At 66.0% G+C, this 54290-nt stretch carries 55 protein-coding genes, 1 tRNA gene and 1 pseudogene (2 of these 57 running past the window's edge); 25 read left to right on the forward strand and 32 right to left on the reverse strand.

Annotation, left to right across the window (positions count from 1 at the left end; all coding sequences use genetic code 11):
• Positions 1–852 carry the 5' portion of a LysR family transcriptional regulator gene (locus ACH0AE_RS08945; RefSeq protein WP_406875661.1) on the reverse strand. It extends 51 nt beyond the left edge of the window, so the window shows 852 of its 903 coding nt (coding positions 1–852); the start codon lies at positions 850–852; its stop codon lies off the left edge, out of view.
• Between the two features lie 229 nt (positions 853–1081).
• On the opposite strand from ACH0AE_RS08945, the gene ACH0AE_RS08950 reads away from it, so the two are divergent.
• Positions 1082–1387 (forward strand): YciI-like protein, encoded by a 306-nt coding sequence (locus ACH0AE_RS08950; protein ID WP_294444749.1) that lies wholly within the window; start codon positions 1082–1084, stop codon positions 1385–1387.
• 107 nt (positions 1388–1494) lie between these two features.
• Here ACH0AE_RS08950 and ACH0AE_RS08955 read toward each other — a convergent pair whose 3' ends face one another.
• The gene (locus ACH0AE_RS08955) at positions 1495–4134 is read right to left on the reverse strand and encodes a TonB-dependent receptor (RefSeq protein ID WP_294444750.1); all 2640 of its coding nucleotides are present in this window, start codon (positions 4132–4134) and stop codon (positions 1495–1497) included.
• Between the two features lie 47 nt (positions 4135–4181).
• The gene (locus ACH0AE_RS08960) at positions 4182–6665 is read right to left on the reverse strand and encodes a glycoside hydrolase family 3 protein (RefSeq protein WP_406875662.1); all 2484 of its coding nucleotides are present in this window, start codon (positions 6663–6665) and stop codon (positions 4182–4184) included.
• Positions 6666–6858: 193 nt separating this feature from the next.
• Between ACH0AE_RS08960 and ACH0AE_RS08965 the strand changes: the two genes are divergently transcribed.
• Entirely contained in the window at positions 6859–7920 is a 1062-nt protein-coding gene (locus tag ACH0AE_RS08965) for a LacI family DNA-binding transcriptional regulator (RefSeq protein ID WP_294444757.1), read from the forward strand.
• A gap of 210 nt (positions 7921–8130) precedes the next feature.
• On the opposite strand, the gene ACH0AE_RS08970 is transcribed toward ACH0AE_RS08965, so the two are convergent.
• The 5 genes from ACH0AE_RS08970 to dnaK all read right to left on the reverse strand — a co-directional run bounded on the left by ACH0AE_RS08970 (position 8131) and on the right by dnaK (position 15292).
• Positions 8131–11277, reverse strand: a complete 3147-nt coding sequence (locus tag ACH0AE_RS08970; protein WP_294444753.1) for a TonB-dependent receptor domain-containing protein — start codon at positions 11275–11277, stop codon at positions 8131–8133.
• 354 nt (positions 11278–11631) lie between these two features.
• Positions 11632–11708: transfer RNA gene (locus ACH0AE_RS08975), tRNA-Arg, on the reverse strand.
• Positions 11709–11788: 80 nt separating this feature from the next.
• A complete protein-coding gene (locus ACH0AE_RS08980) occupies positions 11789–12160 on the reverse strand; it encodes a hypothetical protein (RefSeq protein WP_294444754.1) in 372 nt (123 codons plus the stop codon).
• Positions 12161–12191: 31 nt separating this feature from the next.
• A complete protein-coding gene (gene dnaJ, locus ACH0AE_RS08985; protein ID WP_294444755.1) occupies positions 12192–13313 on the reverse strand; it encodes a molecular chaperone DnaJ in 1122 nt (373 codons plus the stop codon).
• Between the two features lie 71 nt (positions 13314–13384).
• Positions 13385–15292, reverse strand: a complete 1908-nt coding sequence (dnaK, locus tag ACH0AE_RS08990) for a molecular chaperone DnaK (protein ID WP_406875663.1) — start codon at positions 15290–15292, stop codon at positions 13385–13387.
• A gap of 202 nt (positions 15293–15494) precedes the next feature.
• Here dnaK and ACH0AE_RS08995 point away from each other — a divergent pair, with 202 nt between their 5' ends.
• From ACH0AE_RS08995 to ACH0AE_RS09005, 3 genes are all read left to right on the forward strand, one after another.
• Positions 15495–15947 (forward strand): copper chaperone PCu(A)C, encoded by a 453-nt coding sequence (locus tag ACH0AE_RS08995; RefSeq protein ID WP_294442099.1) that lies wholly within the window; start codon positions 15495–15497, stop codon positions 15945–15947.
• A gap of 84 nt (positions 15948–16031) precedes the next feature.
• The gene (locus ACH0AE_RS09000) at positions 16032–16751 is read left to right on the forward strand and encodes a hypothetical protein (RefSeq protein ID WP_294442098.1); all 720 of its coding nucleotides are present in this window, start codon (positions 16032–16034) and stop codon (positions 16749–16751) included.
• A 54-nt stretch (positions 16752–16805) separates the two neighbouring features.
• Positions 16806–17261, forward strand: coding sequence for a vgr related protein (locus tag ACH0AE_RS09005; protein WP_294442097.1), 456 nt, complete (start codon positions 16806–16808; stop codon positions 17259–17261).
• 13 nt (positions 17262–17274) lie between these two features.
• Here the strand turns inward: ACH0AE_RS09005 and ACH0AE_RS09010 are convergent, their stop codons facing one another.
• From ACH0AE_RS09010 to pgi, 3 genes are all read right to left on the reverse strand, one after another.
• Positions 17275–17802, reverse strand: a complete 528-nt coding sequence (locus ACH0AE_RS09010) for a hypothetical protein (RefSeq protein WP_294442096.1) — start codon at positions 17800–17802, stop codon at positions 17275–17277.
• A 94-nt stretch (positions 17803–17896) separates the two neighbouring features.
• Positions 17897–19246 (reverse strand): glutathione-disulfide reductase, encoded by a 1350-nt coding sequence (gene gorA, locus ACH0AE_RS09015; protein WP_294442095.1) that lies wholly within the window; start codon positions 19244–19246, stop codon positions 17897–17899.
• 166 nt (positions 19247–19412) lie between these two features.
• A complete protein-coding gene (gene pgi, locus ACH0AE_RS09020; RefSeq protein WP_294442094.1) occupies positions 19413–20906 on the reverse strand; it encodes a glucose-6-phosphate isomerase in 1494 nt (497 codons plus the stop codon).
• A 152-nt stretch (positions 20907–21058) separates the two neighbouring features.
• Between pgi and lepB the strand changes: the two genes are divergently transcribed.
• The 3 genes from lepB (at position 21059) to era (ending at position 23560) form a co-directional block, all read left to right on the forward strand.
• A complete protein-coding gene (gene lepB / locus ACH0AE_RS09025; protein WP_294442103.1) occupies positions 21059–21910 on the forward strand; it encodes a signal peptidase I in 852 nt (283 codons plus the stop codon).
• Positions 21903–22595 (forward strand): ribonuclease III, encoded by a 693-nt coding sequence (gene rnc / locus ACH0AE_RS09030; RefSeq protein ID WP_294442093.1) that lies wholly within the window; start codon positions 21903–21905, stop codon positions 22593–22595. Before lepB ends, rnc begins: the two co-directional genes overlap by 8 nt.
• A gap of 74 nt (positions 22596–22669) precedes the next feature.
• Positions 22670–23560 (forward strand): GTPase Era, encoded by an 891-nt coding sequence (gene era / locus ACH0AE_RS09035; protein WP_294442092.1) that lies wholly within the window; start codon positions 22670–22672, stop codon positions 23558–23560.
• Between the two features lie 18 nt (positions 23561–23578).
• On the opposite strand, the gene ACH0AE_RS09040 is transcribed toward era, so the two are convergent.
• Together ACH0AE_RS09040 and ACH0AE_RS09045 are read right to left on the reverse strand one after the other, a co-directional pair.
• Entirely contained in the window at positions 23579–24316 is a 738-nt protein-coding gene (locus tag ACH0AE_RS09040) for an NAD-dependent deacylase (protein ID WP_294442091.1), read from the reverse strand.
• A gap of 389 nt (positions 24317–24705) precedes the next feature.
• Positions 24706–24819: pseudogene (locus tag ACH0AE_RS09045) on the reverse strand (NAD-dependent protein deacylase); the annotation flags it as partial.
• Positions 24820–24933: 114 nt separating this feature from the next.
• Here ACH0AE_RS09045 and dapB point away from each other — a divergent pair.
• The 3 genes from dapB to ACH0AE_RS09060 are packed head-to-tail and all read left to right on the forward strand — an operon-like array spanning position 24934 to position 26731.
• A complete protein-coding gene (gene dapB, locus ACH0AE_RS09050; RefSeq protein ID WP_294442090.1) occupies positions 24934–25662 on the forward strand; it encodes a 4-hydroxy-tetrahydrodipicolinate reductase in 729 nt (242 codons plus the stop codon).
• Positions 25659–26306 carry an endonuclease III gene (gene nth, locus ACH0AE_RS09055; protein WP_294442089.1) on the forward strand — a complete coding sequence of 216 codons (648 nt, stop codon included), beginning with the start codon at positions 25659–25661 and terminating at the stop codon, positions 26304–26306. Before dapB ends, nth begins: the two co-directional genes overlap by 4 nt.
• On the forward strand, positions 26306–26731 hold the full coding sequence (locus ACH0AE_RS09060; RefSeq protein WP_294442088.1) for a DUF1801 domain-containing protein: 426 nt from the start codon (positions 26306–26308) through the stop codon (positions 26729–26731). The genes nth and ACH0AE_RS09060 overlap by 1 nt, the downstream gene beginning before the upstream one ends.
• 10 nt (positions 26732–26741) lie before the next feature.
• Here ACH0AE_RS09060 and ACH0AE_RS09065 read toward each other — a convergent pair whose 3' ends face one another.
• The 4 genes from ACH0AE_RS09065 to ACH0AE_RS09080 all read right to left on the reverse strand — a co-directional run bounded on the left by ACH0AE_RS09065 (position 26742) and on the right by ACH0AE_RS09080 (position 31179).
• Positions 26742–27506, reverse strand: coding sequence for an SDR family oxidoreductase (locus tag ACH0AE_RS09065; RefSeq protein WP_294442087.1), 765 nt, complete (start codon positions 27504–27506; stop codon positions 26742–26744).
• An 81-nt stretch (positions 27507–27587) separates the two neighbouring features.
• Positions 27588–28781, reverse strand: a complete 1194-nt coding sequence (locus tag ACH0AE_RS09070) for an acyl-CoA dehydrogenase family protein (protein ID WP_294442086.1) — start codon at positions 28779–28781, stop codon at positions 27588–27590.
• Positions 28778–29845 (reverse strand): acyl-CoA dehydrogenase family protein, encoded by a 1068-nt coding sequence (locus ACH0AE_RS09075; protein WP_294442085.1) that lies wholly within the window; start codon positions 29843–29845, stop codon positions 28778–28780. The genes ACH0AE_RS09070 and ACH0AE_RS09075 overlap by 4 nt, the downstream gene beginning before the upstream one ends.
• Positions 29842–31179: an NAD(P)/FAD-dependent oxidoreductase gene (locus ACH0AE_RS09080; RefSeq protein WP_294442084.1), complete on the reverse strand. Its 1338-nt coding sequence runs from the start codon at positions 31177–31179 to the stop codon at positions 29842–29844. Before ACH0AE_RS09080 ends, ACH0AE_RS09075 begins: the two co-directional genes overlap by 4 nt.
• A gap of 99 nt (positions 31180–31278) precedes the next feature.
• On the opposite strand from ACH0AE_RS09080, the gene ACH0AE_RS09085 reads away from it, so the two are divergent.
• From ACH0AE_RS09085 to ACH0AE_RS09095, 3 genes are all read left to right on the forward strand, one after another.
• A complete protein-coding gene (locus tag ACH0AE_RS09085) occupies positions 31279–32079 on the forward strand; it encodes an SDR family NAD(P)-dependent oxidoreductase (RefSeq protein WP_294442083.1) in 801 nt (266 codons plus the stop codon).
• Positions 32076–32966, forward strand: coding sequence for an alpha/beta fold hydrolase (locus ACH0AE_RS09090; protein ID WP_294442082.1), 891 nt, complete (start codon positions 32076–32078; stop codon positions 32964–32966). The genes ACH0AE_RS09085 and ACH0AE_RS09090 overlap by 4 nt, the downstream gene beginning before the upstream one ends.
• A 158-nt stretch (positions 32967–33124) precedes the next feature.
• A complete protein-coding gene (locus ACH0AE_RS09095; RefSeq protein WP_294442081.1) occupies positions 33125–33274 on the forward strand; it encodes a hypothetical protein in 150 nt (49 codons plus the stop codon).
• 42 nt (positions 33275–33316) lie between these two features.
• Here the strand turns inward: ACH0AE_RS09095 and ACH0AE_RS09100 are convergent, their stop codons facing one another.
• Together ACH0AE_RS09100 and ACH0AE_RS09105 are read right to left on the reverse strand one after the other, a co-directional pair.
• Entirely contained in the window at positions 33317–34384 is a 1068-nt protein-coding gene (locus tag ACH0AE_RS09100) for a phosphotransferase (RefSeq protein WP_294442080.1), read from the reverse strand.
• Positions 34384–35130, reverse strand: coding sequence for an SDR family NAD(P)-dependent oxidoreductase (locus tag ACH0AE_RS09105; RefSeq protein ID WP_294442079.1), 747 nt, complete (start codon positions 35128–35130; stop codon positions 34384–34386). Before ACH0AE_RS09105 ends, ACH0AE_RS09100 begins: the two co-directional genes overlap by 1 nt.
• Before the next feature lie 106 nt (positions 35131–35236).
• Here ACH0AE_RS09105 and ACH0AE_RS09110 point away from each other — a divergent pair, with 106 nt between their 5' ends.
• Both ACH0AE_RS09110 and ACH0AE_RS09115 read left to right on the forward strand, forming a co-directional pair.
• Entirely contained in the window at positions 35237–35572 is a 336-nt protein-coding gene (locus tag ACH0AE_RS09110) for an HNH endonuclease (RefSeq protein WP_294442078.1), read from the forward strand.
• A 76-nt stretch (positions 35573–35648) separates the two neighbouring features.
• Positions 35649–36074, forward strand: coding sequence for an organic hydroperoxide resistance protein (locus ACH0AE_RS09115; RefSeq protein ID WP_294442077.1), 426 nt, complete (start codon positions 35649–35651; stop codon positions 36072–36074).
• A 33-nt stretch (positions 36075–36107) separates the two neighbouring features.
• Here the strand turns inward: ACH0AE_RS09115 and fdhD are convergent, their stop codons facing one another.
• Both fdhD and ACH0AE_RS09125 read right to left on the reverse strand, forming a co-directional pair.
• Positions 36108–36896 (reverse strand): formate dehydrogenase accessory sulfurtransferase FdhD, encoded by a 789-nt coding sequence (fdhD, locus tag ACH0AE_RS09120; RefSeq protein WP_294442076.1) that lies wholly within the window; start codon positions 36894–36896, stop codon positions 36108–36110.
• A gap of 45 nt (positions 36897–36941) precedes the next feature.
• Complete coding sequence (locus ACH0AE_RS09125; protein WP_406875666.1) at positions 36942–37493, reverse strand: type 1 glutamine amidotransferase domain-containing protein; 552 nt, start codon at positions 37491–37493, stop codon at positions 36942–36944.
• A gap of 170 nt (positions 37494–37663) precedes the next feature.
• Between ACH0AE_RS09125 and ACH0AE_RS09130 the strand changes: the two genes are divergently transcribed.
• Together ACH0AE_RS09130 and ACH0AE_RS09135 are read left to right on the forward strand one after the other, a co-directional pair.
• Complete coding sequence (locus ACH0AE_RS09130) at positions 37664–38614, forward strand: DNA topoisomerase IB (protein ID WP_294442102.1); 951 nt, start codon at positions 37664–37666, stop codon at positions 38612–38614.
• A gap of 9 nt (positions 38615–38623) precedes the next feature.
• Positions 38624–39820: a mechanosensitive ion channel family protein gene (locus ACH0AE_RS09135; RefSeq protein WP_294442074.1), complete on the forward strand. Its 1197-nt coding sequence runs from the start codon at positions 38624–38626 to the stop codon at positions 39818–39820.
• A gap of 8 nt (positions 39821–39828) precedes the next feature.
• Here the strand turns inward: ACH0AE_RS09135 and ACH0AE_RS09140 are convergent, their stop codons facing one another.
• From ACH0AE_RS09140 to ACH0AE_RS09155, 4 genes are all read right to left on the reverse strand, one after another.
• Positions 39829–40917 (reverse strand): helix-turn-helix transcriptional regulator, encoded by a 1089-nt coding sequence (locus ACH0AE_RS09140; RefSeq protein ID WP_294442073.1) that lies wholly within the window; start codon positions 40915–40917, stop codon positions 39829–39831.
• Positions 40918–40982: 65 nt separating this feature from the next.
• A complete protein-coding gene (locus ACH0AE_RS09145; protein WP_294442072.1) occupies positions 40983–41360 on the reverse strand; it encodes a hypothetical protein in 378 nt (125 codons plus the stop codon).
• Positions 41361–41411: 51 nt separating this feature from the next.
• Complete coding sequence (gene arfB / locus ACH0AE_RS09150) at positions 41412–41810, reverse strand: alternative ribosome rescue aminoacyl-tRNA hydrolase ArfB (RefSeq protein ID WP_294442071.1); 399 nt, start codon at positions 41808–41810, stop codon at positions 41412–41414.
• On the reverse strand, positions 41803–42483 hold the full coding sequence (locus tag ACH0AE_RS09155) for an RluA family pseudouridine synthase (RefSeq protein ID WP_294442070.1): 681 nt from the start codon (positions 42481–42483) through the stop codon (positions 41803–41805). Before ACH0AE_RS09155 ends, arfB begins: the two co-directional genes overlap by 8 nt.
• Positions 42484–42531: 48 nt before the next feature.
• Here ACH0AE_RS09155 and ACH0AE_RS09160 point away from each other — a divergent pair, with 48 nt between their 5' ends.
• Positions 42532–43329 (forward strand): M15 family metallopeptidase, encoded by a 798-nt coding sequence (locus tag ACH0AE_RS09160; protein WP_294442069.1) that lies wholly within the window; start codon positions 42532–42534, stop codon positions 43327–43329.
• 64 nt (positions 43330–43393) lie between these two features.
• Here ACH0AE_RS09160 and wrbA read toward each other — a convergent pair whose 3' ends face one another.
• The gene (gene wrbA, locus ACH0AE_RS09165; RefSeq protein WP_294442068.1) at positions 43394–43996 is read right to left on the reverse strand and encodes an NAD(P)H:quinone oxidoreductase; all 603 of its coding nucleotides are present in this window, start codon (positions 43994–43996) and stop codon (positions 43394–43396) included.
• A 133-nt stretch (positions 43997–44129) separates the two neighbouring features.
• Complete coding sequence (locus ACH0AE_RS09170) at positions 44130–44843, reverse strand: pirin family protein (protein ID WP_294442067.1); 714 nt, start codon at positions 44841–44843, stop codon at positions 44130–44132.
• A gap of 95 nt (positions 44844–44938) precedes the next feature.
• Between ACH0AE_RS09170 and ACH0AE_RS09175 the strand changes: the two genes are divergently transcribed.
• From ACH0AE_RS09175 to ctrA, 4 genes are all read left to right on the forward strand, one after another.
• Positions 44939–45826, forward strand: a complete 888-nt coding sequence (locus tag ACH0AE_RS09175) for a LysR family transcriptional regulator (protein WP_294442066.1) — start codon at positions 44939–44941, stop codon at positions 45824–45826.
• Positions 45827–45869: 43 nt separating this feature from the next.
• Positions 45870–46460, forward strand: a complete 591-nt coding sequence (locus tag ACH0AE_RS09180) for a cysteine hydrolase family protein (protein ID WP_294442065.1) — start codon at positions 45870–45872, stop codon at positions 46458–46460.
• Positions 46461–46499: 39 nt separating this feature from the next.
• Complete coding sequence (locus tag ACH0AE_RS09185; RefSeq protein ID WP_294442064.1) at positions 46500–47594, forward strand: AI-2E family transporter; 1095 nt, start codon at positions 46500–46502, stop codon at positions 47592–47594.
• A 97-nt stretch (positions 47595–47691) separates the two neighbouring features.
• Positions 47692–48390, forward strand: coding sequence for a response regulator transcription factor CtrA (gene ctrA / locus ACH0AE_RS09190; RefSeq protein WP_294442063.1), 699 nt, complete (start codon positions 47692–47694; stop codon positions 48388–48390).
• An 87-nt stretch (positions 48391–48477) separates the two neighbouring features.
• Here the strand turns inward: ctrA and ACH0AE_RS09195 are convergent, their stop codons facing one another.
• The gene (locus tag ACH0AE_RS09195) at positions 48478–49653 is read right to left on the reverse strand and encodes a glycosyltransferase (RefSeq protein WP_294442062.1); all 1176 of its coding nucleotides are present in this window, start codon (positions 49651–49653) and stop codon (positions 48478–48480) included.
• 105 nt (positions 49654–49758) lie between these two features.
• Here ACH0AE_RS09195 and ACH0AE_RS09200 point away from each other — a divergent pair, with 105 nt between their 5' ends.
• Positions 49759–50718, forward strand: coding sequence for a cation diffusion facilitator family transporter (locus tag ACH0AE_RS09200; protein ID WP_294442061.1), 960 nt, complete (start codon positions 49759–49761; stop codon positions 50716–50718).
• A gap of 111 nt (positions 50719–50829) precedes the next feature.
• On the opposite strand, the gene ACH0AE_RS09205 is transcribed toward ACH0AE_RS09200, so the two are convergent.
• Positions 50830–51840: a polyprenyl synthetase family protein gene (locus tag ACH0AE_RS09205; RefSeq protein WP_294442060.1), complete on the reverse strand. Its 1011-nt coding sequence runs from the start codon at positions 51838–51840 to the stop codon at positions 50830–50832.
• Positions 51841–51902: 62 nt separating this feature from the next.
• Here ACH0AE_RS09205 and ACH0AE_RS09210 point away from each other — a divergent pair, with 62 nt between their 5' ends.
• Complete coding sequence (locus tag ACH0AE_RS09210) at positions 51903–52181, forward strand: chorismate mutase (RefSeq protein WP_294442059.1); 279 nt, start codon at positions 51903–51905, stop codon at positions 52179–52181.
• Between the two features lie 18 nt (positions 52182–52199).
• On the opposite strand, the gene ACH0AE_RS09215 is transcribed toward ACH0AE_RS09210, so the two are convergent.
• The 3 genes from ACH0AE_RS09215 to ACH0AE_RS09225 all read right to left on the reverse strand — a co-directional run.
• Positions 52200–52745: a thermonuclease family protein gene (locus tag ACH0AE_RS09215; protein ID WP_294442058.1), complete on the reverse strand. Its 546-nt coding sequence runs from the start codon at positions 52743–52745 to the stop codon at positions 52200–52202.
• 102 nt (positions 52746–52847) lie between these two features.
• A complete protein-coding gene (locus ACH0AE_RS09220) occupies positions 52848–53639 on the reverse strand; it encodes an enoyl-CoA hydratase/isomerase family protein (protein WP_294442057.1) in 792 nt (263 codons plus the stop codon).
• A gap of 13 nt (positions 53640–53652) precedes the next feature.
• Positions 53653–54290, reverse strand: the 3' portion of a protein-coding gene (locus ACH0AE_RS09225; protein ID WP_294442056.1) for a nitronate monooxygenase family protein. 313 nt of this gene lie beyond the right edge of the window; the window shows 638 of its 951 coding nt (coding positions 314–951); its start codon lies off the right edge, out of view; it ends in the stop codon at positions 53653–53655.

Raw genomic sequence — 54290 nt, forward strand, 5'->3', positions numbered from 1 at the left:
CGAGCGGTGCGCATCAGCGGGCGTGTAGACGTAGGCTGGCCATTCTAGGCAATTCCACTCGGGCAGGATCTCCACCAGTCGCCCCTCGGTGAGATGCGGCTCGGCGACCACGTCAAGCAAACGCACGATGCCGTATCCGGTGAGCGCGGCTGCAACCAACGACGCCGCATCGTTGAATGTCAGGCCGCAATCGGGCGCAAGCGTATGGCCGTCGCCGGCCGCGTTGATGAAGTTCCAGGGATGCGGCTTGCTCGTCACATCATCCATCATGCGAACGCATCGATGTCGCTCGGCTAGGTCGGCGGGACTGCGCGGCGCTCCGAACTCGGCGATGTAGCCCGGGCTGGCGCAGGTCAGCACGCGACTGCGCATCAGCAGTTGCTTGTCGAGCCCACGGGAGTCCGGCTCTCCGAAGCGAAGCGCCACGTCAAAGCCGTCGTGCAGCAGATTGTCGATCCGATCACGCACGAGCACGTCGAGCTTCACGCGCGGGTGTGCAGCGAGGAAATCCGGCAATACCGGGATCAGCAAGGGCGGCCCGAACGCACCATCCGTCGAGATACGCAGGCGTCCGCGGATATCCGCCGATGCAGAGGGTGTCGCGATCCGCCCGAGCGCTTCGAGCATCGGCGTTGCTTCTTCCAGGAAGGTGCGGCCCTGATCGGTGAGCTTTAGCGCGCGGGCGTTTCGGTCGAACAGGCGAAGCCCGGTGCGCTCCTCCAACCGACCGATCGCCTTGCCCACGCCTGAACGCGACAGGCCGAGAAGCTCGCTGGCCCGGGCATAACTGCCAGTGCGTGCCACCGCGACAAACACGGTGATGCCGGCGATGATCCGGCCGTCGAACAGCAAGTATCCTTCCCCTTCGTCACATGGTGATAGCATATAAGAGCGCGCAGGACGATTGCCCGGATACCTTCGCGCAATTGCTCTAAGCTTGAAACACGCCCGCCATGCTCGCGATTATGTCAGCGCAGCACGGACAATTGGGCGAAGAACCGCCAACCCTCATTCCCGTTTCGACAGTGATGCCGAACGGCGGCCGACGCTTAATCGGCAGGTTGACGAAGGAGGCTGCGCCTTGAAGCACTACATGCTGATGATGGAATTCAGCGAAACCTACGCGGCCAGGAGGGCCGAGTTTCGCGACGCGCATCTGACCAGGGCCTGGGCTGCGGCAGCGCGCGGTGAGCTGATCCTCGCCGGTGCGCTGACCGATCCGCTCGACACCGGCCTTATCCTGTTCAAGGCCGACAGTCCTGAGGTGGTGGAACGCTTCGCCCGGGACGATCCCTACATTGCGAACGGCCTCGTCACGGCGTGGCGCGTCCGTCAGTGGGCAACCGTGGTTGGTGACGCTGCATCGGAGCCGCTGCGGCCCGTATAAGCCGCCCCTAGCTCGACCGATGCGCCCGCGATTGCGCAGGCGCATGAATCCGGAAGCAGGACCACGCTGTCACCTCGAATGGGTGCAGCGTGGTCCCGGGCCGTCCCTTAGAAGTTGACGCGAGCGCGGATGCCGTAGCTCTGCGCGTCGTTCAGGAAGCGGATGTTAAGCGCCGAGCCGACAAGCGCCTTGGTCGAGGCCTGCTGGTCAGTGAAGTTGGTCGCCCAAGCCTCCACGCGGTAGTTGCCGATCGTATAGCCGATACCGAGGTTCAGCGTCGCGTAGCCTTCCTGGCGGTCCGGGAAGCCCGCCTGCAGCGCAGTCAGGCGCGAGCCGTCGAGGAAGACGATGTCATTTTCGTTGAACTGCGACAGGTAGAAGGCCGACCGGTAGTTCAGCAGCGCCTGCCAATCGAGGCGGCCGGCCCCCACGTTGAACCACTGCGACAGTTTCGCGCTGATGTTGAACTTCGACGCGAGCGGCAGGCGGTTACCCGTCAGGTCGATGAGCGGCGACGCGCCACCCTGATCAAAATCCTGGCCGCGAGAATCCGCTACCATGCCACGCGTGATCTTCGTGTCGAGGTAGGCGATATTCGTATCTAGCGCGAAGTTGCCCGGGAACTGGAAGCGCGCTTCTGCCTCCGCACCATAGATGCGCGAGGCACCGATGTTGCGGTTGACCAGCGAATAGCCGTTGCACACCGGCGGGGTCTGCGTCTGATCCAGGTTGATGCAGGTCAGATCCTGGAACACCTGGTCCTGATAATCATAATAGAAACCGGTCAGGTTCAGGTACGCGCGGCGACCAAAAGCGGTGAAGCTGTTACGCGAGCCAACTTCAAACACGGTGAGATTTTCGGGGCGGAATGCTTCCGGGATTGGCGAGCTTTCGAACGTGTCGTTAAACCCGCCCGACTTATGACCGGTCGACACCTTGCCATAAAGCATGTTGTCCTTGGTCAGGTCGAACTCGATACCAGCGCGGTAATCGACGAAGTTGAACTTGGCCGAACCGAATTGCTGCCCCGGAATCGTCAGATTGGCGTAGCTAAAGCCGCCGTTCGTTCCCGTCGGGCAGGTGACGAAGCCGTTATCGATGTCCGGGCGGGTAAAGCAGGTGCCATTCGGGTTGGTGCCATTGGCGATCGAGCCGATCTGCTGGATCAGAGTATCGCGTGCGCCCGGCGTCTTGATGCCCTCTATCAGGAACTGCGCGAACTGCTGCGGCGTGGTGAGGCCGGAGACATTGAAGTTCGGCCGGTCGAGCAGCGCAGGGCGGAAGCCCTCGGTGCCAAGGCGCGTGCCGACGCAGCAAGCATCGTTGGCACCGCCCAGCGTCAGCGCCCAGTTGCCGCCGATGCCGTAGCGGGACTTCTTCTCGTCGGTATAGCGGATGCCGCCGATGATGCGCAGTCGATCGGTGACGTCGTACGTGCCGTCGGCGAAGAAGGCGAAGCTTTCGCCATCCACGTCCGGCATCGTGAATTCGGTGCCGGAGTAGCAGCAGTAACCGCGATCAGCGACGGCCATATAGCCGACCTGCTGCTTCTCCTTAAAGTAGAAGCCGCCGACGTTCCAGCGCAGCGCCTGGCTGGAGTCGGCGCTCGCGCGCAGCTCATAGACCTGGCTCTGCGACCGCGTTTCCCAGAAATTGTTCGAGAAGTTATCGAACTGGGTCTGCGCGTAATCGCGCCCGTTCCAGGCGATGCTTTCGCTGCTGGCATTGACCTGGAAGAAGTCGACCGAGCGATAGCTGCCGGTCGCCTCGATCGAGAAGGTGTCGAAGCTGTAGCCGATCTTGCCCTGGACGCCCCAAAGCTCGTTTTCCATGTCGCCTTGCTGGCCGCGATAGACGACGCGGCGCAGATCAAGTTGCTCCGCGCGCAGCCCAGTCGCCTGGACCGCAGCAAAGATGTTGGCGCCCGGATAGCCGGTGCCGGTTTCCTTGCCGTAGTCACCGATCAACGAGAAGGAGAGCCGATCCGTCGGCTCCCAACGCAGCGACAGGCGGCCGGCGTAGTTTTCCTCGAGACCGGCGGGCTTCAGGCGGCTGGCCTGCGGATCCGGCGAGGCGTTCTTGAAGCCGTAATCCTTGTTCACATAATATCCGGCGATGCGCGCGGCGAAATTCTCGCCCAGCGGCACGTTGATCGCGCCCTCCGCGGCATAGCTGTCGCGATTGCCATATTCGGCCTGTGCATAGCCGGTAACGCGATCGAACGTCGGCTTGGCGGTGATGATATTCAGCGTGCCGGCCAGCGCGTTGCGGCCGTAGAGCGTGCCCTGCGGGCCCTTGTTCACCTCGACCCGCTCGAGATCGTAGAACATGAGGCCAAGGCCGCGCGGACGCGGGATATACGAGCCGTTGACGTGCGGCGCGGCACCGGGATCGCCCAGCTCGGTATTGTTCGACGAGCCGACGCCGCGGATGAAAATCTCGACGTTGCCTTCCTGGTTCGCGATGTTGAGGCCGGGCACGGCGACCGACAGGTTGCGCAGCTCGGTGATGCCGCTGCGGCGCAGATCATCAGACGTGAACGCCTGAACGACGCCCGACACATCCTGCAGGTTCTGTTCGCGGCGGTTCGCGGTTACGACGATCTCGCCGTCGCCATCCTGCTGCACGCCGGCGTCGGCGCTGGTCGTCTGGTCCTGCTGCGGCGTTTCGATCGCCTGCGCCCACGCCGGCAGCGCGGTGCCGGCCAGCAGGATTGCGGTCAGCGGCAGATACTTGCTCTTGTTCATGATAGCCCCCTGGAACGTTTGTTGTTTTTGCTTCTTATTGTTGAGCGTCACGCCGCCGGACAGGCAGTGCTTCCGCCGTCCGCCTGCACCAGTCGTGCGCTGGAAATCGTCAGGTCGAGAGCACCGTCAGTCGTGAGCGACAGAGGCGCAGTCACGTTGCGCATGTCCGTCCCCGCTCGTGCGAAGCAGGACAACGGAACAACGATGCTCGTCCACTCACCAGGTTTGGCCTCGCGGAGTTGCGCCGTCACCGGCACCTCCCCCGCGCACTTCTCTCCACATGCGACACCCATGGTGACCGGGCGGCTTGGCGCGCCATCCACCTTGAGCTCGACGCGAACGGCAAGCGCCCCGTTCGTCTCGCGAGTGAGATCCTGCGGCGTCGCGTCGACGATGGCTGCCATCGCCTTGCCGCGGCCGGTCCACGTCAGGCGGACGCTGTCTTCCTGCGCCCGGCGGTCGGCACCGCGCGCTGTGATCAGCGTCGGTCCCGGGTTGGGCGACAATTCGCCTGGCGCGCCGATCAGCAGGCGGCGGCCAGCGCCCGGACGCCCGCCATCGAACAACACATTGCGATCGCCGCTCGCCTGTGAGGAACGCTGCTCCGGAAGCGGCGCGAGGTCGCCACGATCCTTCAGCGTCAGGCCGAAACCGTAGGGGAAGAGCGGATTATAATCAGCGTCGCCGACATTGACGGCCGTCTGGTCCGACGTGCGCGGCCAGCTGTACGGCAGCTTGCCGCGGAAATCCGCCTTGCCGAACAGCACATCGGCGACGCCCCCGCCCTCGCTGCCGGGCAGCCAGGCGGCGACGAATGCGTCAGATGCATTGAGGTACGGGTTCACCCACATGGCGCGCCCGGAGAGGAATACCGACACGGTCGGCACGCCTGCGGCCTTGAGCCGTTTCAGCAGCGCCAGATTGTCGTGCGCGTCGTCGAATGCGACATCCGCGCGGTCCCCCTGGAACTCGGCATAGGGATCCTCGCCGAACACCACGACGGCAACGTCGGGCTTTTGCGTGAAGCGACCGTCGGTGGAGAGGTCGACCGTGGCGCCCACGCCCTTGGCCACCTCACGCATGCCTTCCGCGATGGTTTGCGCATTGGGGAAGTCCCTCCGGCTGGTGCCGGTGCCTTGCCACGTCAGCGTCCAGCCGCCGGTCTGCTTGGTCATGTTGTCGGCACCGTCGCCGGCCAGTAGGATGCGCGCGCCCGGCTTCAGCGGCAGAACGCTGCCGGCGTTCTTGAGGAGGACGAGCGACTGGCGCACCGCCTCTCGCGCAACCGCACGGTGTGCCGGGTTGCCGAGCAGATCATACTTGCCTGCATAAGGGCGAGACGAGGGCTTGCCAGCGTCCATCAGCCCGGCGCGAACCTTCACGCGCAGGATGCGGCGCACCGCATCGTCAAGCACGGTCTGCGGTAGGCGCCCGTCCTTCGCCTGTGCCAGCGTGTTCTCCCACAGACCCTTCCAGCTGTCCGGCGCCATCGCCATGTCGAGCCCAGCCGTGAAGGTGCGGAGGCAATTGTCGGGCGTGCAGCCTTCGACCTGGCCGTGCCCGTTCCAGTCACCGACCAGGAACCCGTCGAACCCCCAGCGATCCTTGATCACGCCGCGCAGCAGCGCAGGATTGCCGTGCATCTTGGCGCCGTTCCAGCTCGAAAAGCTGACCATGATCGACTGCACGCCCGCCTCGATTGCCGGCACATAAGGCGCGGCGAACAGACGACGAAGCGTCGCCTCGTCCGTCCGGGTGTCGCCCTGATCCTTGCCGCCGGCGGTGCCGCCATCCCCGAGGAAGTGCTTGGCCGTGGCGATGATGTGCCCACCACGCAGCCAGTCAGCGTCGCCAACCTTCCCCTGCAGTCCCTCGATCAGGGGGCGGGCATAAGATGTGGCGATCTCCGGATCTTCACCGAAGCCCTCGTAGGTGCGGCCCCAACGATCATCGCGCACCACCGCGAGCGTCGGCGCGAACGTCCAGTCAAGGCCGGTGACCCGCATTTCCTTCGCCGTCACTTCGCCGATGCGCCGCATCAGCTCCGGATTGCGCGTGGCACCAAGGCCGATGTTGTGCGGAAATAGCGTCGCGCCGACCACATTGTTGTGTCCGTGGACGGCATCCGAGCCCCAGATCACCGGGATGCGCGGCAACTTTCCGCTGGGCCGCATCGACGCCTCGTAGAAAGCGTCCGCAGCGGCGATCCATGCCGGCGCGGTGACGTGATGCCCCGTCCCCGGCTTCGAATTGCCGCCGTTCAGAACCGAACCGAGATGATAGCGATAGACGTCTTCGGGCGTCACGCTGGCGATGTCGGCCTGCACGATCTGGCCGACCTTCTGCTCCAGCGACATGCGGCGGAGTAGATCTTCGACCGTGCGCTCGACATTTGCGTCGCGGGTCGCAGGCGCCGCTGGCTTCGGCCAGCTTTCCGGTTGGACGGTCGCCGGGGATGAAATCGGCGCCGGCGTTGTTTGGGCTTGGACCACCGCCCCCGCTGCCGCGGAAGCAAGCAGAATGCACCCCATTCGAGCCAAGCCCTTCACCACATCCACCCCCACTAAAAACCTGCAACAGCGATTTTGACAGCGCTGTCTAGACAGATTGGCAGCGTTGTCAAATCCGAGCGTCGAAGGTAGAGCCCGCGCGGCAGGGGCGACTTGCTTGGTGCATTGCAACAATGCATCGTCCGTTGGGGCAGGCGCAGAGTTTCAGGTGGCGATGGAAGCAGACGGCAACTTACGCGGGCGCGCCACCATCACTGATGTTGCCGAACGTTCGGGCACATCAATCAAGACGGTGTCGCGGGTCTTCAACGACGAGCCCTTCGTCCGCCCTGCGACACGCACGCGGGTCCTGCAGGCTGCAGCCGAGCTGGATTATCACCCGAACATCGCCGCACGCAGCTTGGTGCGTGGCCGCTCCTTCCTGATCGGGCTGTTCTACGAGAACCCCAGCCCCAATTATGTCGTGGACCTTCAGACCGGCTCGCTCGATCGACTGGAGGGGGAGCGGTTTCGGCTGCTGCTGTTTCCTTGCCAGAGCGCCAAGGCGATGTCCGGCAAGCTGCTTCAGTTGGCGCGGGCTTCCGCCTTGGAGGGCGTGGTGCTCGCCCCGCCGCTCGGAGACGATCCGCAGACGGTGAAGGAGCTGATCGAGGCGCGCATGCCCTTCGTTCGCATCGCGCCGACGACCGCGCTGGACGCGTCCCCAGGTGTGGGCATCGACGACGTGGCGGCGGCCAGGACGATGACCGAGCATCTATTGGAGCTTGGCCACCGCCGCATCGCGTTCGTTCAGGGCGACCCGAACCACCCGTCGAACAGCCAGCGCCTCGATGGGTTTCACAAGGCGCTGTCGAATGCGGCGGTCCCATTTGACGAGCAGTTGCTCGAGCAAGGCTTCTATACCTTCGAATCCGGCCTTGCCGCGGGCCGGCGCTTGTTCGCCAACCGGGCTCGGCCAACGGCAGTGTTCGCAGCCAATGACGACATGGCTGCCGGTGTGTGCGTCGCGGCGAAGGAATACGGGCTGGATATTCCCGGCAATGTCTCGATCGCCGGTTTCGATGACAGCCTGATCTCGCGTGTCATCTGGCCGCAGCTGACGACGATCCACCAGCCGACCTACGATATGGCGCATGTGGCAACGGGCGCGCTCCTCTCGCTCATCAACAAGACGCCCGTCGAACCTGCCGTCTGCCTGCCGCACCGCCTGATCGTGCGGAGCTCGACGGCGGAGGCGCCCGGCGTTGGATCTACGACCCGAGTCCGGTCACTCTGAACCGCGGGAGAGCCGGTATTTTTCGGTAGTTTTCGGGCTTGCGATGGCCAGGCGGTGGGGTTGTTTTGGTCGCCTGTGCGCAGCGATGGCGGTTCGGTGCACGCTAATGCGCGCCTGCGTACCGCGACTTTCGCTCGATCACGATTGCACGTACGAAAAAGGGGCCGCCCGAAGGCGACCCCCAGTTTGATCAGATCAATCGATCGCTGATCAGAAGCGGTGCTGGAACGACACCGTGAAACGCCGTCCGAGGAAGTCATAGATGCCGAAGGCGTTACCCGTCAGCGGGAACGGTGCATCCTTGTCCGTCAGGTTCGTCACGACGAACCGAAGCAGCGACCCCTCCTGCACGCGCACCGACGCGGTCAGGTTGAACGTCCAGTAATCCGGCACCTTCAGGATATCGAGCGATTCCACGGTGTTCAGATTGTTCAGCTTCGCCGAGCTCTGGTAGTTCGTCTGGAAATCGAGGCCGAAGTCCTGATAGGTGAACCCGATGTTCCCCTGAGCCGTGTACTTCGGGTTGCCGATCTGGCCCGCCGATTCGACCACCGTCACACCATTGTTCGAACTACGCAGCCGATCAAGGTAGAACAGGTTACCCGACAGATCGATGCGCCCGTCCGGCAGACCAATGCCGCTGAGCGGGAAGTTATACTCCATCTCCGCCGTCAGGCCCTTCATCTCGATGAAGGCGCCATTGACGAAGTTGGTCCGCAGGCCCGGACGCGCCGGATCGATGCTGAGCTGGCCGTTACGCGCCGGATCGCTGCTGCGGTCGCGCGTGATCAGCGAGCAGAACGAGTTGGCGTTGTCGACATCGTTCACATCGAAGTCGGGATTGTCGTAGCAACCCTCTGCGATGTTCGCATTGGTCAGCGACGCGATGTTGCCGGTGATGCGGATGCGGTTCCAGTCCACCGCCGCACGGAAGCGCGGGATGAAGCGCGGGCGGAGCACCATGCCGAACGTGTAGGAACGGCCCTGCTCGTTTGCGAGGTCGGTGTTGCCGCCGCTGGTGACCGGCACCGTCGCCACAGCCGCCTGTGACTGGAACGTCGACCCGTTCAGACCATAGGCCTGGTAGAACGCCGCGCAGTTACGCTGGCGAATGTCGGGCGCGACGCCGCTGGCAATGTTCCGCGAATCGCACGGATCCGGGAAGGTGTTGAACGCCGGCGAGACCGGGGTGAACAGCTCGACCACCGACGGCGCACGCAGCGAGCGCGTGTAGTTGCCGCGGAACTCAACGTCCTGGATCGGCCGCCAGCGGCCACCGTAGGTGTACGACCAGAAGCCACCGTTCACCGTGTTGTCGACGTAGCGCGCCTTACCCTCGATATCGAGCGATTGGATCAGCGGAACGTTGTTCTCCGGCGCAACCAGCGGGATCAGGATCTCGCCAAAGGCCTCGTTCGTCTTGAACGAGCCCGTCGTACCACCGATCGGCACCGAACGACCAAGGCCTTCACGCTGGAAATCATCAGGCCGGAACGACGCATATTCTGCGCGATGTTCGAAACCGACGTTGAAGCCGACCGGGCCGGACCACAGACGCACCAGCTCGGAAGAGCCGAGGTTCGCGGTGTAGACCTGCTGCTCGAGAACCGAATGCGCGGAGGTCGTGCCGGTCACGTAGGCGCGTGCTGCCGCGCTCGGGCGATTCTCGCCGAACACGTCGAGCGGCACGCACGCCGCGTCGGCGATCGGACGAATGGTGCCCGGCGCAACGTTGATCGCGGGGTTCGGATCGCAGACGATCTGGCCTGCCGCATTGGTGGTGACGTTGATCGCGTTCACGAACCGCTGCTGGTTGAGTGCGTTCCCGAAGAAGTAGCTGCTCGAACGGCCATAATTGGCGGTTGCTTCGAAGTTGAAGCGGCGCCCTGCCGCGTCGAAGCTGCCCTCGATGCCGGCCACGCCGCGATAGACGTTCGTCTCGGAGCTCGCGTTATTGCTCACCAGATCACGCGACGCGCGCGACAGGCGGAAGCTCGTCACGCCAAGCCCGGCGAGCTGCTGGCGCGCCTGTTGCGTCAGCCGCGGATCGTTCGCCTGGAAGGTGAGCGGCGCGGACAAGGCGCCGAACAGCGTCGCGTTATAGATCGACTGGTCGATCATCTCGCGGCCCTTGGCAAAATAATAGGTGCCCTCGAAGAACGCGCTGACGTTGTCGAACACCTCGTACCGCGCCATCACGTTGCCGGTGATACGCTCCAGATCGGAGGTGAGCTGGTTCGTCTCGCCGACAAGGTTGAAGCCGTCACCACCGCTGGCGTTCTGCGCGCCGAACGGGATGCCCGGGTTGAACGGCACCAGGTTGCCCGACTGGTCGAACTGCAGCAGCGTGTTGTCCGCACCGAAACCGCGCGGCAGGCCGTTCGCGATCGTCGTCGCACCCGTCGACGGCAGCAGCAGGCCGCCCGCGGTGAGCGAGAAGATGCGCGCATTGCGGATGTAGATGCTGTTCGGAATGCCATCGGCATTGCCGGTGTTGAACGGCACGCCCGGATTGACGCGGCCGTCGTTCTCCGGCGTGCGGCCCGGGATCAGCGCCGAGGCCGAGCCCGCCAGCGGGTTCGTGCCCGTCGCGATGCCTTCGCGGAACCGGTTACGGGCGCTGCCCAGAACACCATTGGCCTTGTCGTAGCTCGCCGCGATGGTGATGTTGCCGCGGCCGTCGGCGTAATTGTGGCCGGCCATCGCGGAGAGGTTGTAGCGGCCATTGTCACCGCGCTCGGTGACACCGCTGGTGCCCCAGAGGCTCAGGCCCTCGAAGTCGCGCTTCAGGATGACGTTGACGGTACCCGCAATCGCGTCCGAGCCATAGGTCGGCGCGCCGCCGATGGCGATGTTCTCGATCCGATCGACGAGCTGCGCCGGGATGACGTTGAGGTCGACCTGGAGGCCCGGCGTATTGCCAAAGATGCTGGCGGCGTTGGTCGAGACGAAGCGGCGGCCGTTGACCAGCGTCAGCGTGCGCGCACTGCCAAGACCGAAGCGATTGACGAAGTTCTGACCGACACCGAACGACGACTGGCCGCCTTCCGGAGTGACGCCGACGCCGAAGCCCGGAATCTCGTTCAGCGCGTCTGCAACGTTCGTCAGGCCGCGAGCGGCGAGATACTGGTCGGAAACGACCGTCGCCGGCTCCAGGCTGTCATAGCCGGCGCGGCGGATGCGCGATCCGGTGATGGTGATCTCACCGCCGTCGTCGGTGCTGGTAGCAGACGGGGTCGCCTCACTGGAAACCAGCGGGCGCGCGTCTTCTGCCGGCGTGTCCTGCGCCATGGCAGCAGGCGCGAATGCCGCGCTGCTGACGAGCGCCGTCGCGCAAAGAAGTGTGTGTATTCTCATATTCCCCCCTCGGAAATGACAGGGCTGTCATGCCCCTTTGATCCGAGAGACAGCTTTCGTTCGGGCCTGCCAACTGCTTTCCGCCAGCACCGTCCACTTTTGGACAGGTGCGTTGCAAACTTGTGACATAACGTTATAAAAATCGTTCCTCCTCAATTAGGTATGCATCACCCCTCGCACGGCGAGAGCCATCGCTGCGCGGGGGCAAGCCTCGCATCAGACGAAATTGATGATAGAGATGAACAAGAGTGGAGTCGCGCGGCCAACCTAGTGTCATTCGTTGGACGGCCATGACCGTTACGCAGGGCACGCACGGAAACGATGCGCCTACGTTATTGATCCGCGATGAAGCTTTGGCGCACCCGACAGGATTCGAACCTGTGGCCTCTGCCTTCGGAGGGCAGCGCTCTATCCAGCTGAGCTACGGGTGCGTGGGAGTGAGCGCCTAGCAGGCGTTTGCGGCGGACGCTAGCCGTTTCGGCAGTGAGCGGTGCGCATCAGCCCCGCACGATCACTTTGCGATGGTGACCGGCTGGAACTGCGACAGGCCGCAGCTGGCGCCGCGCATCGGCGGGGAGGCGTAGAGGACGGTGATGATGTCCTGCGCGCACAGCTGGCTGAGCGAAGTTGCATAGCTGAAGCGGCGCTCAAAGCCGAGCTGCGGGCACGGCTGATCGAGCGTAACGCGATAATATTTGTTGTCGGCCATGCGGAAGTCGATGACCCGATCGTTGCGCACCAGGCTTTCGCGGATGCTGCGCAGCGGGATGCAGTTCTGCGGCTTCCCCGCCGGGGTGGCGGCGGGAACGGCGTTGCGGTCACGCGCGCCGCCTGGGGCCGCTACTGCAGCGAGGGCGATCGCGAGAGGAAACAGATATCGCATCCGATGATACTCCGCTGATCCGCCCCCCGGTTCAATCCCCCGCGAACGCCGCCTTCAGCCGCGAGAAGAAGCCCTGGCTTTCAGGACATTCCTCGCCCGTTTCGGTTTCACGGAATTCCTCGAGCAGCGCGCGCTGGCGCGTGGTGAGCTTCGTCGGCGTCTCTACCTCGATCTGCACGACGAGATCACCGAAGCCCCGGCCCTGCAGCACCGGCATGCCGGCCCCGCGCTGGCGCAGCTGGCGACCCGACTGGATGCCAGCGGGAATGCGCAGCTCATGGTTGCGACCGTCGAGGCCCGGGATGGTCAGAGAACCGCCAAGCGCAGCGGTGGTGAAGCTGATCGGCGCGCGCGCGAACAAGGTGGTGCCTTCGCGTTCGAACAGGCCGTGCCGCTTCACATGCAGGAAGATGTAGAGATCGCCCGACGGTGCGCCGCGCGCGCCCGCCTCGCCCTCGCCCGTCATGCGGACGCGGGTGCCCTCGTCGACGCCAGGTGGGATTTCGACGCTCAGCGTCTTGGTGCGCTCGACGCGGCCATCTCCGCGGCAATCGGGACACGGATCGTCGATCACCTGGCCCGAGCCGTTGCAGACCGGGCAAGCACGCTCGACGACGAAGAAGCCCTGCTGGGCGCGCACCTTGCCGTGGCCGGCGCAGGTATTGCAGGTGTGCGGATGGCTGCCGGCACGGGCGCCCGAACCGTCGCACGTCTCGCACGCCGCCGTTACGTCGATCGTGATCTCCGCGGATTTGCCGTGATAGGCCTCCTCCAGCGTGATCTCCATGTCGTAGCGCAGGTCAGCGCCGCGGCGCACCTGCTGACGCCCGCCGCCGCGGCCGCCCATGAATTCGCCGAACACGCTTTCGAAGATGTCGGAGAAGCCGGAGAAATCCGCATGGCCCTGCCCGCCGCCACCGCCGCCGTTGCGGAATGCGGCATGGCCGTAGCGATCATAGGCTGCGCGCTTCTGCGGGTCCTTCAGGCAGTCATAGGCCTCGCTGACCGCCTTGAACTTCGCCTCGGAATCCTTGCACCCGGCGTTCTTGTCCGGGTGATACTTCATTGCAAGCTTGCGGTAAGCGGACTTGATCGTCCCCGCATCGGCCGAACGATCGACCTCAAGCAATTCGTAGAAATCGACTTCTGTCATTCAACGCCCCCGCGCAGCAACAGCCCGCCCGTCACGCCTAAATACTCGGCATAACGGGCGGGCGACATTGCTTACGCCTTCTGGTTGTCGTCGACTTCCGAGAATTCGGCGTCGACCACGTCATCGTCCTTCGGCGCCGCACCGGCGTCGGCAGCCGGCGACGCTTCCGCCTGCTGCTGCTTCTCGTAGATCGCCTGGCCGAGCTTCATCGCGACCTGCGCGAGCGCCTGGCTCTTCTCGTTCATCTGATCGACGTCACCGCCCTCGACCGCTGCCTTGGCGGCATCGATCGCGGACTGGATCTCGCCCTTCAGTGCCTCGTCCACCTTGTCGCCGTTGTCGGCCAGCTGGCGCTCGGTGGTGTGGATCAGGCTCTCGGCGTTGTTCTTCGCCTCGGCGCCTGCCTTGCGCTTCTTGTCCTCCTCGGCGAACTGCTCGGCTTCCTGCACCATCTTCTCGATGTCAGCGTCGGACAGGCCGCCCGATGCCTGGATGCGGATCTGCTGCTCCTTGCCGGTGCCCTTGTCCTTCGCGGAGACGTTGACGATGCCGTTGGCGTCGATGTCGAACGTCACCTCGATCTGCGGCACGCCGCGCGGCGCCGGCGGGATGCCGACGAGGTCGAACTGGCCGAGCAGCTTGTTGTCGGCCGCCATCTCACGCTCACCCTGGAAAACGCGAATCGTCACCGCCTGCTGATTGTCATCGGCAGTCGAATAGGTCTGCGACTTCTTGGTCGGGATCGTGGTGTTGCGATCGATCATGCGGGTGAACACGCCGCCCAGCGTCTCGATGCCCAGCGACAGCGGGGTCACGTCGAGCAGCAGCACGTCCTTCACGTCGCCCTGCAGCACGCCGGCCTGGATCGCCGCGCCCATGGCGACGACTTCGTCCGGGTTCACGCCGGTGTGCGGATCCTTGCCGAAGAAGTTCTTCACCGCTTCGCGCACCTTGGGCATGCGGGTCATGCCGCCGACCAGCACCACTTCCGAAATGTCGCTGGCCTTCAGGCCGGCGTCGGCGAGCGCCTTCTTCATCGGCTCGATCGTGCGCTGGATCAGGCTGTCGACGAGACGCTCGAGGTCCGCGCGGCTGATCGTCTTGACGAGGTGCTTCGGGCCGTTCTGGTCGGCCGTGATGAACGGCAGATTCACTTCGGTCGAGGCGGCCGACGAAAGCTCGATCTTCGCCTTCTCGGCAGCTTCCTTCAGGCGCTGCAGCGCGAGCTTGTCCTTGGTGAGGTCGATGCCCTCATCCTTCTTGAAGCTCTCCGCCAGGAAATCGACCAGCTTGTTGTCGAAGTCCTCGCCGCCGAGGAAGGTGTCGCCGTTGGTCGACTTCACCTCGAACACGCCGTCGCCGATCTCCAGGATCGAGACGTCGAACGTGCCGCCGCCAAGGTCATAGACCGCGATCGTCTTGCCGTCCTGCTTCTCGAGGCCATAGGCCAGCGCCGCCGCGGTCGGCTCGTTGATGATGCGCAGCACTTCCAAGCCCGCGATCTGGCCGGCGTCCTTGGTCGCCTGGCGCTGCGCGTCGTTGAAATATGCCGGCACCGTGATCACGGCCTGCGTGACGGTCTCGCCGAGATAGCTCTCGGCAGTTTCCTTCATCTTCTGCAGCGTGAAAGCGCTGATCTGCGACGGGCTATAGTCCTTGCCACCGGCCTGCACCCAGGCGTCACCATTGGCGCCCTTCACGATGTGGTAGGGGACCAGCTCGGTGTCCTTCTTGGTCACCGGATCATCGAAACGGCGACCGATCAGGCGCTTCACCGCGAAGATGGTGTTGTCACCATTGGTGACGGCCTGGCGCTTCGCCGGCTGCCCCACCAGTCGCTCGCCATCCTTGGCGAAGGCGACGATCGACGGCGTCGTGCGCGCGCCTTCCGAGTTCTCGATCACCTTGGGCTTGCCGCCCTCCATCACTGCCACGCAGCTGTTGGTGGTCCCGAGATCGATCCCGATAACTTTTGCCATGAGTGCTCTTCCAGCCCCTGCTTGAACAAATACGTGCCGCCCCGCCCCGTTACGGCGACGGAACAGCGTTGACGAAGCGCGATATAGGTGGCGGTTCCCTTGCCGCAAGGCACCTCAATGGCCTGGCGCCGGACGCCCTCGGGTTGCCGCGCCGAACCGGCTCGCGTAGCCACGGCGGGACCTTTTCGATCGGGAGATGAACATGTTCCGCGCCGCCGCCGCGCTCGTTACCGCAACCGTTGCCCTGAGTGCCTGCGCACCGGAAAAGCAGCTTTACATCAGCGATGCCTGGGTGCGGCTGGCAGCGGTCGAGGGGCGTCCGGCGGCCGGCTATTTCACGATCCACGGCGGGCCGACGGATACCACGCTGGTCAGCGTCACCACCGACGTCGCGGTCCGCACGGAAATGCACGAGACCAAGGCGGCGGCCGGCGGCGGCATGACCATGGACGCGGTGCAGCAGGTGCCGATCCCTGCCCTGCAGCAGGTGAAGTTCCAGCCGGGCGGCAAGCATATCATGCTGTTTGACCTCAACCCGATCGTGAAGCCGGGCGGGTCGATCACCCTCACCTTCACCTTCGCGGATGCAACGCGCATCCAGCAGAACGCCCGCGTGATCGCGGCCGGGGATCCTGCGCCAAGCCAGAAGAAGTAAAACCGCGCGGCGGCGGATCGAGCGGGCAATAAAGCGCATCATCCCGCTCATCTGTCCGTAACTTCTTGGCGGCATGAGAAAGGGATGGCCAACATCTCCTCTCTTGCCAGCAGTCTGGCCCGCCGCTTCGAAGGACGTAATCCGCGCGAGATCGTGTCGCTGACGTTCAAGACGCTGCGGCACGGCGCGCGACGCTTCAGCCCTGCTGCTGCGCGCGCGCGGCGACTGGACCTTGCCTTCGATCGCCGCTGGGGCACCGACACGGGCGGGACGATGAACCTTTCCGCGCTGAACGTGGCGCGTGATCGCGCACTGCTCGGGTTCGGCTATCAGGCGAGCAACGGCGCCGCGCTGCATCAGGCGATCGCCGTCAGCGGCATCACGCCTGCGGACTTCTCTTTCGTCGATTACGGCTCCGGCAAGGGGCGCGTCGTCATGATCGCTGCCGCCACGGGCTTCGCCCGCGCGATCGGCGTGGAATTCGCGCCGGAGCTTCACGAAGTGGCGGAGGCCAATGCCGACCGCTTCCTGGCCGCTGGCGGCGCGCCGCGCCGGTGCGAGATGGTGCTGGGTGATGCCGGCAGCTACGTGCCCCCGGCCGGGCCGCTGTTCGCCTATATCTACAACAGCTTCGGACCGGTGATCCTGCGCGAGGTTCTGGCCCGGCTGAAGAGCCATGCCGCGAACGCGCCGGTGTTCATCGCCTACGTCAATCCGCGCCACCGCGAGGCATTCAAGGAAGACGGGGACTGGCAGGTGATCGAGGCGAGCACCGATTGGGTGCTGTACCGCCCGGCTGCCTGACCAACGAACCGGTCACCTGCTGTAACGCGGCGCCCGATCGCCTACGTTGCGTGCATGACAGCCAGGGGCCTTACTGCCGGCGAAAAGGCACTCGCCCGCTCGATCTACCGTGATTCAATCGATCTCGACCGGGTCGAGATCCGCCGCCGACGCTGGTGGCCGCTGCAGACGCGCAACATCGTCATGGCGCCGCGCGGGCACATCCATTTCCATCCGCATGACGACAATTGGCGCGAGGACTTCAGCCAAACCCACCTCGGTCTTCAGGGGCTGTTCCTGCACGAGATGTGTCACGTCTGGCAGCATCAGCGCGGCGTCTTCCTGCCGCTCGCCCGGCATCCTTTCTGCCGATACCATTACAGCTTCGTCCCGGGCTGGCCGCTGAAACGCTACGGTATCGAGCAGCAGGCGGAGATCGTGCGCCATGCCTTCCTGCTTCGCGAGGGCGCGACAATCCTGGGCGCCCCGCCGCTCAGCCAATATGAGGGGCTGCTGGCGACGTTCCGCTGATTGATTGGAAGTGTCAGGCGTTCGGTGCTGCCGCCGCCGAAGCGCCCGCCGCGCCGCCGCGGAACCGGCTGGCGACGAACAGCAGCAATCCAAAATAAGCAGCGCCCGCGAGGATCGCGGCCACCACGGCGGCGAAGCTCTCGTTCGCCTGCAGCAATGGCGCAGTCGTAACGGTCAGGAACAGCATATAGGCCGGATTGATCACCATCGGCAGCCAGTTCATGATCTGAACCAGGAGCGTGATCGCGATGAGGACAAGCACGGCGAGCGCCCCGCCCCCGCCCCAATGCACAGTCGCATATTGCAGCAGCCCCGCCGTCGCGACGCCGCCAACAGCCCCGAGGATCGTCGATGGCATGACCGTGAACGACCCCTCGTGCGAGGATGTCCAGTACCAGACGAACAGGAAGCCTGCGTAGAGCGGCGCGAGTTTCAGGAAATAGCCGAGGGCGGCAAAGCCGGCGATCGCCACCATTGCCGTGATCCAGACGGCAAGCCCCGCGCCAAGCGTCATCTGCGGCGCGCCTTCGTGCTGCGACATGATCCTCTCCCAACGATCTAAAGCGATCGTTTTAGGGGAGGCTATGCCGCATGCACGTCGGCAGCAAATGAAAAGCGCGAGTTCCCGCGCCTGCTTACTTCAGCAGGACAAGCTCCTCCGCCATCGTCGGATGGAGCGCCACGGTCGCGTCGAACTGCGCCTTGGTCAGCCCAGCCTTCACACACACGGCCGCGGCCTGGATGATCTCGGGGCAGTCAGGGCCGATCATGTGGATACCGACGACGCGGTCCGTCTCGGCGTCGCACACCATCTTGTAGAGCGCGCGCTCGTCGCGCCCGGCGAGCACGTTCTTCATCGGGCGGAAGTCCGACGAATAAATCCGCACGGAACCCAGCTTCTGCCGCGCCTCGCTCTCCGTCATCCCGACACCGGCGATCGGCGGATGGCTGAAGCAGGCGGCAGGCACGCAATCGTAATCGACCTTCGCGCCGCCCTTGCCGAAGAGGTTGTCGGCAAAGGCCTGCCCCTCGCGGATCGCCACCGGGGTCAGCTGGATGCGGTTCGTGACGTCACCGACGGCGTAGATCGACGGGCACGGCGTGCGATTGTCGTCGTCCACCGGTACGGCGCCCTTGGCGTCCACTTCGATGCCGACGTTCTCCAGCCCCAGCCCTTCGGTGTTCGGTACGCGGCCGGTGGCGTACATCACGCAATCGACGATCGCCGGATCGTGACCGGTCATGTGCACTTCGAGGCAGCCGTCCTCGCGCTTCTCGATCTTCTCGAACGTCGCGTCGAAGCGGAACTCCAGCCCCTTCATCATGCTGATCTGCAACAGCCGGTCGCGGATCTGCAGGTCGTAACCGCGCAGGATCTCCTTGGTGCGGTTCATCACGATGACGTGGGCACCGAGCTGGTGGAAGATGCCGGCGAACTCGTTGGCGATATAGCCGGCGCCAGCGATCAGCACGCGCTTCGGGATGCGTTCGAGGTGGAACACCTCGTTCGACGTGATGCCATGCTCGCAACCGGGGAACTGCGGCACCATCGGGCGTGCACCGGTGGCGACGAGGATCGTCTTGGCCGTCTTTTTCGTGCCGTCCGCCAGGGTCAGCTCGTTCGGCCCCGTGATGGTGGCACGCTGGTGGATGATCTCCGCGCCATTGGATTCGAGCGTCGTGGTATAGGCGCCGTTGATCCGGTCCACCTCGGCCATGACGTTCTTCTGCAGCGTCTTCCAGTCGAACGCGCAATCCGACGGCACCTGCCAGCCGAAGCGCTGCGCGTCCTTCAGATCCTCCGCGAAGTGCGCGCCGTACACCAGAAGCTTCTTGGGCACGCAGCCGCGGATCACGCACGTGCCGCCGACGCGATATTCCTCTGCCACCGCAACGCGCGCGCCATGCGCCGCCGCGACGCGCGATGCGCGCGTGCCGCCGGATCCGGCGCCGATGGTGAAGAGGTCGTAATCGAATTCGGGCATCAGTTCACTCCACTTGCGTCGAGCGCGGATACGAGCCCGAGGTGACGGACGGAAGGATCGAAATCCCGATCACAGTGAAGCAGGCATATCGTGCCGCGATCGATCGGGAGCAACAGGATGGGGCGGCCGCACTCGCCGACCGCCCCCGACACTGAACGCTGGCGCCTCAGGCGAGGCCGGCGCGGCGGATGAGATCCTCGGTCGACGGATCGAAATCCCCGCCGCCCTTCGCGGCGGACTTGGCCATTTCCTTGCCCAGCTCGACGCCGAACTGGTCGAACGAATTGATGCCCAGGAGCACGCCGTTCACGAAGACGCGATGCTCGTAGAAGGCGATCAGCGCGCCGAGCGTGCGCGCATCGAGCACGTCGAGCAGGATCGTGGAGGACGGCCGGTCGCCCGGATAGGCACGCGCCGGATCATCGGGGTTGGCGCGCCCCTTCATCAGGGCCGCGCCTTGCGCGAAGGCGTTGAGCAGCAGCTGCCGATGATGCTCCTCGGGCAACGTGTCGCCAGGCTCGATCACCGCCAGGAACTCGACCGGCACGAGGTGCGTGCCCTGGTGGAGCAGCTGGAACACGGCGTGCTGGGCATCGGTGCCCACCCCGCCCCAGGTGATCGGCGCGGTCGGGCGGCCGACCGGCTGCCCATCAGCCGTCACGCCCTTGCCGTTCGATTCCATCTCCAGCTGCTGGAGGTAGCTGGGCAGGAGCCGCAGACGCTCGTCATAGGCAAAGGGTGCACGCGTCTCGCATCCGCGGACCTGCGTGTAATAAAGGTCGGCGAAGGCGGCGAGCGCAGGCGCGTTTTCGTGCAGCGCCGTCAGGCGGAAGTGCCGGTCCATCTCGGCCGCGCCTTCCAATAGCTCGGCGAACTGCTCCCAGCCGAGCTTCATCGCCGCGGGGAAGCCGATCGACGACCACAGCGAATAGCGCCCGCCCACTCCTTCCGAGAAGGGCAGGACGCGCGTTTCGTCGACGCCCCATTCCACCGCCTTGTCCGGGGACGCGGTCACCGCAATCACGCGGCCATAGGGATCCTCGACGCCATGTTCCTGCATCCAGGCGATGACGCTTTCGGCGTTCATCATCGTCTCGGTGGTGGTGAACGTCTTCGACGCGACGACGAGCAGCGTGGCGGCCGGATCGAACCGGTCGAACACATCTTCCAGCGCCATGCCATCGACGTTCGAGACGATCGCGACGTCATAGCGTTCGCTGTCCCGGCCAAGCGCATCGACCAAGAGGTTCGGGCCGAGCGCCGAGCCGCCGATGCCGACATGCAGCACGTGCCGCACCGGGCCAAGCGCGTCCGCCTCGATCGCGTCGATCAGCATCCGCATCCTTGCGTGGTATTCCGCCGCCCGCGCGACGCTTTCGGCATTGCCCTCGCCGCGTTCGGCGGTGTGCTCGACCGGGCGATCCTCGGTGGTGTTGACGTGCGCGCCGGAGAACATTGCTTCGCGCTTGCCGGCCAGGTCCTGCGCCCGCGCCAGTGCCTCGAACGCAGTCACCGCTTCGGTCGTCAGGTGCGTCTTCGACAGATCGAAGTGGATGCCCGCCACGTCGAGCGAGAAGCGCGACAGGCGTTCCGGGTCGTCGGCGAACAGCTGCTCCAGCCGCTTCTGCGGCAATGCCTCGATCGTGGACCAATCGGCCATGCGTCTATCTCCATTGGGCGTCGGCCTGGTGGCGCGCTATCATCGTTACACCTAAACAACGAAGGCGCCGGCCGGACAAGCACTGCGCGAACGGCACAGCCGCGATGTCGTTCCGCTTGACGCGCCGCGCGGCTTCGGCGACGCCCCGGCGCATGGCCGATCTCGACAAAGCCGCGTCCGCGCCGCCGCCAAAGAAGTCCGAAACGCGCGAGACGATGCGTTTCCTGCTGAAGCTGGCGCTGGTCGTCTGGATTTTCCGAAGCTTCGTTCTGGCGCCCTTCTCGATCCCCTCGGAATCGATGCTGCCGCGGCTGCTGATCGGCGACTATCTGTTCATCTCCAAGTGGAGCTACGGCTATTCGCGCTGGTCGATGCCGTTCGGCTTCCCGCCGATCCCGGGCCGCCTGTTCGGCAGCACGCCGGAGCGTGGGGACGTCGTGGTCTTTCGTTCCAAGGAACCCGACGATCATGACGTCATCAAGCGCGTCATCGGCCGCCCGGGCGATACGATCCAGATGCGCGGGGGCCAGGTGATCCTGAACGGCCAGCCGATCCCGAAGCAGCGCATTGCCGACTTCGTCCTGCCGCTCTCCCCCAATTTCGGGGAGCAGGATTGCGGCGCGCAGTTCGTTCGCCCGGCGCCTGATAGCGGCGCGACCTGCAACATCCCGCGTTACCGCGAGACGCTGCCGAGCGGCCGCACCTATGAGGTGCTGGACCAGCGCTACATCCCCGACGCCGACGATACGCCGGTCTATACCGTACCGGCAGGCAACGTCTTCTTGATGGGCGACAACCGTGACGATTCGGCGGACAGCCGCTTCCCATCCGCGGACGAGGCGCTGCCGGGGCAGCCGCAAGGCATGGGGTTCATCCCGCTCGAGCGCGTGCAGGGCAAGGCGCTGGTGATCTTCTGGTCCACCAACGGCTCCGCCAACTGGCTGCTGCCGTGGACGTGGTTCACCGCAACTCGCTGGGACCGGCTGGGGCGCGGCTTTGAGTGATCTTGCGAGCTGGATCGAACGCACGTTCGACCATGTGCCTGCCGATATCGCCGACTGGGAGCGCGCCCTGACCCACGCCAGCCGGGGCGACACCCATTATGAGCGGCTGGAGTTCCTGGGCGATCGCGTGCTTGGCCTGTCGATGGCGGAATGGCTGTTCGACACCTTTCCGGATGAGCCGGAAGGCGCGCTGTCGAAACGGCTGAATGCGCTCGTCACCGGCGCGGTGTGCGCGGATGTCGCCCGCGCGATCGGCGTGCCGGCGCATCTCAGGCTCGGCAAGCAGGCGCGCGACGACGGCGCATCGGACAGTGACAATATTCTTGGCGACGTGATGGAGGCGCTGCTGGGCGTGCTCTATCGCGAGGCCGGGCTCGACAAGGCGCGCGGGGTCGTCCGCCGGCTGTGGAAGGATCGCCTGCATGCCGGGTCGGCCGCGCCGCAGCATCCCAAGTCCGCGTTGCAGGAATGGGCCGCGGCCAACAACCGCAAGCCGCCGGCCTATGAAGTGGTGGATCGCTCCGGCCCCGGCCATGCGCCGCGCTTCACGGTGAAGGCGAGCATCCCGAAGCTGGCCGAAGCGACCGCGGAAGGCGGAAGCAAGCAGGAAGCGGAGACGGCGGCGGCGAAGACGCTGCTCGCCCAGGTGAACGTCCCCGCGCCGAAGAAGCGCGGGCGCGGCTGAGGCCCAAGCAGGACGATCACTCGACGCTGCATCCGACCGGCGGTAAACTCGCGCCGGCAGAACAAGGAGTTCCAATGACCCGTTGCGGCCTCGTCGCCGTGCTCGGCGCGCCAAACGCCGGCAAGTCCACTCTCGTCAACGCGCTGGTCGGGCAGAAGGTGGCGATCGTCAGCCCCAAGGCGCAGACGACGCGCACCCGCCTGCTCGGCGTGGCGATGGAAGGCGACACGCAGCTGTTACTCGTCGATACGCCGGGCATCTTCGATCCCAGGCGCCGGCTGGACCGCGCCATGGTTGCCGCGGCCTGGGGCGGCACCGAAGGGGCGGACGTGCTGGCGCTGGTCGTCGACGCAAAAGGCGGCCTCGGCCCGAAGGTGACCGACATTGCCGAGCGGATCGTGGATCGGCCGGAACGCAAGTTCCTGATCCTCAACAAGGTGGATCTTGCCGACAAGCCCAAGCTGCTGGTCCATGCCGAGAAGCTGAACGCGCTCGTGCCGTTCGAGGCGACGTTCTTCATCAGCGCGTCGACCGGAGACGGCCTGCCGGAGTTGAAGCGGGCGCTCGCCGAGGCGATGCCGGAGGGGCCGTGGCACTTCCCCGAGGATCAGGTGTCGGATGCCAGCGAGCGGATGCTCGCCGCCGAGGTCACGCGCGAGCAGCTGTATCTCCAGCTTCACGCCGAGCTGCCGTACGCGGCGACGGTGGAGACCGAGAAGTTCACCGACCGGCCGGACGGCGCGGCGGAGATCCACCAGCAGATCCTGGTCGAGCGGCCGACGCAGCGCGCGATCGTGCTGGGCAAGGGTGGCGCGCGGATCAAGGAAATCGGCGCCCGCGCGCGGGCCGAGCTTGCGGTCCTGCTCGACCGGCCCGTCCACCTCTACCTTCACGTCAAGGTGAAGCCGGGCTGGGACGAGGACCGCGGCGTCTATCGCGACATCGGGCTCGACTGGGTGGATTGAGGCGGGCTGCGGGGCCGATCACACGTCCCGCAGCATCTCCTCGACGAAGGCGGGCACCAGCTCGGTCGCCGGCCCCAGGCGGCTTTCGTTGAACCACCCGCTCCCGCCCGATCGCTCGAGGTTCAGCTCCAGCGTCTGCGCGGCATAATATCGGGCGGTCTGGACGAAGCCCGCGGCAGGATAGACCGCGCCTGACGTTCCGATCGACACAAAGAGGTCACACGCCGCGATGGCGCGATCGATCCCGTCCATCTGGTACGGCATTTCGCCGAAGAAGACGATGTCCGGCCGCATCGCCGGCGCATGGCAAGCGGCGCATTCGGTGCCGGGCGGCAGCGGGCCGGCCCATGCCGCGCGCTCACCGCACGCCGCGCAAAGCGCCGACCGAAGCTCGCCATGCATGTGGATCATGCGGCGCGCGCCGGCCCGCTCGTGAAGATCATCGACGTTCTGCGTGACGATCAGCAGCTCGCCCGGCCATTCGGCGTCGAGGCGGGCCAGCGCGCGATGCGCGGCGTTCGGCTCCACCGTGTCGAGCGCTGCGCGCCGCAGATCGTAGAAGCGATGGACGAGCGCGGGATCGGCTGCGAGCGCCTCGGGCGTGCATACATCCTCGACACGGTGATATTTCGGAACAAGGTCGTCTTCGTAGATTTCCCAGTAGGTTGTGCCGCCTTTGGTGCGGAACGTCGGCACGCCGGACTCGGCGGAGATGCCCGCGCCGGTCAGGATCACGATGCTTCTGATGGCTGACATATCAAGAGAGTAGCGCTCAACCTTTGCATCCACCAGTTCAGTCGCGTGTTGACGACGAACGGCGGAACCACCAATCTGCATCCATGCGTGCTCGTCGTAAAATATGGCCGCCAAGCGGTGGCGGGCTTGCGGGCTTCTTCGCCGCTACCATCACCCTATTTGTTGTCGGCTTCCCTGCATTGGTCATGGTTCTACAATCGGGAGGCGGATGCGAAGGGAGGCCTCGCCCGTGCGAGCCTGACAACACTGCACTCTACTTCGCTCTACCGTTGTTGGCACTATTGCTTATCGGCGTCTGGTGGGGAGTTAGATGGCTGGTGAACTTCTTCGTTCACGGACGCTGACCATTAGGGAGAGCCGTCCTATAATCGATTGTCGGAAGGCCACTCCTCCTCGACCCGGTACCCTTCCCACAGGCCGCCGGGGCCGCGAAACGTGGCGAGGCCGCTTTCGGCGGAAATGCCTGCGCCGGTCAGGATCACGATGTTGCGAATGGCTGTCATGCGCCGGGCATAAGGCAGCATTGCGCCGGATGCGATGCGAAGCTGCGCACGCCCCCCTCGACGGACCCGCCCTGCCCGCGTATCGGATCGCGCGAACGACATTGAAGGACGGGCATGACCGCGATCGGCATCTACGGAAGCGCGGGACGGATGGGGCGCGCCATCGCCATCATCGCCGAGGATGAAGGCGCGCGGGTCGCTGGCGGCATCGACGCAGACGAGGATCCCGCGACGCTGGCGCATGATGCGGACGTGCTGGTGGATTTCTCCACCCCGGGCGGGCTGGAGGATCATCTGGCCGCCGCGGTTGCAGCCGGCACGCCAATCGTCGTCGGGACGACGGGGCTGAACGCCACGCACCACGCGATGATCGACCGGGCGGCGCAATCGGTGGCGGTGCTCCAGACCGGCAACACCTCGCTCGGCGTCACCCTGCTCAGCATCCTGGTCCGCGAGGCGGCGCAACGGCTCGGCCCCGAATGGGATATCGAGATCCTGGAGATGCATCACCGGCATAAGGTGGACGCCCCGTCCGGCACCGCGCTGCTGCTCGGCGAAGCCGCAGCGGCGGGGCGCGGGACCGAACTCGGCTTCGACCGGGTCGATAGCAGGGCCGGCCTAGTCGGCGCACGGACCGAGGGTACGATCGGCTTCGCCTCGCTTCGCGGCGGCACGGTGGTTGGCGATCACATGGTCGTCTTCGCCGGTGAAGGCGAACGGATCGAGCTTGGCCATCGCGGCGAGGATCGATCGATCTTCGCGCGCGGCGCCGTGAAGGCGGCGCTGTGGCTGGCTGACAAGCCCGCCGGCCGCTACGCCATGGCGGAGGTGCTGGGGCTTTGAAGAAGGCGGACGCCTTCGAATTCTTCAGACGCCTCGCCGAAGCCAATCCGCATCCCGAGACGGAACTGGAATCGGGCAACACCTATCAATTGCTGGTGGCGGTGGTGCTGTCCGCCCAAGCGACCGACGCCGGCGTCAACAAGGCGACGCGCCGCCTGTTCGCGGAGGTGACGACGCCGGCGCAGATGGTCGCACTGGGCGAAGAGGGCCTGAAGGAGCACATCAAGACGATCGGCCTGTTCAACAGCAAGGCCAAGAACGTGATCGCGTTGAGCCAGGCACTGATCGACGAGCATGGCGGCGAGGTGCCGGGCGACCGCGACGCGCTGGAGAAGCTGCCCGGCGTCGGGCGCAAGACCGCCAATGTTGTGATGAACGTCGCGTTCGGCGCAGAGACCTTCGCGGTCGACACGCACCTGTTCCGGGTGTGCAATCGCACCGGGCTGGCGAAGGGCAAGACGCCGCTCGCCGTGGAGCTGAAGCTGGAAAAGACGGTGCCGCAGCCGTTCCGCCTTCACGCGCACCACTGGCTGATCCTGCACGGCCGCTACATCTGCAAGGCCCGCAAGCCCGAGTGCTGGCGCTGCCCTGTGGTTGACCTGTGCGCGTTCAAGCCGAAGATACCCCCGCCGGGAGCCGGATGATGACCGAGGATCTGCGCCGGCCAGTGCTGTTGACCGGCGGCAACCCGCAGATCGCGAAGGCCGAAGGCGATGCGCCGGTGCAAGCCTATATCGCCGCTATGCCTGGGTGGAAGCGGGCGGTGGGTGAGAAGATCGACGCACTGGTCGTCGCGGCACTGCCCACGGTCGCCAAGGCGGTGAAGTGGAACACGCCGCTCTATGGCTTGGCCGGCCAAGGCTTCTTCCTTGGGTTCAACTGCACCACGAAGTACGTGAAGATCGCCTTCTTCCGCGGCGCGGCACTCGATCCAGAGCCGCCGGTCGGCTCCAAGGACCCCAACACGCGCTATCTGCACGTGTTCGAGGGCGAGCAGATCGACAAGGCGCAGTTCACCGCTTGGGTGACGCAGTCGGCAGCGATGCCGGGATGGATGCCCGGCACCTGATCCGGCCGCGTCAGATCGCGAACGCTGCCTTCATCCGCTTGCGCAGCCGGCCCGGCATGAAGCGGCGCGCGAAATTGGCCTGCCGCCCGGCCTTGCCGACGATATATTCCCGATCGCTGCCGTGTGTCGCTTGCCAGACGACGTTGGCGGCCTCGTCGACGGTATAGACCGGGGACTTGCCGATCGCGTCACGAATGGTGCGATTGCTGCCCTGCGATCCGGCATCGAGGATCGGTGTTTCGACGAAGAACGGCATCACGCAGGTGACGTCGACGCCATGCCGCGTGAACTCCGCATCCAGTGCCTCGGAAAGACCGCGCACCGCGTGCTTCGTCGCCGAATAGACCGCCAGTCCAGGGGAGCCGACGATCCCTGCAACGGAAGCGACATTCACCAGCCGCCCGCGGGTCTTCTTCAGATGTTCGAGCACAGCGTACGCGCCGTTGATCACGCCCTTCACGTTGATGTCCACCTGAAGATCGGATTCCTCGGGCGTCACTTCCTCGAACATGCCGTAACGAGCGATGCCGGCGTTGTTCAGCAGCACGTCGATCTTGCCGGCGTGCTTGGCAAAGGCATCCAGCGCCGCTGCCCATTCCGCGCGATCCCGCACGTCGAGGCGGGTGGTGAAGGCGCCAAGCTCCTGCTCCACGCGGCGCATGCCCGCCTCGTCGATGTCGCCGACGCCGACGCTCCAGCCCTCGCGTGCGAAGCGGCGCGCGGCGGCGAGGCCGATGCCGGAGGCACCGCCGGTGATGAAAATCGCCCTGCTCATCTATCCTCTCCCGATATGGCGCAGGCGGGTGGCGGAGCCTCTGACGTGCTCCATCCCCTGCCCTGCCCTTTATGCCTTCATCTAGCCGGCGCGCACCTCGCGGAACGGTATGGTGCGGTCGACCTCCGGTTCCTTCGGCAGCCCGAGCACGCGTTCGCCGATGATGTTGCGCTGGATCTGATCCGTCCCGCCGCCGATCGAGGTGAAATAGGCGTTGAGCGTGAGGAAGTTCGCATCCTCGGCGCGCGGATGATCCGGCCCTTCCAGCAGGCTTTCGGGCCCGAGCAGCATCGTGCGCACGCGCGCTTCCTCATGCAGGATGCGGCTCATCGCGAGCTTGCCTAGCGACATGATCGAGGATGACGTGCCCTGCGCCAGTTCCGCCTTGGCGCGTGCGGTGTTGAGCTTGTTCAGCACGCGCCAGGCGATCACCTGTGCCACGTCCTGCCGCACGACGGGATCGTCGAGCCGCCCGGCCTCTTTTGCCAGACCGAGGAGCGAATAGTCGCCCTTCGGCCCGCCGGCGCCGGAGCGCGGACCGCGCGCCGCATCGCCCATGACGGAGCGCTCGTAGGCGAGCGCGGTCTGCAGCACGCCCCAGCCGCCGTTGAGCGGACCGAGCAGATTTTCCTCGGGGATGAAGGCATTGTCGATGAACACTTCGTTGAAGTGCGCTTCATCGGTGATCTGGCGCAGCGGGTGCACCTCCACCCCTTCCTGCTTCATCGGTAGGAAGAAGAAGCTGATCCCGCGGTGCTTGGGCACGTCCCAATCCGTGCGGGCGATCAGCATGCCATAGTCAGCGACCCGGGCGCCGCTGGTCCACACCTTCTGCCCGGTCACGCGCCAGCCGCCATCCACCTTGTCCGCGCGGGTACGCACCGCAGCAAGGTCCGATCCCGCGCCGGGCTCCGAATAGAGGAGGCACATGCCGACTTCGCCGGCCAGGAGCTGCGGCACGATCTTGCGCTTGAAGCTGTCGGTCGCATGCGCAAGCGCCGTATTGGCCCAGAGGTTGGAGCGATCCTGCCCGGCCCCGGGCGCACCCAGCTTCGCAAAGGCACGCTCGACGATCTTCGCCTGATCGTTCGAAAGGCCGCGCCCGTGCCATTCGGGCGCCCAGCGCGGGACGGCCCAGCCGGCGTCGCGCACTTTCGCGAGCCACTCGCTGCGCGGATCACGGCCAAAGCTTTCGTGGTGGGCCGGAACGCCCTTCCAGTTTTCTGCGAGCCAAGCTTCGACTTCGGCCTGGAGCTGTTCGTCAGTCATGGTCATGCCTGCGCCTCCAGCGCCCGGATGTAGTTTTCCCGCCAGACATTGCTGTCGCCGAACAGCTGCGCGCCCGATCGCGCGCGGCGGAGGTAAAGATGGGCGGGATGTTCCCAGGTGAAGGCGATGCCGCCGTGCATCTGGATGCCGTCCTTTGCCACGCGGACGAAAGCATCGGCACAGGCGAACGCCGCGAGAGCGATCGCCGCATCGGCCGTCGGCGAGGCTTCCGCCAGTTGACGCGCTGCATCGCGCGCCGCGGAAGTAGCGGATTCGCTCTCGAGCAGCAAATCCGCCGCCATGTGCTTGATCGCCTGGAAGCTGCCGATCGCGCGGCCGAACTGGTGGCGATCGGTGGCGTAAGCGACCGTGATCTCCAGCATCCGGCGCGCACCGCCGGCCTGTTCCCCGGCGAGAGCGATGATGCCGAGGTCGCGTGCCGCCTTGATGCGGGAGGCGGCGCCGACCCGGGTTCCGGGGCCGCGAAACGCAACATCGGCCATCCGCCGCGTTCGATCGAAGACCGGCAGCGGCGTAACGTCCGCGTCGCCCCGCTCGACCGCGAAGACGCCCTCGTCGCCCGCGACGATGATCACGTCGGCAACCGCAGCGTCGGGCACGAAGCGCGCGGTGCCGGTCAGCCGGTCACCCTCAAGTCGAACATCGCTTCGGCGAGCCCAGTCATGGCTGCCCACAAAGGCCACGGCGGCGATGCGCGAGCCGTCGACGATGCCGGGCAGATCTGGCGCGAGCGTCGTCGCGATGGCGGCGGAGATGAGCGGCGCGGGCAGTAAGACGGCTCCTGCCTCCTCCATCACCAGCCCGAGTTCGATCGGGCCCAGCCCCGCCCCGCCGGCGGCTTCCGGCGCGACCAGGCCGATCACGCCTAGTTCGGCGAGCGCCTGCCACAGCGCGGGATCATGCCCGCTCTCGCTATCCATCATCCGGCGAACATCGGCCTCGGTGCACCGATCAGCGAGCAGCCGGCGAACACTGTCGACCAGCGCCGCGCGGTCGTCGGCGTCGAGCGTAATTGGTGATGCGGGGGGACGCACCAGCGTGTCTGTCATGCAGCCTGCTTTCCTGTCTGTGCCTTGGCGCGGCGTTCGCCCTTGGCAATTTCCTTGTGAAGATCAGCGACGTAGCGCGCGAAATCGACTTGGATCGTGTGCCGCTGCGACTTGTAATAATCGCCGAGCTCGCGGTCCTCGTCCTCCTTGGTGACCCGCTCCATGACCGCGACGGACGGCAGCGCGTACCGCCCGGTCATGAAGCCGGCGACCAGCTTCGACTGCTGTTCCGCGAAGTTGACCAGCGTCGGCAAGGGCTGTGCCAGCCCCATGAAGAACAGATCATGGATGCCGGGGATCACCATGCGCTTGAACAGCGGGAACCGGTTCTGCGCGTCGGGCAGCAGCTTGGGATCATCGAAGAAGGGGAAGCTGATCCTGTAGCCGGTGGCGTAGATGATCGCGTCAACTTCCTCGACGCTATCGTCCTCGAAGCGGACGCGGTTACCCTCCAGCGCCTTGATGTTCGGCTTGAACTTGATGTCGCCGCAGCTTGCCCGGGTCAGGAACTCGCCCGAGACGCTGGGGTGTGCGTCGAGCGGCTCGTGGTCCGGCTTGGGCAGGCCGTAATCCTCCATCCGGCCGACCAGCTTCTTTACCGCCCGGCGAGCGAGCGCCTTGCCGATCTTGCGCGGGATCCAGGTGGGCATGGCCGATTTGTCCATCGGCTTGCCGCCCGCCATCTTGGGGAGCACCCACACACCCCGCCTGGCAGAGACCCAAAGATTCTTCGCCAGGTGCCGCTGCGACAGCTCGCTCGCGACGTCCATCGCGGAATTGCCCATGCCGACGACGACGACGTTCTTGCCGCGCAGGTCCACCGGATCATACGGGTCGCGATAGCTGTGGACGTGGAAATGCGGGTTATCGAAGCTGCCGGGATAGCTCGGCACGTTCGGATCCCAATGGTGGCCGTTGCACACGAACAACGTCTCATATTCGCGGGTCTCGCCGGTCGACAACGTCACCACCCAGCCGCCGCCCTGCTTGCGCTCTGCCTTCTTCACTTCCGTATTGAAGGTGATCAGCGGCCGCAGGCCGAAGTGATCGACATAGTCGCGGAAATATTGCCACAGCTGCGCGTGGCTCGGGAAATCGGGCCAGTCGGCCGGCACCGCATAATCCTCAAACGCCAGCCGCCACTTCGACGTGTCGATGTGCAGCGACTGGTAACAGGCGGATTTTCCGTTGGGGTTCTTGTAGTACCAGTTGCCGCCGATATCGTCTGACATCTCGAAGCAGTCGAACGAGATTCCCTCGTCTTTCAGCCGCTTTGCGGTCGTGAAGCCCGAGCAACCCGCGCCGATGATGCAGGCGCGCTTCCTCTCCACCATGTCCATCTCCCCAGCCGCCCTCTTCCCGCGGCCATAACCAAAGTTATGATGGCCCGAAGCGAGCGCCGAATCAACCGGCCCGCACGAGGGGAGAGCAGGATGCGGTTCAAGGACAAGGTGGCGCTGATCACCGGTGGCGGCTCCGGCATCGGCGCCGCAACCGCGCGCTTGATGGCGCGAGAGGGCGCGCGCGTCGTCGTGGTCGATCTCATTTTGGACGCAGCGCAAGCGGTCGCTCAGGAGACGGGCGGCCTGGCGCTCGCGGCCGATGTGGCGGATCGCACAGCTGTTGAGGGAGTCGTGGCCAGGACCGTCGAGGCGCACGGCCGGATCGACGTCCTCGTCAACAACGCCGGCATCGGATGCTTCGGACGGACGCCTGATCTGGAGCCGGAGACCTGGGAGCGAGTGATCGCGATCGACCTCAACGCAGTGTTCTACGCCTGCCGCGCGGCAATTCCGCACATGACAGGGCGGGGAACCGCGATCGTCAATACCGCGTCGATTTCCGGCATGGGCGGCGATTATGGCTTCACCGCCTACAATGCCGCCAAGGCCGGCGTGATCAATTACACGCGTAGCCTGGCAGTCGATCACGCGCGCGAAGGGATCCGCGTCAACGCGCTTTGCCCAGGGCTGATCGCCACCCCGCTGACGGCAGGTGCGAAGGCGATGCCGGGCCTGGAGGAGGATTGGCATGACACGATCCCGATGGGCCGCGCCGGCACACCGGAGGAGATGGCAGAAGTGATCGCCTTCCTCGCGTCGGATGCCGCATCCTATGTGACCGGCGCGGTTTTCGTCGCTGACGGCGGGCAAACGGCCTGGACCGGCCAGCCCAATCTCTTGCGCTATGCCGCGGCAGCCGCTGCTGCGGCGACCCAAGGAGCGACCGCATGACGCCAAGCTGGAACCCGCCCGCTGACAGCGGCATCTCGATCCGCGAAGTTGCGGCCAGTGGCCGCGTCTTCGAAGTGGCCGAGGCAGGGAGCGGCGATCACCTTGTCCTGTGCCTGCACGGCTTTCCGGAGCTGAACTTCTCCTGGCGCTACCAGATGCCGCTACTGGCCGAGATGGGGTATCGCGTCTGGGCGCCTAACCAGCGAGGCTATGGTGCATCGTCGCGGCCCAAGGGAGTTGCCGCCTATCGTTCCGATCTGATCGTCGAGGACGCCGCGGCGCTGTTCGACGCGAGCGGGGCCAAGAAGCTGACGCTGATGGCGCACGATTGGGGCGGCGCGATCGCCTGGCTCTTCGCGATCGGGAAGAAGCGGCCGATCGAGCGGCTGGTGGTGATGAACCTCCCCCATCCCCTGTGCTTCGCCGAAGCGCTGAAGCACGGCCCGCAGCGCAAGCGCAGCTGGTATGTCGCCTTCTTCCAGCTTCCGTTCCTGCCGGAATGGTCGCTCGGACGGAACGATGGGCGCGGGATCCGCGAAGCGTTCCGTGGCATGGCGATCGACAAGAGTCGCTTTCCCGATGAGGTGCTCGACGTCTACGCCAAGGCGGCGCAGCGCCCGGGCGCGCTGACGGCGATGGTGAACTGGTATCGCGCCGCGCTGCGCAATCGCAACGCCATGGCGCTTGGTGACGGCAAGGTGGACGTGCCAACGCTGATCGTCTGGGGTGAGGAGGACAAGGCGTTGGGGCTGGAGACGCTCGACGGCACCGAGCGTTATGTGAACGACCTCACGATCCGTCGCCTCCCCGGCGTGTCCCACTGGGTGCAGCAGGAAGCCCCCGAGGCGGTGAACGAGATCATCACAGAATGGCTGCCGCCGGCATGACCGGCGCCGCAAGGAGACGGCCGCTGAGGAAAGCCCACCGGAAATATCGGGTCAGGTCTTCGCCCGATCAGGCGATTTGCCGGAACGGCAGCTGAACTGCTTTCCCATCCATCTGCTGCGTCCTTGCCGCGCCGCCACCTTAGCCATAGCGTTCTGGCATGACGAAACTCACGCCCGTCGCCGCGCTGGCCGTATTCTGGTTCATCGGCATCATCGCCGGGGAGCCCGGTATCTGGTTCCCGATCGGCGTGCTGGCGATGATTGCCGTCGCGATGTTCCAGAAGCGCCAGGGCTCGTCCGGGCTATAGCAAGATCAGCGCGCGATGACGTTCCCATCGCTGCGCGTCACTTCATGCCATCAGCGCCAGTGCGTCGCAGTCGATCGCCTGCGCGCAGCCGCCGCGGGCCATCGCCAGGAACATCGCGTCGCCGCGCTCCGTCCGCTTGGTGGAAGCAGAGGCGAAGACCGCGGTGGACACGCCGGACAACAGGGTCAGGCGGTAATCGCGGTAGAGATCGTCATAGCCATAATCGCTGACGCCAAAGCCGCGCAGTTGATCGAGATAATATTCCAGCAGGTGCCGCTCGTGCGCCCGGCGATCCTCGATCGATAGTGCGAGACCCAGGAAATAGGCGACGTCGACGGCGCCAAGCCCGATCGACGGCGATTGCCAGTCGAGCACCGCAAGCGGCACCTCCCCGCCGCGCGCGTCGAACAGCATGTTGTCCAACCGGAAATCGCCGTGGGTGAGCGTGAAGCTGGTGGGCTGCGGCATCGGCGCGCTCGCCAGAAGCGCGCCGTAGCGATCGCATACTGCCATATATTCCGGCTCAAGCACGCCATCATAGCGGCGATGAAACTCGGCGAGGCAGTCCGGGAAGACGCTGATGACGAAGTCGCGCGCGCCGCTGGTGTCCAGGAATGCATGGTCGCGAAGCGTCGCATCGTTCCAGCGCGGCCCATGCAACGCGGCGGCCTGCTCCATCGCGCGTTCGGCATCGGCGAGCCCGCAGCCCGTCAACTGGTTGCCGGGGCGGGCCGGCGTCAGATCCTCCATCAGCAAGGCAAAGGTGCCGTCCGAGGGGTCATGTTCGATCGAGATGGACTTGGGGGACCGGATCGCCACCGTGTCGGCGACATGGCGGTAGAAGCCGACTTCGCGTTCATAGAGGCCGAAGCCGGCACCTGTCTGCCGGCTGGTCGGATCAGCGCTGGCGAACTTGCCGACGAACGACGCAGGCGCGCCCTCGTCACGGTCATATTCCACCACGAAACGGATTGAATCGCCGAGCATGCCGACGCCCACCGGCGTCGCCTCGACCGACGAGACGCTCGCCTCGCGCAGCACACCGGCGCCGCGCAGCCGGCCGGTCAACCAGGCGGCGTCGACTGCGCTCCCCTCAAGATCCGCGGCCATCAGCAGCCACCATCGCAGCGGATTACGGTGCCCGTGACGAAGCTCGACGACGGGCTCGCCAGGTACAGGGCGCTCGTCACGATCTCTTCCGGGCGGCCGGGGCGGCCCGACGCGCTGTCGGTCTTCTCGCGCGCTTCCTCGGTCCACGCCTTGGCGATATCGGTCAGGAACGGCCCGGCGGCGATGGCATTCACGCGCACCTTCGGCCCGTATTCATGCGCCATGCTTGAAACCATCGCGTTCAGCGCCGCCTTGGCGCCGGCGTAGGGCACCACCATCGGCGTCGGCCGCAGCGAGGCGATCGAGGAGGTGGCGAGGATCGCGCCGCCCTCGCCTTGCGCCATGCGGTTGGCGATGTTCGCCATCAGGCGGAACGGGCCCTTGAAGTTCAGGCCGACGACGCTGTCGAACAAGGCTTCCGACACTTCGTGGCTCGGCACCAAGGGCCCCATGCCGGCATTGGCGACCAGGATGTCGAGCGTGCCGAACGTGTCCCAGGCGGCGTCCGCCAGCCGGTCCATCTCATCCCATTTGCCCGCGTGGGCGGGGATCGCCGCTGCGCGCCGGCCCTTCGCCTTGATCTCCGCGACGACGGCCTCGCATGCTTCCGCCTTGCGGCTGGAGACGATCACATCCGCGCCGGCGTCGGCGAAGGCGAGCGCCATTTCACGCCCCAGTCCGCGCGAGCCACCAGTAATCAGCGCGACCTTGCCCGTCAGATCAAACAAGGGGTGGGGTTCGGCCATGCATCATCTCCTCGTGCCGCCGATCGTAAGCCGGCTGACTTAGCTGCTGTTAAGCCGATTGCGCGGCGCGCTGCAAGCCAGGCCCCCGATTCCTACATGGAAGACGATGGGAAGAGTGAAGCGCAACCGGGGCCTTGCAGAGGCCGCAGCCCGGCAGGCGGCGGAAGCGGCGCCGCCGGCATGTGCGCTGTGCGAGCGGCCGCTCGGCACCCGGATCGAGTGGCATCATGTCGTGCCGAAGAGCGAAGGTGGCCGCGAAACGGCGCCGCTACACCCGATCTGCCACCGCGCGATCCATGCGGCCGAGGACAATGCGCAGCTGGCGCGGCTCGGCTCCCTCGAAGCGGTTCGCACCCTGCCCGCCATAGCGAGGTTCCTGCGCTGGATCGCAGGCAAGCCCGCAGACTTCCACGCGCCAACGCGCAAAAATATGTCGCGATAACTATTGCGCGCAATCTAGTATTGCAATATATAAATGGTGAGCGCGATGCTTATCATCCGCCTTGAAAGGAGATGTCATGAGCCACTTGTACACGACCAAAGTTACCGCCGTCGGCGGTCGCAGCGGCACCATCAAGAGCGAGGACGGCATCCTCGACCTCCAACTCGCCATGCCCAAGGAACTCGGCGGCAAGGGCGGCGCGACCAACCCTGAGCAGCTGTTCGCCGCTGGCTATGCTGCCTGCTTCGAGAATGCCGTGATCCACGTCACGCGCGGCAAAGCGGACAAGGTGCGCGACAATGACATCGAAGTGACCAGCGAAGTGGGCCTGCTGCCGACTGACCAGGGCGGCTTCGGATTGGCCGTTACGCTCGACGTCACCATCGCCGGGGTGGATCAGGCGAAGGCCGAAGAGATCGTCCAGGCCGCACACGCCGTTTGCCCCTATTCGAATGCGATCAAGGGCAATGTCGACGTGAAGCTGAACGTTTCGACCCGTTGATTGGCCGCGTGACGGCGCCGCCCAGCCGCGCCGTCACGTCGCCAGCAGCGAATCCCCGCGCACCAGCGTGCGCAGCGCAAGCCCCGCTTCGCGAGCGCGGTCGAGCGCAAGCCGTGTCGGCGCGGAGATCGTCGCGAGCAGCGGGCATTCGGCGAGCACCGCCTTCTCCACCAGCTCATAGGAACAGCGCGAGGTGAGCAGCGCGAAACCGCCGTCCCACGTGAGGCCGGCGCGCATCATCGCGCCGATCAGCTTGTCGAACGCATTATGCCTGCCGACATCTTCGCGCACGAGGCGGATGACGCCCTCGCGGGTACAGGCTGCCGCGCCATGCACCCCGCCGGTGGCCGCATTCAGCAACTGCGCCGAGCGAAGGTCCTGATAGGCGCGGAACACCGCCGCATCGTCGCCATCCCAAGTCGTGGCGCCCGGCAGCGGCCGCAGCGCCTGTGCCAGCGTCTCCACCCCGCAAATGCCGCAGGACCCGTCCGATGTGCGATGCCTGACGCGATCGCTGATCCGCGTGGCGACGCGATTGGCCAGCGACACGCGGGCGACGATCCCGCCGCTGGTCACATGCAGATCGACCCCGCGAACATCATCGGCGTCGTCGATCAGCCGTTCGCTGCGCGCGAAGCCATAGGCCAGATCCTCGATATCTGCTGGCGTCGCCATCAACACTGCATAGGCGATGCCGTTGCACTCGATCGCGACGGGCAATTCCTCGGCGACCGCGCGCTGAGTCGCGCTGTCACCGCCGTCGACCGCCACGCGGCGAAAGTCCTGCGTGGCGGCCGAGGCCGGGATCGCACTATCCGTCATAGCCCGTACATTGGGGATACGGACCGGTGACGGCAAGCGCCAGGCTCAGCCGGCGAGATCATCCTCCAGCGCCTGGATCAGCGCACGGTTGAACGCGGGGATGTCGTCGGGCTTGCGGCTGGTGATGAGGTTGCCATCGATCACCACCTCTTCGTCCGCCACATCAGCGCCGGCATTTTCGAGATCGGTGCGGACCGAAGGCCAGCTCGTCACCCGCCGCCCGTCCACCACATCGGCCTCAACTAGCAGCCACGGGGCGTGGCAGATGGCGGCAACGATCTTTTCGTCGTCCATGAACTCGCCGACGATCGAGACGGCGCGATCCTCCATGCGCAGCTTGTCGGGGTTGCCGACGCCGCCCGGCAAAAGCAGCGCGTCGAAATCCTCCGTGTCGACCTGATCGAGCGTCAGATCCGGAGTGATGGTGCGCGTGGGATCGCTGTCGTGCTTCACGCCCTGGATAGGGTCGGTCTTGATCGAGGCGAGCGTTACCTTCGCGCCCGCGTCGAGCAACGCCTGGCGCGGCTCGAACAATTCGGAATCCTCGAACCCGTCGGTCGCGAGAATCAGCACCCGAGCCTGGGAAAGATCGGACATGTTGGGGGCAACTCCTGTGTCTGGAATGGCGCCTCAACCAACTGGCGTCGTTCCGCGTTCCGGAACCCTGCGATGGCCCGCGCATTTCCCGAGCCACGCGGAGGTAGCAGGTGGAAACGTCAAGGATCGTCTATCACGACGATGAAGAGCCCGGCATCACCCGGCGCAAGATGCGCTTCGGCTGGGCCTATTTCGATCCCGATGGCGCACGGATCACCGACCGGGACGAGATCGACCGGCTGAACGCCATCGGCCTGCCGCCGGCGTATCGTGACGCGTGGTTCTGCCCCGACCCGGACGGGCACATCCAGGCAGTCGGCTGGGACGAGAAGGGCCGCAAACAATATCGCTATCACGCCGATTTCCGCGCCGCGCGGGAGGACGAGAAATACAATCTGTGCGCCGCTTTCGGCCGTGCGCTGCCGAAGCTGCGCGAGCGGGTCGAGGCCGATCTGCGCCAGCGCGGCCACAGCAAGGAAAAGACGATTGCCGCGATCGTGAAGCTGCTCGACATCGGGCATCTGAGGGTCGGGAACGAGATCTACGCCAAGAGCAACAAGAGCTTCGGCGCGACCACGCTGCGCGATCGGCACGCGAAGATCCGCGGAAGTACGCTGAAGCTCCAGTATCGCGCGAAATCGGGCAAGCTGAAGACGCTGACGATCAATGACGGCAGCCTCGCGCGCTTCGTGAAGAAATGCCAGGATCTGCCGGGCCAGAAGCTGTTCCAGTACGTCGACGCCGATGGATCGCCGCGGCCGGTCACCTCGTCGGACGTCAACGCCTATATCAAGGAAGCGATGGGCGAGGCGTTCACCGCCAAGCACTTCCGCACCTGGGGTGCGAGCGCGATCGCCTTCGAGGCACTGGCGCAGGCGAAACAGGACCTGAGCCTCAAGACGCTGCTAGCCCCGGTGACGGAGCGGCTCGGCAATACGCCGGCGATCGCGCGGAAATCCTATGTCCATCCGGCACTGATCGCGCTGGTGAAGGATGGTCAGGCGGCTTTTCGTGCGGCACTGAACCTGCCGCGCTCGACAAGGTGGCTGAGCCGGGCGGAACGCGGCCTCATTGCGTTCCTTGAAACCGGTGAGTCGGAAGGCGAGCGAAAAGCGGCGTAGAAGAGGTATATGGCAGCCAAGAACAAGACCGATCCCCTGCCGAACATTTCGGCGGATGAGATCCAGCATCAGGTTCACACCTTCTGGACCTCCAGCGCAGAGTGGATCGGCGATCACTGGCTGCAAGTGGCCATTGCGATTGCGGTAGGCACAGGCGTCGCGCTCGCGCTGTTGTGGCTGCGCAGCCTTGGCCCGCGGCTGGCGCATCGGTCCGCCTCCGGCGCCGGATGGTCGGCGATCCTCGGACGCGCGATCCAGCGCACCGGCACCTTCTTCATCATCATGGTCGCGGCGAAGCTGGTCTCCGGATACACCGATCCGCCGCTGATCGTCACCAAGACGATCGATTTCCTGTTCACGCTGGCGGCCGTCTTCCAGGCGGCGATCTGGGCGCGCGAGCTGATCCTGGGCGCGATCGAGCATCGCACCAAGTCCGAGAATTACTCAGGCGAGGCGCTGATGAACGCCATGGGCCTGATCCGCCTGCTGGTGACGATCGTCGTGTTCGCGATCGCGCTGGTGGTGGTGCTCGACAACCTTGGCGTGAACGTCACCGGCCTTGTCGCAGGTCTGGGCGTGGGCGGTATCGCGATCGGTCTCGCGGCGCAGGGGATCTTTGCGGATTTGTTCGCGGCGCTGGCGATCATCTTCGACCGCCCGTTCCGGCGCGGCGATTCTATCAGTTACGACAGCAGTTCGGGGACGGTCGAGGAGATCGGTCTCAAGTCAACGCGGGTGCGCGGGATCAACGGCGAAGAGCGCGTCATCTCGAACAAGAACTTGCTCGACAAGGAAATCATCAACAATTCGCAGCGCGATCGACGTCGCACAAAGCTGGCGATCGGCGTTGCTTATGAGACCAATCCCGACCTGCTTGATCGACTGCCTCAGATCTTGCGCGAGGTGGTCGAACAACAGGACGAAGTGTTCGTACGTTGCGGATTCGTGCAGTTCGGCGCGTCGTCGGTCGATTTCGAGCTGGAATTCGATACGTCGCATGCCGATTACCAGAAGGCCTATGACGCGCGGACCAAGGTGGGATTGGCGGTTTTCCGCCGTTTAGGCGCGGAAGGGATCAGCATCCCCTATCCGACGCAGACCACCTTCACCGCCGCGCCGGACGGCCGGCTGGTGCTGCCTTACCCCGATGTTTTGCCGGTCAAAGATGTGGGCCAGATGGCGCGGCATGGCGAACAAAGTGCATGAATGGCGGATCATGGCAGCATGATGTGCAGCAGGTGCAGCGCCTCGGTTTCCTTGTGAACCCCAAGTTTGGCGAACAGCGCCCTCAAGTGACTGCGCAGCGTTTCGCGGGTGATGCCACGCTGGGCGCAGATCGCCGCGCGGCCATGGCCGGCGCGAAGCAGCAGCGCGACCTCCGCTTCCGCGGTCGTCAACCCATGATGATCGCGTAGGAAGGCGATATCCGCCGCGGCGCTGCCGCCGCCGGGGCGGTTGACCACTAGGATCGCGAAGGGCGCGAAGCCCATGTTCCATTCGCGAGCCGGGAGACGATGGAGCTTCAGCACCATCATCCCCGCGCCGGTGCGCACGATGACATTGCCGAGCAAGGTGCGCTGCGCGGCGACCGCATTGCTGGCGGACGCCAGGCGCCGATCATCGGCCTGGACCGGCAATGTCACGCGGCCGCCCTCGAGCCGCATGACGCCGTCGCGCAGCAAGGCCTCCGCCGGGCGCGTCATGGCGTGGACGGTCATCCGCTGATCGAGCACGAAACAGGCGATATCCATCGCCTCGAAACTTCCGGCGATCAGCTGGTGCGCCTCCTGCTCGAGCGAGGTCTGCAGCGCAGTGGCGGCGGCGGCACTGTCGACGGCGCGGGCGAAGATATCGATCGCCTCGGGCGTCGTCGGCCCGGTGCGGTGCGAGCGCAGCAATGCAAAGCCGATCAGACCGCGATCATCGACCCGCACGTTCGTCTGGCAGCCGAACAGGATATCGAGATCGCGGCATAGATCGAGATAGCGATCGTCCCGCAGCAGGGGCGTCACCGCCTGATAGCGATCCTCGCGGATGATCTGGCCGACGGGCGCATCGAAGCCAGCGGCGACGCGAAAGTTCGTGTCGGGCGAGACCATGCCGTCGGCGTCGGCAAGCTGCCGCTCCGCTTCCGTCAGGCCGTTGGCCCAGTTGAAGCCGAGCGAATAGCCGGGGCCGATGCCGATCAGCTGGGCGTGATCGGAACCCGTCGCGTCGGCGAGAAGTTCGAGTGCATCGATCCAGCGCTGCGGCTGAACTGCCGCGGCGAGGAATGTATCAGTGATCGCGTTCCACTGCCCCACAAGCGCTCCGCCCGAATGTCTTGCGTTACCGCAAGAAACGACGCAGCGCCAGTAAGACGAGTTGCTTAGCGGCGTCCGAACATCTTGTTCATGAAAGCATCCGCCGCCTGGCCGAACGCCTCCGCAACTTGATCAAGATTGGCAGTGCCGCCCTGACCTGGTTGCTGAGGATTGTTGTTATGACAGGCGGCGGGCTGGGCATCGGCGGCGGCGGCCTGCGACGGCCTGGCCGCACCACGCGCCTGCTTCGCCGCGACGGCGGCCGCGGCCGACGCCGCCATGGCAACGCCCGAGGCGAGCGCCTGGCGACCGGCAGGCGTGTTGACCTTCTCGATCAGCGCCTCGCCCGCACGGCGTGCTTCCTTCGGCACCTTCACCCCCCCGATTTCCTTGGGGATGCGGAAACCCTTCTTGCCCTTCTTCGCCATAGCGGTCCTGTCCATGAGGTGTGTCGCGGATATAATACACGCAGGCAAAGCTTCAATACGGGCGCGTCAATAGTCCCGCACCTTGCCGCGCCCGGCCTTCACCGCGCTGCGGCCCTTCTTCTCGTCCACCCGCTTCGCCTTGGCGGCGCGAGACGGCTTGGTCTTCACCCGGCGCGCCTCCCGCTCCTCGGCCTTCGCGAGCAGCTCGGCCAGCCGCGCGCGGGCATCGGCGCGGTTGCTTTCCTGCGTCCGATAGCGGCGCGCGGTGATGACCAATGTGCCGGATGATGTGAGCCGTGACCCCGCCAGCAGCTTCAGCCGGCGGAAGGTTTCGGGATGAAGGCCAAGCTTGAAGACATCCACCCGCAGCTGGCAGGCGGTGGCGACCTTGTTGACGTTCTGTCCGCCGGGGCCGGTCGCGGCGAGGAAGCGTTCCTCGATCGCGTCCTCCGGCACCTCAGCCATCGGCGCCCGGCGCCGCGACGTCTGCTTCCGAGAAGCCGACTTCGGAGAAGCGCGGCGGCCAGGGCGCCTCGGCGCTGACATCGGGCTTGCCCGGACGCGGCACGATCAGCGTCGCCGCGTGCAGCATCATGCCGGCCTTGTGCGCGCGGCCGTAGACGGGATCGCCGACCACCGGAACGCCAAGCCCCTCCAGCGCATGGACGCGGATCTGGTGCGTGCGGCCGGTGGCAGGGCGGAATTCGACCAGCGCGCGATCGTCGCGCACCTTGAGCAGGCGCCACGCGGTGCGCGCGGATTTGCCCGCGGCATCGCGCGTCATCCGCCAGCCGCGCTCGGCACTGGAGATCTTGCCGAGCGGGAAATCGATTTCGCCGCCTTCGCCTTCCGGCACGCCATCGAGGATCGCGAGGTAACGCTTCGTCACCTGCCCTGCCTCGAACGCCTGCTGCAGCCGGGCGTGCGCCTTGGGATTGCGCGACAGGAGCAGGCAGCCGCTGGTGTCGCGGTCGAGGCGATGCACCGGCTGCGGCCAGCGGCGGAAGCCGAAGGTGAGGTTCGCCATGTGATTCTCGAGGCTGATCGAGCCATCACGCGGCCGATCGACCGGCAAGCCCGCCGGCTTGTCGATCACCAGCGCTTCGCCGTCGAGGAAGAGTACCCGGTCACCTATCATGCGCCCGCCCTTGCCATCGTGGGGCGCCGGAGGCCAGAGAGGGTGTCGATGCGCCACCTGTTTCTTGCCCTGATCGCGGTTGCCGCACCGGCCCAGGCGCAATTGTGCGACGGCGCGAACGTCGCGATCGGCAAGGACGGCCGCGCACTCGGGCACCTGCCCTATGGCGATGCCGCGCCGGGGGCACTGGTGAGCGCGCCCACGGGCCTTTCGATCTATGGCTGCCAGCTGCGCCCCGAGGCGATGGCGGACCTGCAGAGATTGCTGGCGGCGGCGCAGGGCGACCCGGCCGTGCAGGGGCAGCTTTATGCCCTGTCCTGCCATCGTTCGATCGAGCGGCAACAGGCGACCTTTTGCCGGACGAGGCTGAGCGCGAGTGGCGAGGATCGCGCGATCTCCGCCGCGCCGCCGGGGCATAGCGAACACGCCACGGGCTATGCGCTGGATTTCACGGTGCGGCCCGCCAATGGCTGCCCGGATGCCGAGGCGTGCATGGCGGCGAAGCCCGCGTTTCGCTGGCTGGCGAAGAACGCGCCGCGCTTCGGCTTCGAAATGTCCTTCCCGCCGGGGAACAAGCAGAATGTGAAGTGGGAGCCGTGGCATTGGCGCTGGGTGGGCGCAAATGCGAATGTGCCCGGCGCGCAGCGGGCGCGGTTCCTGTTCCGCCGCGCGCGGGCGGAGTTTCCCGCCGATCCGGCGATCGACCCGGTTATGCCGAAGGTGACGCCGCCGCCGGCGGTGCAGACGATCGCGCCGCCTCCGCCGGAAACCCGCAAGCAGCGGCGGGAGCGGGAACGGCGCGAGCGGCAGGAAGAGAAAGCGCGGCGCAAGGCGCAGCGCGGGTAGGCCAAGCCGGGTCCCCGCGCCGGCTGCCACCCCGGCATCGTACCCGGGGTGGCGGGGTTCGCGATCAGCCCTTCAGCTTGGCGGCCGTCTCGGCAATGCGCTTGCCCTGGTAGCGGGCGCCGCCAAGGTCGATCTCGCTCGGCTGGCGGCTGCCGTCCCCGCCGGCGAGCGTGGTGGCGCCATAAGGCGAGCCGCCGTGGATCGCCTCCATGTTCATCTGCGCCTGATAGCCATAGTCGAGGCCGATCACCGTCATGCCGAAATGCAGCAAATTGGTGATGATCGAGAATAGGGTGACTTCCTGGCCGCCATGCTGGGTAGCGGTGGAGGTGAAGGCACCGCCGACCTTGCCGTTCAGCGCACCCTTTGCCCACAGGCCGCCGGCCTGATCGAGGAACGCGGCCATCTGGCTGGGCATGCGGCCGAAGCGGGTCGGCGCGCCGATGATGATCGCATCATAATCGGCCAGCGCATTCACGCTTTCGATCTCCGGGTGGGAATTGTCGACGCGGAAGCCCGCGGCCTCCGCCACTTCCTTCGGCGCCGTTTCGGGCACGCGGCGCACATCGACCTCGGCGCCGCCGGCCCGCGCGCCCTCGGCGATGGCATCGGCCATGGTGGCAAGGTGGCCGTAGGACGAATAATAAAGGACAAGAACCTTCGTCATGATGTGTCTCCAATGGCGCCCCTGCCGCGTGCGGGAGGGATCGGGGTTGGGGGCCTGTCACCAGACCCGGTAAACACGCGGGGGAGGATTTCGCCTCCCCCGCCCCTTCCGCCCACGCGGAAGGGCGTGCAGGTCACTCGGCGTCGACGAGAACCAGTTCGGCCTCTTCGGTTGCCGCAATCGTGTACGTACCGCCGACCAGCGCCGCGCCATCACGGGTGTTGATGGCCTCGCCGTCGATGGTGATCGCGCCCGTCGCCGGGACGAGATAGGCGTGCCGCCCCTCGCCCACGGTGTAGGTGACGGTCTCGCCAGCCTTCAGCGTGGCGCCCATCACCCGCGCATCCGCGCGGATCGGCAGCGCCTCGGCATCCTCGGCAAAGCCGCTGGCGAGCACCACGAAGCGGCCGGAGCGATCGCCCTTGGGGAAGGGCTTGGCGCCCCACGCCGGGCTGCCGCCCTTCGCACGCGGCTCGATCCAGATCTGGAAGAGCGTGGTGGTCTCGTCCTCCAGATTATATTCCGCGTGGCGAACGCCCGTGCCGGCGCTCATCACCTGCACATCGCCAGCGCCGGTGCGGCCCTTGTTGCCCATCGAATCCTGGTGGGTGACGGCGCCGGTACGGACATAGGTGATGATCTCCATGTCGCGGTGCGGGTGCGGCGGGAAACCGGTCTGCGGGGCGATCTTGTCATCGTTCCAGACGCGGATTGCGCCCCAGCCCATGCGGGCGGGATCATAGTAATTGGCGAAGCTGAAATGATGCCGCGCGTCCAGCCAGCCATGATCGGCGTGGCCGAGGCTTTCGAAGGGGCGGCGATCGATGCGGGAGCGGGTGTCGGTCATGAAAACCTCCGTTGTTGAGGCGGAGATAAGATGAAGCGCGGGTCGCGAAAACCGAAACGATTGAAACGGATTGTTTCAGATGATACGCCAGCATCATGCGGCTGCCTGATCTTGAAGCCTGGGCGATCTTCGCCACCGTTGCCGAGCATCGCTCGTTCACCGCTGCGGCGGACGCGCTGGGGCTGAGCAAGGCGACCGTCTCCAAGGCCGTGTCTCGGCTGGAGGCGGATCTTGGCCAGTCGCTGTTCCATCGTACGTCGCGGCGCCTGTCATTGACCGAGGCGGGGCGGCCGCTGGCCGAACATGCCGCGCTGATCCTAGCCTCCGCGCAGGCGGCGGAGGAAGCGGCGCGCGATGCGGCGAGCGCGCCGGCGGGGCGGATCCGGCTGGCCGCGCCGATGACCTTCGGCGTTTCGCATGTCGCGCCGCTGCTGGCGGAGTTCCTGGCGGCACATCCGGGGATCGAGGTGGAGTTGAACCTCTCCGACGCACGTGTGGACATCGTCGCCGAGGGGTTCGACGTCGCGCTGCGCATCGCGGAATTGCCGGACAGCTCGCTGCGCGCGCGGCGGCTGTGCTCGATCAATTCCTACCTTGTCGCGGCGCCCGCCTATCTGGAGCGTCACGGCACGCCGACGCATCCCGGGCAGCTGGGGGACCACGCGCTGCTCGGCTATACCAACGTCTCCGGCCCGTGGCGCTTTCGGGGGCCCGAGGGGACTGAGGTTTCGGTGAAGGCGCAGGGGCCGATCGCGGCGAACAGCGGCGAGGCGCTGATGCCGGCGCTGACCGGCGGGCTGGGCATCGCGCGGCTGCCCGCGTTCATCCTGGGCGATACGATGGAAACGGGCGCGGTGGTCGAGATCCTGCCGGATTGGCGGCCGGCGCCGGTCGGCCTGCACCTGCTGACGCCGCCGAGCCCGCTGCGCCCCGCGCGGGTCGAGGCGCTGATCGCCTTCCTGTCAGAACGGCTGCGCGATTGATCGAGATCGTTGTGCGCTTTCCAAGAGGCGCTACCCCGCGGGCATGACCGGAAAAGCCGCCATCCTCATCATCGACGTGCTCAACACCTTCGATTTCGACGGCGGGGACGCGTTGAAGCAGGCGGCCGCGGCGATGATCGATCCGATCACGTCGCTGCGCGAGCAGGCCGCCGCGGCGGACGTGCCGGTGATCTTCGTCAACGACAATTACGGCCGCTGGCGCGACGAGTGGAGCGACCTCATCGGCTGGATCCGCGAAGGCAAGGGGGCGCAGATCGCACAGGCGCTGGCACCCACGCCTGAGGATTATTTCGTCATCAAGCCCGAATCCTCCGGCTTCTACGCCACCACCTTGCCTGCGCTGCTGCCGCGGCTGGGGATCACGCGGCTGGTGATCTGCGGGCTGGCGGCGGACATCTGCGTGCTGTTCACCGCCGCGGACGGGCATATGCGCGAATATGACCTGTGGGTGCCGGCGGACGCGACCGGCGCGCAGGAGCCGCAGCGTGCGCGCTGGGCGATCGAGCTGATGGCGAACGGCATGAGCGCCAACACCAGCCCGACGGGCAAACTCACGCTCGCCGACTGGCTGGCGATGAAGCCCAAGGTGGGGATGGGCAGCGACGCCGATTGATCTGTTGCAACATCGGGAATTCTGCCACGTTCGTCGGTGATGAACCGGCTTGCCCCCGATGACGACGACGCGCGGTTCATCCGCCGGCTGTTCCTGATCCTTGTCGTCGGGGCGCTGGCCGCGGCGCTCTACTTCATGGGCGACCTGCTGATCCTCGCCTTCGGATCGATCCTGGGTGCGATCGTCATCCATGCGATCGCCGAGATCTACGAGAAGCGGTTGCGCATGCCGCAAAAGGCGGCGCTGGGCACCGCGATCATCACGATCCTGGCGATCATGGGGCTGCTGGGCTGGCTGTTCGGCGTCGAGTTTCGCACTCAGGTCAACGTGCTGGTGACCGAGCTGCCGGGCATCCTGGACGAGATCGGCGGACAGATGTCGCAATCGCCGGTCGGCGCGAAGGTGGTCGACGCCGTGCGCGCGGCCTTCGCCGGCAGCCGGATCGCGCAGGACATCGGCGGGCTGGCGGAAGGCGCCGGCGCGTTCGTGCTGAACGCCCTGCTGGTGCTGGTTGGCGCGATCTTCTTCGCGGTCGATCCCAAGATCTACGAGCGCGGCTTCCTGCTGCTGATGCCGCCGTCAAAGCGCGCCGTGGTGGAGGATGCGCTGCTCGACACCGCTTCCACGCTGCGGCTGTGGCTGCGCGCACAGCTGATCCAGATGACGACCATGGGGCTGCTGATCGGGGTTGGCCTGTGGTGGATCGGCGTCCCCTCCTCGCCGGCGCTTGGCCTCCTCACCGGCATCAGCGAGTTCATCCCTTATGTCGGCCCGCTCGCGGCGATGATCCCGGCGCTTGGCCTCGCCGCCACCAAGTCCGTCAGCCACGTGCTGTGGACGCTGGGCGTGTTTGCGATCGTCCGGGTGATCCAGACCAATTTCATCACGCCCTATGTAACCAGCCGGGTGATCGCCATTCCGCCCGCCGTGACGCTGTTCGCGATCCTGGGCATCGGTGCCGTATTCGGACTTTTCGGCCTGTTCTTCTCGGCTGCGTTGCTGGTGGTGATCTATACCCTGATCCGCAGCCTGTACCTGCGCGACACATTGGGCGAGGATATTCCCAGAAGCCGTCACCGATCACTGTTCACGGCCGACGGCACCGAGCGCGACTCGGCAGTTAAGCTGGATTAATTCCTAATTAACCTTTTGCGTTCATTCCTCGTGTGGTTAATGAATCGGTTGGGGCGCGGCGGTGTTGCCGCGGCGCTCGCAAACGGGGGAACGACTCATGCGAGTGCTGCTGATCGAGGACGAGCCGACGACCGCCAAGGCGATCGATCTGATGCTGTCCGCCGAAGGCTTCAACGTCTACCAGACCGATCTGGGCGAGGAAGGCTTGGATCTTGGCAAGCTGTATGATTACGACATCATCCTGCTCGATCTGAACTTGCCGGACATGCACGGCTATGACGTGCTGAAGAAGCTGCGCGTCGCGCGCGTCTCGACGCCGGTGCTGATCCTGTCGGGCGTGAGCGAGATGGATTCGAAGGTGCGCAGCTTCGGCTTCGGCGCCGACGATTACGTCACCAAGCCGTTCCACCGCGAGGAACTGGTGGCGCGCATCCATGCCGTCGTGCGCCGATCGAAGGGCCACTCGCAGTCGGTGATCAAGACCGGCAAGCTCTCGGTGAACCTCGATGCCAAGACCGTCGAAGTCGATGGCGCGCGCGTTCACCTGACGGGCAAGGAATATGCGATGCTGGAGCTGCTGTCGCTCCGCAAGGGCACGACGCTGACCAAGGAGATGTTCCTGAACCATCTCTATGGCGGCATGGACGAGCCCGAACTGAAGATCATCGACGTCTTCATCTGCAAGCTGCGCAAAAAGCTGAGCATGGCGTGCGAAGGCGAGAATTACATCGAGACGGTGTGGGGCCGCGGCTATGTGCTGCGTGAACCCGACGAGGTGACCGCCAAGGTCGCCTGACATCACGAGTTTACCGGCTCCCGCGTAAGGGGAGTGGGCCGCGGCATCGGGGGGTGCCGCGGCCCTTCTGCTTTATGGCGCGCCTACCTAAGCCTGGCGCCGCGCCACCAGCCCTTGCAGATGATCGCGCAAGGCAAAAGCATTCGCCTCCCAAGTGAACCCTTCCGCAAAGCGGCGCACATCGGCCGCTGCGGGCGGCGCGGCCAGCACATCATGGATGGCGGCGGCGAAGGCGGCGGCGTCGCGCGGCACGATGCGCCCCGCGACCGGCCCGGTCACCAGTTCGGCGGCGCCGCCGGCACCGGTGATCACCACCGGCGTGCCGCAGGCGAGCGCCTCGACCCAGGCATTGGCAAGCCCTTCGGACGCGGAGGCGAGCGCCATCGCGTCCGCCCCGGCGATCAGCGCCGGCAGCTCGCCATGCGGCACCGCGCCGAGCAGACGGATGCGATCCGCCGCGTTATGCCGGGCAATCGCCGCCTGTAGCGCGGCGCGCTCCGGCCCCTCCCCTGCGATCAGCAGCGAGACGCCTGGCAGGCGCGCCACCGCGTCGATCACCACGTCATGCCCCTTGCGCGGGATGAGCGCGCCGACCGAGATCACCAGGGGCCCGCTGATCCCCAGTGTCGCCTTAGCGGCGGCGCGATCGACCGGGGCGAAACGGGTGAGATCGACGCCGGTATGGTGGACGCGGACCTTGCCGGCAGGAATTCCGATCGCGGCCATGTCGTCGCGCATCGCGGCGGAGACGGCGAGCAGGCCCTCGGCCCCCTGCCCGGCCGCGAGCACCTGGCGCGCCGTGCCTGCCGCGTGGCCCCAGTGATGGATGTCCGCACCGCGCGCCTTGATCGAGACGGGCACGCCGAACCGCCGCCCGAGCGCAACTGCCGCGGGACCATCGGGGAAGAAGAAGGACGCGTCGATCACGTCGAACGGAAAGTCCGCGCCCAGCCGGCGAAGCACGGGCTCGAGCGTGCGCACCAGCGCCGGGGCATGGAACCGACCGCCCATTCCCGGCCAGACGGTGAAGCGCGGACGCTGGACCTCAAGTCCCTTCCATGTTTCGGCACGCGGCACCGTGGCGAGCGGGCGATAATGCGCGTGGCGCCTAAGCGGCCACGGCGGCAGGCCGATCGGCGCCACCACCCGCACCTCCACATCCGGCAGCGCGGCAAGGCCGATCGTCTGCCGTTCGACGAACACGCCGAAATTGGGGCGGCTCTCGTCCGGGAACAGCGTGGAAAGCGTCAGCACGCGAAGCATCGGCCACCCCCTAGTTCCGACAGGTTAAGGCGACGCTTCCGCCAGACGGAGCAGCGCCACGCGGCCATCCTAGCCTCGCTTCGCCCGCCCTGCTAATCAGCAACCATGGGTCATGCGCACCACGGCCACGGGCACCACCATGGGGATCACCACGGAGGCCACGATCATGGCCACCATCATCACCCCGCGCCGCCCGCGACCTGGGATCGCGCCTTCGCGATCGGCATCTCGCTCAACCTCGTCTATGTCGTGGCGGAGGCATCGGCCGGGCTGTGGACCGGTTCCGTCGCGCTGCTTGCCGACGCCGGGCACAATCTGTCCGATGTGCTTGGCCTGGCGGTGGCCTGGGCCGGGGCGGTGCTTGCCCGCACCCCGCCGTCGAAGCGCTTCACGTACGGCCTGAAAGGATCGACGATCCTCGCCGCGCTGGCGAACGCGGTGCTGCTGCTGGTGGCGATCGGCGCCATTTCCGTGGAGGCAGTGAACCGTTTCGGGGAGCCGGCGACCGTACCGGGGCTGACCGTTTCTGCGGTGGCGGCGGTCGGCATCCTGATCAACGGGGTGACGGCGTGGCTGTTCGCGCGCGGGCGAAAGGGCGACGTGAACATCCGCGGTGCCTATCTGCACATGCTGGCCGATGCGGCGGTTTCCGCCGGCGTGGTGCTGGCGGGCATCGGCATCTGGCTGACGGGCGCATCGTGGATCGATCCCGTCGTCAGCCTCGCCATCGCGGCGCTGATCTTCTGGCAGACGTGGGGGCTGCTGCGCGAGACGGTGGAGATGAGCCTTGCCGCCGTGCCGCGGGCCATCGATTACGATCGCGTGCGCGCGGCGCTCGCCGGCCTGCCGGGCGTGGCGGCGATCCACGATCTTCATATCTGGCCGATGTCCACCACCGAGCCGGTGCTGACGGCGCATCTGCTGATGCCGGGCGGCCACCCGGGAGATGCGTTTCTGCAATCGGCGCAGGACATGCTGCACCATGATTTCGGCATCGGCCATGCGACGCTGCAGGTGGAGACCGGCGACGGCGCCTGCGTCCTGGAGCCGGCGGAGGCGATCTAGCCGGGTTTAGGTGCCACTCCGGAGTTGATCCGGGTGCCGCTGGATTGTCGGTGGTGTGAGCAGAAGCGGACCCCGGCTCGGGGCCGGGGTGACGACAGGTATCGGCGCCGCTCAGTAGACTCGTGCGATGGCGAATTCGACTGCCTCGATCATCGCGTCCTTGGCCTTGCCGCTGGCGAAGGGGCCAAGCGCGTCGATCGCGCGCTGGCCGTAATGGCGTGCGCGGGCGATCGTGTCGTCGACGGCGCGGGTGGCGCGGACCAGCTCGATCGCATGGGCGAAATCCGCGTCCGTGTCGCGCCGGCCCTCGACCGCATCCTTCCAGAACTTGCGTTCCTCTTCGCTGCCGCGCGCATACGCCAGGATCACCGGCAGGGTCATCTTGCCCTCGCGGAAATCGTCGCCCGCGTCCTTGCCCATCGTGCCCGCGTCCGACGTATAGTCGATCGCATCGTCGACCAGCTGGAAGGCGATGCCGAGGTTACGGCCGTAGGCGTCGAGCGCCACTTCCTCCGACTCCGGTCGCTCGGCCACCACCGCGGCGATGCGGCAGGCGGCGGCGAACAGCGCCGCGGTCTTGGCGTTGATGATCTCGAGATAGCGATCCTCCGCCGTATCGACGCGGCGCGCGGCGGTGAGCTGATGCACCTCGCCCTCCGCGATCACGGCGCTGGCGTTGGACAGGATCTTCAGCACCTTGAGGCTGCCGTCCTCCACCATCAGCTCGAAGCTGCGCGAGAACAGGAAATCGCCGACCAGCACGCTCGCCGGATTGCCCCAGATGATGTTCGCGGTGCGCTTGCCGCGGCGAAGATCGGACCCGTCGACCACGTCGTCGTGCAGCAGCGTCGCGGTGTGGATGAACTCGACCGCGGCGGCCAGCCGGTGATGGCGCGTGCCGGAATAGCCGAGCAGCTTGGCGCTCGCGAGCGTCAGCATCGGGCGCATGCGCTTGCCCCCGCCGGCGATCAGGTGACCGGCCAGTTCGGGAATCAGCGGGATCTGTGACTGCATGCGATCGAGGATCGCGGCATTCACAAGGTTCATGTCGCCAGCGACGAGCTGGATCATCGGATCAAGCGACGGCTGGCGGCCGGCGAGGCGGTGGATGGTGGCGCTCATCTGCAAGTGCCTCTACGGACGCGGGCGCAAGGCCGCAACCGCGGGATAGTGGGAGGACGCGAATGCCGGACGAGGTGCTGAGGGGTTATCGCAAGAGCATCGACAATATCGACGCGGCACTCGTTTGCCTGCTCGCCGAACGATTCAAGGTGACGCAGGCGGTGGGGCGCTACAAAGCCGAATCGGGGCTGCCCCCGGCCGATCCGGGCCGCGAGGAAGCACAGATCGCGCGGTTGCGCGCGCTGGCCGAGGAAGCCGAGCTCGATCCCGAATTCAGCGAGAAGTTCCTGCGTTTCATCATCGACGAGGTGATCCGCCACCACGAGCGGCTCCGCGGCTGATCATCGGGTAGCAGCGGATCAGGAACACCAGGGACGGCGGCGGCCTTCCCAGGGGCGCGCCAGCCCTTCCTCGATCAGCGTATCGCCGAGCGACTGGCCGTCACGCGTGACGATCGCGAGGCGGCGGCCGTAGCGATCGGTCGGGCGATCGGCATCGGCCAGCGTGACAGGGCCGGCGTTGAGCAATTCCTGCAACCGACGCGTCGCCTGTTCCCCCAGCGCCGCCTCCTCAGGACAGCGTGGCGGGTGGGTTTCGGGCGTGTCGATATCGGCAAGCCGCACCTTTTCGCCGCCGATCCAGATCGTGTCGCCATCCACCACGCAATTCTCGCCGCCGCCGGTGTGGCAAAGCGCGAAGTGGCGCGTCGTGGCTGCAGTGGCCGTGCCGGGCGCCGGCGTGTCGGCGACGAAAGAGACGCCGGCGGCGAGGCCGGTCGCGATCGCCAGCGCCAGCATTGCGGCGAACGGCAGCTTGCGCCGCCGACGCGGCCTAGGCCAGAAGCTGATCGGCGCAGGTGCGCGCCGGCGGGCGGCGGTGCGGTGGAACGAGCGGTCGTGGCGCATCGGCCAAGTCTGTGCCCGCCACCGGTAAGCGACCGATCAATCATCATCGTTAACAGGCGGCGCGGCGCCGCGGGATGATGGCCGCGGCGCCGCGTCGATGCATTATTTGCCGGTGAACTTCGCCGGGCGCTTTTCGAGGAAGCTCGCCATGCCCTCGCGGAAATCCTGGCTCTGGAACAAGGGCAGCAGCTGCAGATAGACGTGCTGCACATGGGTATCGAAGGTTTCTTCCATCCCCATGCGCATCAGCCGCTTGGCGCCCTGCACCGCCATCGGGGCGTTGGCCGCGATCTCCAGCGCCAGCGCGCGCGCGCGCGCGGCGACCTGATCGGCCGGCACGACTTCGTTGACGAGCCGTTCCTTGAGGCAATCCTCCGCCGACAGTGTGCGGCCGGTGAAGACGATCTCCGCCGCCTTGGCCCACCCGATCATGCGCGGCAGGAACCAGGTGCCGCCTGATTCGGGCAAAACGCCGCGCTTCACGAAGGCGGCGGCGAGCTTCGCTTCCGAGGCCATGACGCGGATGTCGCACCCGAGCGCCAGGTCCATGCCATAGCCCGCGGCCGAGCCGTTGAGCGCAGCGATCACCGGCTTGTCGAGCGCGTGGAGCACGGTGGGGGGCGTGTTGCGAAGGTCGATTGTCGCGCCGAAGGTGGCCGACGAAGATCCGATCCCCTCCCCCTTCGAGGCGGCGTTGAGATCGAGCCCGGCGCAGAAGGCGCGGCCGGTGCCGGTCAGCACGATCACGCGCACGTCGCGATCCTCGCCCGCCTTCACCAGCAGGCGGGTAAGCTCGTCCAGCATCGGGCCGGAGATGGTGTTCATCCGGTCCGGGCGGTTCAGCGTCAGCGTGGCGACGCCTTCGGAGACTTCGTAGGTTACGTCTTCGCTCATTCTTCCTCTCCCCTCACGCGGGCCGCGGCAGGCGCGCGACCGTCGCTTCATATTCCGCCATCGTCTCGTCGAAGATCTGCGCGACCGGCTTCACCTCGCGGATGCGCCCCGCCACTTGCCCGGTGAGCGCAATGCCCGCCTCCAGGTCGCCGCCGAAATAGACCGCCTGCGTATCGGCGAATTCGCCGAAGATGTTGGGCGTGCCCTCCTTCTCGATCCGCGTCGTGCGCTCGGTGCGCAGCGCGCGGAGCGCGGGGCCGGGGCCGCTGCGGTTGAGGAACACGGTGTCGGTCGAATCCGCCTCGACGATCGCCGTCTTCCAATTCTCGTGCACCGGGCTTTCGGCCGACGAGAGGATGCGCGTGCCCATCAGCACGCCCTCGGCGCCGAGCGCGAACGCGGCGGCCATGGTACGCCCGTCCATGATGCCGCCGGCGGCGACGACCGGGACGTCGACCGCCTCGACCACTTGCGGCACCAGCACCATGGTGGAGACGTCCTTGGCGTTCTTGAACCCGCCGCCCTCACCGCCCTCGACGATCAGGCCGTCGACACCGGCCTCGACCGCGCGCAGCGCGCCGGCCAGGCTCGGGACGACGTGAAATACGGTGAGGCCCGCGGCCTTCAGCATGCCGGTATATTTCATCGGGT

Origin of the sequence: Sphingomonas sp. 179-A 2A2 NHS (assembly GCF_045371305.1) — a bacterium.
Classification (GTDB): domain Bacteria; phylum Pseudomonadota; class Alphaproteobacteria; order Sphingomonadales; family Sphingomonadaceae; genus Sphingomonas.

What these genes read in the sequence shown, in the direction of transcription:
- ACH0AE_RS08955 (WP_294444750.1), bottom strand. Translation starts at nt 4,134, where the DNA reads ATGAACAAGAGCAAGTATCTGCCGCTGACCGCAATCCTGCTGGCCGGC.
- ACH0AE_RS08960 (WP_406875662.1), bottom strand. Translation starts at nt 6,665, where the DNA reads ATGGGGTGCATTCTGCTTGCTTCCGCGGCAGCGGGGGCGGTGGTCCAA.
- ACH0AE_RS08965 (WP_294444757.1), top strand. Translation starts at nt 6,859, where the DNA reads ATGGAAGCAGACGGCAACTTACGCGGGCGCGCCACCATCACTGATGTT.
- ACH0AE_RS08970 (WP_294444753.1), bottom strand. Translation starts at nt 11,277, where the DNA reads ATGAGAATACACACACTTCTTTGCGCGACGGCGCTCGTCAGCAGCGCG.
- ACH0AE_RS08980 (WP_294444754.1), bottom strand. Translation starts at nt 12,160, where the DNA reads ATGCGATATCTGTTTCCTCTCGCGATCGCCCTCGCTGCAGTAGCGGCC.
- dnaJ (WP_294444755.1), bottom strand. Translation starts at nt 13,313, where the DNA reads ATGACAGAAGTCGATTTCTACGAATTGCTTGAGGTCGATCGTTCGGCC.
- dnaK (WP_406875663.1), bottom strand. Translation starts at nt 15,292, where the DNA reads ATGGCAAAAGTTATCGGGATCGATCTCGGGACCACCAACAGCTGCGTG.
- ACH0AE_RS08995 (WP_294442099.1), top strand. Translation starts at nt 15,495, where the DNA reads ATGTTCCGCGCCGCCGCCGCGCTCGTTACCGCAACCGTTGCCCTGAGT.
- ACH0AE_RS09000 (WP_294442098.1), top strand. Translation starts at nt 16,032, where the DNA reads ATGGCCAACATCTCCTCTCTTGCCAGCAGTCTGGCCCGCCGCTTCGAA.
- ACH0AE_RS09005 (WP_294442097.1), top strand. Translation starts at nt 16,806, where the DNA reads ATGACAGCCAGGGGCCTTACTGCCGGCGAAAAGGCACTCGCCCGCTCG.
- ACH0AE_RS09010 (WP_294442096.1), bottom strand. Translation starts at nt 17,802, where the DNA reads ATGTCGCAGCACGAAGGCGCGCCGCAGATGACGCTTGGCGCGGGGCTT.
- gorA (WP_294442095.1), bottom strand. Translation starts at nt 19,246, where the DNA reads ATGCCCGAATTCGATTACGACCTCTTCACCATCGGCGCCGGATCCGGC.
- pgi (WP_294442094.1), bottom strand. Translation starts at nt 20,906, where the DNA reads ATGGCCGATTGGTCCACGATCGAGGCATTGCCGCAGAAGCGGCTGGAG.
- lepB (WP_294442103.1), top strand. Translation starts at nt 21,059, where the DNA reads ATGGCCGATCTCGACAAAGCCGCGTCCGCGCCGCCGCCAAAGAAGTCC.
- era (WP_294442092.1), top strand. Translation starts at nt 22,670, where the DNA reads ATGACCCGTTGCGGCCTCGTCGCCGTGCTCGGCGCGCCAAACGCCGGC.
- ACH0AE_RS09040 (WP_294442091.1), bottom strand. Translation starts at nt 24,316, where the DNA reads ATGTCAGCCATCAGAAGCATCGTGATCCTGACCGGCGCGGGCATCTCC.
- dapB (WP_294442090.1), top strand. Translation starts at nt 24,934, where the DNA reads ATGACCGCGATCGGCATCTACGGAAGCGCGGGACGGATGGGGCGCGCC.
- ACH0AE_RS09060 (WP_294442088.1), top strand. Translation starts at nt 26,306, where the DNA reads ATGACCGAGGATCTGCGCCGGCCAGTGCTGTTGACCGGCGGCAACCCG.
- ACH0AE_RS09065 (WP_294442087.1), bottom strand. Translation starts at nt 27,506, where the DNA reads ATGAGCAGGGCGATTTTCATCACCGGCGGTGCCTCCGGCATCGGCCTC.
- ACH0AE_RS09070 (WP_294442086.1), bottom strand. Translation starts at nt 28,781, where the DNA reads ATGACCATGACTGACGAACAGCTCCAGGCCGAAGTCGAAGCTTGGCTC.
- ACH0AE_RS09075 (WP_294442085.1), bottom strand. Translation starts at nt 29,845, where the DNA reads ATGACAGACACGCTGGTGCGTCCCCCCGCATCACCAATTACGCTCGAC.
- ACH0AE_RS09080 (WP_294442084.1), bottom strand. Translation starts at nt 31,179, where the DNA reads ATGGTGGAGAGGAAGCGCGCCTGCATCATCGGCGCGGGTTGCTCGGGC.
- ACH0AE_RS09085 (WP_294442083.1), top strand. Translation starts at nt 31,279, where the DNA reads ATGCGGTTCAAGGACAAGGTGGCGCTGATCACCGGTGGCGGCTCCGGC.
- ACH0AE_RS09090 (WP_294442082.1), top strand. Translation starts at nt 32,076, where the DNA reads ATGACGCCAAGCTGGAACCCGCCCGCTGACAGCGGCATCTCGATCCGC.
- ACH0AE_RS09095 (WP_294442081.1), top strand. Translation starts at nt 33,125, where the DNA reads ATGACGAAACTCACGCCCGTCGCCGCGCTGGCCGTATTCTGGTTCATC.
- ACH0AE_RS09100 (WP_294442080.1), bottom strand. Translation starts at nt 34,384, where the DNA reads ATGGCCGCGGATCTTGAGGGGAGCGCAGTCGACGCCGCCTGGTTGACC.
- ACH0AE_RS09105 (WP_294442079.1), bottom strand. Translation starts at nt 35,130, where the DNA reads ATGGCCGAACCCCACCCCTTGTTTGATCTGACGGGCAAGGTCGCGCTG.
- ACH0AE_RS09110 (WP_294442078.1), top strand. Translation starts at nt 35,237, where the DNA reads ATGGGAAGAGTGAAGCGCAACCGGGGCCTTGCAGAGGCCGCAGCCCGG.
- ACH0AE_RS09115 (WP_294442077.1), top strand. Translation starts at nt 35,649, where the DNA reads ATGAGCCACTTGTACACGACCAAAGTTACCGCCGTCGGCGGTCGCAGC.
- fdhD (WP_294442076.1), bottom strand. Translation starts at nt 36,896, where the DNA reads ATGACGGATAGTGCGATCCCGGCCTCGGCCGCCACGCAGGACTTTCGC.
- ACH0AE_RS09125 (WP_406875666.1), bottom strand. Translation starts at nt 37,493, where the DNA reads ATGTCCGATCTTTCCCAGGCTCGGGTGCTGATTCTCGCGACCGACGGG.
- ACH0AE_RS09130 (WP_294442102.1), top strand. Translation starts at nt 37,664, where the DNA reads ATGCGCTTCGGCTGGGCCTATTTCGATCCCGATGGCGCACGGATCACC.
- ACH0AE_RS09135 (WP_294442074.1), top strand. Translation starts at nt 38,624, where the DNA reads ATGGCAGCCAAGAACAAGACCGATCCCCTGCCGAACATTTCGGCGGAT.
- ACH0AE_RS09145 (WP_294442072.1), bottom strand. Translation starts at nt 41,360, where the DNA reads ATGGACAGGACCGCTATGGCGAAGAAGGGCAAGAAGGGTTTCCGCATC.
- arfB (WP_294442071.1), bottom strand. Translation starts at nt 41,810, where the DNA reads ATGGCTGAGGTGCCGGAGGACGCGATCGAGGAACGCTTCCTCGCCGCG.
- ACH0AE_RS09155 (WP_294442070.1), bottom strand. Translation starts at nt 42,483, where the DNA reads ATGATAGGTGACCGGGTACTCTTCCTCGACGGCGAAGCGCTGGTGATC.
- ACH0AE_RS09160 (WP_294442069.1), top strand. Translation starts at nt 42,532, where the DNA reads ATGCGCCACCTGTTTCTTGCCCTGATCGCGGTTGCCGCACCGGCCCAG.
- wrbA (WP_294442068.1), bottom strand. Translation starts at nt 43,996, where the DNA reads ATGACGAAGGTTCTTGTCCTTTATTATTCGTCCTACGGCCACCTTGCC.
- ACH0AE_RS09170 (WP_294442067.1), bottom strand. Translation starts at nt 44,843, where the DNA reads ATGACCGACACCCGCTCCCGCATCGATCGCCGCCCCTTCGAAAGCCTC.
- ACH0AE_RS09175 (WP_294442066.1), top strand. Translation starts at nt 44,939, where the DNA reads ATGCGGCTGCCTGATCTTGAAGCCTGGGCGATCTTCGCCACCGTTGCC.
- ACH0AE_RS09180 (WP_294442065.1), top strand. Translation starts at nt 45,870, where the DNA reads ATGACCGGAAAAGCCGCCATCCTCATCATCGACGTGCTCAACACCTTC.
- ACH0AE_RS09185 (WP_294442064.1), top strand. Translation starts at nt 46,500, where the DNA reads ATGAACCGGCTTGCCCCCGATGACGACGACGCGCGGTTCATCCGCCGG.
- ctrA (WP_294442063.1), top strand. Translation starts at nt 47,692, where the DNA reads ATGCGAGTGCTGCTGATCGAGGACGAGCCGACGACCGCCAAGGCGATC.
- ACH0AE_RS09195 (WP_294442062.1), bottom strand. Translation starts at nt 49,653, where the DNA reads ATGCTTCGCGTGCTGACGCTTTCCACGCTGTTCCCGGACGAGAGCCGC.
- ACH0AE_RS09200 (WP_294442061.1), top strand. Translation starts at nt 49,759, where the DNA reads ATGGGTCATGCGCACCACGGCCACGGGCACCACCATGGGGATCACCAC.
- ACH0AE_RS09205 (WP_294442060.1), bottom strand. Translation starts at nt 51,840, where the DNA reads ATGAGCGCCACCATCCACCGCCTCGCCGGCCGCCAGCCGTCGCTTGAT.
- ACH0AE_RS09210 (WP_294442059.1), top strand. Translation starts at nt 51,903, where the DNA reads ATGCCGGACGAGGTGCTGAGGGGTTATCGCAAGAGCATCGACAATATC.
- ACH0AE_RS09215 (WP_294442058.1), bottom strand. Translation starts at nt 52,745, where the DNA reads ATGCGCCACGACCGCTCGTTCCACCGCACCGCCGCCCGCCGGCGCGCA.
- ACH0AE_RS09220 (WP_294442057.1), bottom strand. Translation starts at nt 53,639, where the DNA reads ATGAGCGAAGACGTAACCTACGAAGTCTCCGAAGGCGTCGCCACGCTG.